Genomic DNA, 57,671 nt, shown 5'->3' on the forward strand with positions numbered 1-57,671 from the left:
GGGGTGAGATGTCCTTGCTGCTGGGGGAGTTGTAAATGGGGTTGTCGATCAGCCGGCGTAGAGCGGGCTGACGACCTGCAGGTGCTTGAGGAAGTTCTGGTAATGCTGTTGATACTGGGCCACGCGCTGCGGATCCGGGCGTGCCGATAGCGCCTCGTCGGTCTGCAGATGCTCCAGCACCACATCCGACAATGCGTCTGCGCCGCCGTCGTCGCGATCGCACGCCCACAACGCCTGCAGCGCGGCGCCGAAGGCGGCGCCTTCGGGCTGGGTCGGCACCACGACCTGCAGATTGAAAATGTCGGCCACCATCTGCCGCCACTGCGCGCTCTTGCTGCCGCCGCCGGTGAGCAGGATGGTGTCGAACTGCAGGCCCGCCGCAACGAAAGCATCGAAGCCGTTGCGCAGGCTGTAGGTCGCCCCTTCCATCGCGGCGCGATAGAAGTGCGCCGGCGTGGTGTTGTGCAACTCCATGCCGAACAGGCAGCCGCGTGCGGACGGCAGATTCGGAGTGCGCTCGCCGTTGAAGAACGGCAGCAACACCAGGCCATCGGCACCCGGTGTGGTGTTGGCGATCAGCGCCTCGGTCTGCTCGCGGGTGATGGAGAACATCTGCATCACCGCCTCGGTGGCGACGGTGCAGTTCATCGTGCAGATCAGCGGCAGCCAACCGCCACTGGATGAACAAAACGCCGCCCAGCGTGCGTCGTCGTCCACCACCGGGTGATCGGCATACGCGAACAAGGTGCCGGAGGTGCCCAGGCTCATGGTCAGGCGACCCGGCACCACATTGCCGGTGCCGATCGCGGCCATCATGTTGTCGCCGCCACCGGTGGTGACACGTACACCGGCTGGCAGATTCAGCGCCTCTGCAGCTGCGTCGGACAACGCATACACCGCGCCGGTTTCCACCAGCGGCGGCAATGCAGTGCGCAGGTCGCGCTGTGCATCCATCGCGCCAAGCATGCGCTCGGACCACTGGCGGGTGCGCACATCCAGCCAGCCGGTGCCGGAGGCATCGCCGACTTCGGTGAAGCGCTCGCCGGTGAGCCAGAAGTTCACGTAATCGTGCGGCAGCATCACCGTGGTCATCGCGGCGTACGCCTCGGGGCGATGCTTGCGCGTCCACGGCAATTTGGAGGCGGTATAGCCGGCCATGATCGGGTTGCCTGCAGTGGCCACAGTGCCGGCCACGCCGCCCACCGCATCCATGATCTCGTCGCACTCCCGCGCGGTGCTGGTGTCGCACCACAGCTTCACCGGTGCGGTGACGCCGCCATCGGCGGCCACCGGCACAAACCCGTGCTGCTGGCCGGAGACCGAGATACCGCGCACCTGCGCACGCAGCTCTCCATCGAGCTGTGCGAAGCAATGCACGATGCCGTCGATCCACCACTGCGCCTGTTGCTCGCGGGTGCCGTCGTCGCGGCTGATCAGCTCCATGGGCGCGGCGATGGTGGCCACCACCTCGCGCTCTTGCGGATCGTAGGCCACCAGCTTGACGCTCTGCGTGCCCACATCCAGTCCTATGTACAAGCTCATTGCGTCACCAATCGGTTGTTGTTGAGGCTGACCTGCTGGGTGCGACCGGCGCCCAGTTCCAGGTCCAGGATCTGCCCTGCGTAAGACAGTTGATAGCGCCCGCCACGGTCGCTGTGCACGCGTGCCTGCTGCAGGCGACCGCCGTCCCATTCCAGGTCCACGCTGGCACCGCCGCGGACGCGCAACCCGCGCACACTGCCGCGCGGCCAGGCACTGGGCAATGCGGGCAGCAAGAACACGCTGCCACCCCAACTTTGTAACAGCATCTCGGTGATGCCGGCGGTGCCGCCGAAGTTGCCATCGATCTGGAACGGCGGATGCGCGTCGAACAGATTCGGGTAGGTGCGTTCGGGCGAGATCAGCAATTGCAGGATGCGGTACGCATGCTCGCCATCGGCCAGACGTGCCCATAGATTCAGGCGCCAGCCGATGCCCCAGCCGGTGGTGTTGTCGCCTCGTGTTTCCAGCGTGCGTTTGGCTGCAGCGGCAAGCTCGGGCGTATCGCGCAGATTGATCTGGCTGGAGGGATGCAGGGCGTACAGATGCGAAACGTGGCGGTGATGGATCTCCGGCGCCTGCATGTCCCAGTCCTGCTGCCATTCCTGCAACTGCCCCGCCTTGCCGATGCGGTTGGGCGGCAATTGCTCGCGCAGCGTGCTCAGGTGTTGCGCAAAGGCATCGTCGACCTTGAGCAGCTTGCTCATGGCGATGCATTGCGCGAACAAATCGCGCAGCAGTTGCGCGTCCATGGTCGGGCCGGCACACAGCGCGGCGTTGAACGGATGCTGGTTTTCCGGCGAGATCGATGGATTGGTCACCATCGCGCCGGTCTGCGGATCCTTGACCAACGTGGCGACGAAGAACTCCGCTGCGCCCTTGAACAAGGGATAGATCTTGCCCAGGTAGGCACGGTCGCGGCCGTAATCCCAGCGGTCCCACAGCTGTTGCAGCAGCCACACGCCGCCCATCGGCCACAGGCTCCACTTGGCGCCATCGATCGGCCCGGCCTGGCGCCACAGGTCGGTGTTGTTGTGCACCACCCAACCGGGCGCGTCGTACATCGCGCGTGCGGTGTGCGCCCCGGTTTTGGCCAGATCGAACAACATGGATTCCAGCGGTTCGACGCATTCGTGCAGCGCGTTGGCCTCGCTGGGCCAGTAGTTCATCTCGGTGTTGATGTTGATGGTGTACTTGCTTTCCCACGGCGGCTGCATCAGGTCGTTCCAGATGCCCTGCAGATTGGCCGGCTGCGAACCGGGCCGCGAGCTGCAGATCAGCAGGTACCGGCCGAATTGGTGATAAAGCGCGGCCAGTGCCGGGTCATTGCCCTTGGCAAACGCCTGCACGCGTTCGTCGGTGGGCAGCTTCGCCGCTTCGCTGGTGCCGAGGTCGATCGCCACGCGCCGGAACAGCCGCTGATGATCGGCCAGATGCGCACGCAGCAATGCGGCGTAGTCCAGCTTGCCTGCTTTTTTCAAACTTGCTGCAGTCAGCGCGAGCGGATCGCCATCGACGGCGTCATAGCGTTGGTAGCTGGTGGCGGCGGTGAGCAGCAACACCACTTCATCGGCGCCTTCGATGCGCAAGCGGTCGCGCAGACCGCTGACCGTGCCGCCCTTGATCTGCGGCAACACGCGCAACGCAAAGCGCAGCTTGCCGTCGATACCGGCGAAGCTGCCGTTGCGACCGCTGAACAGCAGGCCGCCCTGCTCCACCGTGACCTCGCCGGTCTGCGGGCTGTCGATGCCCACGCGCAAGGAAACCGCACGGGGGCGATCGCACGACAGGCGCACCACGATGCATTGCGCTTGCGCCGACACGAACACCTCGCGCTTGTGCACAGCGCCACCGGAACGGAATGTGGTGGTGACCACGCCGGTATCCAGATCGAGCTGACGGCGATACTCGCTGATGCCGTCGGCACGATCGAAATCCAGCAGCAGATCGCCCAGCGGTTGATATGGCATCTGCTTGAGCGGACGCGAGAGCAACTTGGCATCGGCCAGTGTTTCGGCCTCGGCATAGCGCCCGGCAAAGATCAGCGCACGCACCTGCGGCAAGGCCGCCAGCGCCTCGGGGCTGGTGGCGTCGTACGGGCCGCCTGCGTACAACGTGTCTTCGTTGAGTTGCAGGCGCTCGTGGGCAATGCCGCCCCACACCATCGCGCCCAGCCGGCCGTTGCCGACCGGCAAGGCCTGTACCCACTCGTTGGCCGGTTCGCGATACCACAGCTGCAAGGCATCGCCGGCCGCGGCGGCAGGCAGCGACTGTTTGCCGGCTGCCTTCGCCGGCGCAGCAACAGCGGACGTGGCCGGCGCAGCACCCAGCACCGCGAGTGCGGCACCGGTTGCCTTGCAGACTTCCCTGCGGGTCAGCACGTGCACCACCGTGCTGCATGACCGGACCTGCACGCCCGAGCCTCGCGGCGATCCGGCATCTGCGCACTCACTGACTGACAACGACCTGCGATCATCGACGACGCGCTTTGCCGGACGCAATCTTGCGCTGCAACACGCTGACCGGCTTGCCGTCGTACTGGATGCTGGCGTCGGTCTTGGGTTCGAGCGCACCGGCATCCTCGCGCGGGCCATCGACGAAGCGCACATTGATGGTGCGTTTGGCCTGCATGCCGGTCCAGCTGCCTTCGCGCTTGCCGATGCTCAGCTCGCCCTTGGCCTGGTTCCAGCTCAGCGGAATGCGGCTGAACTCGCCCTTCTCGTAGCCGTAGCCCTTGCCGTCGTCCTCATACAGCGAGAACTGGCCGTCGGCGCCGGTGTAGACCACCACGGTGAGCGGTGCGTCCGGCGTCTGGTCCACGTATTCCTGCACCGGGCCGGTGGGCACGATGGAGCCAGCACGCACGAACAACGGCATGCGCTCGATCGGCGCAGCGGCTTCGATGCTCTGGCCACCTTCGTAGCGCTTGCCGGTGGAAAAATCCAGCCAGCTGCTGCCGGCCGGCAGATACACCTGCCGCGAGGTCGCGCCGAAGCGGGTCACCGGGGCGACCAGGAACGCCGGCCCAAACAGGTACTGGTCGTTGATGTCGCGAACCTTGGGGTCGTTCGGGAAGTCCATCATCATGCCGCGCATGATCACGCCGTCACGCTGATAGGTGTCGCCGGCCAGGCTGTAGATGTACGGCAGCAGCGCATAACGCAGGCGGTTGTAGTAGGCCATGCTGTCGTAGAACGGCGTGCCTTCCGGGGCGATGTTCCAGATTTCGCGGTACGGGAACTGGCCGTGCGAGCGGAAGATCGGCACGAACGCGCCGAACTGGAACCAGCGCGTATTGAGCTCACGCCATTCCGGCAGATGTGCCGGGTCCTGGTTTTCGTAACGCTTCTCCACCGCGAAACCGCCGATGTCGAAGGTCCAGTTGGGCAGGCCCGACAGCGCCATGTTGACGCCCGCGGAGATCTGGTCGTGCATGTCATCCCAGCGCGAGACGATGTCACCGCTCCACACTGCCACCGCATTGCGCTGAGTGCCGGCATAGCCCTTGCGCGACAGGATGAACACGCGCTTGTCGTCGGCCGCACGGTCGCCCACATACACGCCATGTGTGTGCGGCAGCGGATACGAGTTGAAGAACTCGGTGGACGGGCCCAGCGCAGTCGGCGTGGTGCGTGCCTTGCGCTCGCCGATGTCCAGGTTGGAATGCACGTCCGGCTCGTCGGCGTCCATCCACCATGCATCGAAGCCCTTGCTGTTGAGCTTTTCGTTGACCTGACGCCAGTAGATCGCCTGCGCTTTTTCCGAATACGGGTCGTAGAACGAGTTCTTGTAGCCCTTGCCGATCCAGTCCAGCTCACCGACTTCGACATTGCGCTTGTACATGAAACCGGCGGCATCCAGTTCCTTGTAGTTGGCGGTGGTGGGATAGAACTTGGGCCAGATCGAAATCATGATCTGCGCGTGCATGTCGTGCACGGACTTGACCATGCCATCCGGATCCGGGAAGTGCTGCGGGTCGAAATCGTGCGAGCCCCAGGCGTTTTCCGGCCAGTACGACCAATCCAGCACGATGTTGTCCAGCGACAGCTTGCGCTTGCGGTATTCGGCCAGCACGCCGACCAGCTCATCCTGGCTCTTGTAACGCTCGCGGCTCTGCCAGAAGCCATAGGCCCACTTGGGCAGCATCACCGACTTGCCGGTGAGTTCGCGATAACCGGCAATCGCCTGATCGTAGGAATCGGCCGAGACGAAGTAGTAGTCGATCATCTGCCCGGCTTCGGACCACAGCGACAAATCCTTGGCTTCGGTGGCCGGCAGCGGGTCGCGATGCAACAGCGCGATATAGCTGGGGTCGATCAGGTCCCACTCGACCTTGACGGTGTGGCGCTTGCCTGGCTCCAGCTCGAGCTTGAACTCGTGATTCCACGGGTTCCAATTCTGGCGCCAGCGATCGATGATCAGCTTGCCGTCCACGTACAGCTTGGCGTATTCGCTCGAATACAGCGAGAAGGTGTGCTCGCCACCGGTGAGCGCTTCGATCTCGCCCTCCCAGGCGACCTGCATGCGGCTGTCCTTGTCCTTGGTGATCGCCTTCTTGGGGAACTTGGTCAGGTCGCTGAGGTATTGGTAATTCACCTCGCTCTCGCGACGCTCGACGATCTGCTTGCCGTTGATCGCATAGCGCGCGGTCAATGCGCCGGCCTTGCCCTTGGCGTCGTACAACTTGAGCGTCTTGGGCAGCGGCTGCAGGCCGCGCGGGTCGCCCAGGCGGCTGATCGAGTTGTTGTCCCACAGCAGGCCGTAGTTGCGGCTGGAGACCAGATACGGCACCGCCATATCGATATTGTTCTGCTGCAACTCGACGTTGCGGCCCTTCTGATTCATCCAGCCCTGCTGATGCTGGCCGAAGCCGTACAGCGCTTCGTCGTCGGGCGACTGGAAGCGCTGACGCACGCTTAGGTACTGCTTGCCCTCCACTTTCAGCGGGGCAAAGCTGCGCCCGCCGGCCACTTCCGACAACACCGGCTTGCCATTGGCATCGGCGAAGCTGACATGGCCATCGACGGTGGACACGGTGGCGGTGACCTTGCCGGTCTTCAGCTGCACGCTGTCGCCCTGCTCGGCCAGCTGGAACTTGCCATCGCCCTGCACCGGCACGCGCATCAGGCTGGGCGTGCGCGCGAAGTCGCCATCCGGATCGGCACTGACGCGGATGATGCCGGCATCGACCACCTGCAGACGCACCGGTGCGGCGCCCTTGGCGCTCGGCACCACGGTGACGCCATCGGCAGCCTTGCGCACTTCCTGCGCATGCGCGGCATTGGCCAGCAGGGCCAGCGACAACGCCAGGCAGTGCGCGAGCGGTGTACGTCGGGTGGCAGGCGCATGGCCGGCGGAACGATTGGTGGTTTGCATGTTCACTCCCTTGGATTTACGAAGCGGTGCCGCGGGGGCGACAGCGCATGGGTTCATTGAATTCAACGTGGCTGACAGCGCGCTGCGCAGTTATCGGGCTGCGCGGCAACGCTGATAGCCGCGTTTATTTGTAAGTCGCCAGCTTGATCTTCAGCAGCTGCGGCGCACTGGAAAAATTGACGCCGTAATCGGTCTGGTCGCCGTTCCAGTTGCGCTCGAACTTCCAGTCGCTGCCTTCGTACACGCCTTCCTCGACGCGGTCGTACAGCATGTTGGCGGTGGCTTCGCTGGCCGGATGCAGGGTCACGCGCACGTGGTAACCGGTGACCAGAAATTCGTCCGGGCCGAGCTCGGCGATCAAGGCCGCGCCGATCGGTTCGGGGTTGCCCGGCGGCGCGCCCTTGAACCAGAACTGCGGTACGCCATAGGTGATGGTGGCGCTCCAGCGCTCGTTGAGCTTGAGCTCCTGCACCGCCTGGCCGGGTTCTTCTGCGGTGCCATGCAGTTTGCCTTCGGAAGCGGCCTTGGCGAACGGACGCATGCCGCGCTTGACCAGATCGAAACCGAGCGCGAATGGCGCCAAGGTTTCTTCGTTGACGTGCTTGGCGCCCAATGGATAGTTGGAATAACGCGTGTAGTCCATGCCGAACGCCGACCAGCCGATGCCGTCGTGGCCCAGTGTGGGGAACAGATAACGCGCGTAATCGGGGCGGTTGCCGGTTTCGGCAACGAACAAGGCGTTATCCGGACGTGCGTAGCGCTCCAACACCGTGGTGTACATGCGGTACTCGGGCATGTAGATGTCCGGCGCCAGCAGATCGATATGCGGACCGGCGGCCTTCCACACATCCAGCACGTTGTCGGTGGGGCCGCCGCTGGCGTATTGACCGGGCTGGCCGGGATTGAACGGGCCACGCAGTGCGGCGTTGACGTACATCGGCAATGGGTACTCGGCCTTGCCGGCTTCGGCCACTTGGTCGATATAGCGACCGATCGACCAGGCATGGAAGACTTCGTCGGCATCGGCACCGAACACCTGCGCCCAGCTGCCCGGCTGCTTGTTCAAGCGCTTGAGCAGTTCGTCCGGCACCGGACCGTCGAACAGCTTCTGCGCCATCGGCGAAAAGTCACGCACGCTGCCGTAGGTGCCCGGCTCGTTTTCCGGCTGGATCATGATTACGGTGTGCTGCGGATCGACCTGCTTGAGATGCTGCATGAAGGCGACGAAGGCCTTGCGGTCGGCATCCAGCGTGGCCTGCGCATGCGGCGACAGCGACCCGATCGCCTTGCCCTCGCGCGTCACCACGCGCGGGAAGCGCTGGTTGTCGGTCTTGACCCAATGCGGCGCATAGGCCGGGCCGTTGTTCTTCCAGGTCGCAAACCACAGCAGCACCAGCCGCACCTTGTGCTCGCGCGCCTGCGTCAGCAGCGTATCGACGAAGGAGAAATCGAACTTGCCTTCTTCCGGCTCGACCTGCTCCCAGGCGATCGGCACCTGCACGGTATTGGGGCCCAGCACCTGCATCGCCGGCCACACCTTGTCCATCACCCCGGGATAGTTGCTGGAGTTGTTGACCTGCGCGCCCAGGATCAGGAATGGCGCGCCATCGACCATCAACGCATGCTTGCCGTCCTTGCTGACGAACTGCGGCATCGGTGTCTGCGCAGCCGGCGCCGCTGCGGTGGCAGGCGCGGTGGCTGCGGTACTAGCAGCCGGTGCGACTGCGGCCGGTTTGGCTTTGTCGTCCTGCTCACCGGATTGGCACGCAGCCAAGGCCAGCGTCAGCGCAGACAGCAACAGCGGACGCAGGCAACGGCGTGCAGTGGAAGGAGCGATCACACGCGTAACGGGGGAATGCATGGACATAAGACTCCGTGTCACCAGGTATCGGTGCGGAAGGGGGAAACAGGAAGGTGTTCGCGATTGACCAGGTTGGCGTCGTCCGGGTTCTCGCTCCAGCCGTAGCGCACGGCGACCGGTGCGCGCACCGCATCGCTGCGCACGATCACGCGATCACCATCGAGTTGCGCGGTGGCCGGATGGAACTGCTTGTCGGCACCGGCAACACGGAAGCCTTGCAACGCGCCACCGCCACGCACCTGCAACGCACTGCCTTGCAGATCGAAACTCAGCACTGCCTGGCCATCGGCGAAGCTTGCGCGCTTGAACACCGGCGCGCTGTACACCAGCGTTTCGCCATAAGCCACATGCCGCGCCGCAAGCGCCAGACGATGGCCGACATCGCGCTTGTTAGTGGGATGGATATCGGTGGGGTTGCCGATATCGATGATCACCGCCTGCCCGGTTGCCGGCAGCGCCAGCGTCTTGGATTGCGACTCGCGCAACAGCGCCCACGGGCTCATATCGCCCTTGTCGCCACCGGCTTTGAAATTGGCCAGCTGCACCCACAGAAACGGCAGCTGTTTCGCACCGCGTTCGGCGCGCCATTGCTGGATCATCGCCGCGAACTGCTCGCGATATTTCACCGCGCCGGTGTCGCTGGCATTGGTTTCGCCCTGATACCAGATCACGCCCTTGACCGGGAACGGCTGCAGCGGATGGATCATCTGGTTGTACAGCAGCGTGGGCAGCTGATTCTTGTTGTCGGCCAGCGATACGCGCACGGCCGCGGGGCGGAATTTCCAGCCGCTCAAGGCGCGCCTGGCACCGGCGGTGGTCTGCACAAAGCGCTGCTCGTCCGGACCATGCATGCCGCCGCCACCGCTGAGATCTTCCACCCGTACCGCGATGTGGTTGACGCCTGCATGCAGTGCAGAAGGCGGCACGGTGTAGATGCGCGGCAGGTTCCACTGCTTGGTGGTCTGGCCAACCTGGGTGCCGTTGACATAGGTGATATCGGAGTCATCGATCTGACCCACGCCCAGCGCAATACCGGCCTTGGCCTCGGCAGCGCTCAAGGTGACCGTGGTGCGGTACCAGGCGATGCCATCCATGCCGTCATAGCCGCTGAGTTCCCATTGCTGGGTGGTCGGGATGCTGTCCCAGTCGCTGTCATCAAACGTCGGTTCGCGCCACTGCGGCGTGTCGCCGTCCACCTTGGGCCAGCGCGCGATGCGCTTGCCGGTGGCGGCCTGCGCGGCGGCATCGCGTTGCTTGATCGCCTCGATCGCGCCCTGATTCTGGTCGGCGTTCAACCCCAGCGAGGCCGCATCCATCCACGCCTCGATCGCACTGCCGCCCCACGTGCTGTTGACGATGCCGATCGGCACGCCGGTGCTGGCACGCAGCTCCTTGGCGAAGAAATACCCGACTGCGGTGAACTCGCCGGCGTTGACCGGCGTCGCCGCTTTCCAGTCGCCGCCGGTCAGGCGCGCTTCCGGCTGCACCGACCACGACTTGGGCACCTTGAAGTGGCGCAATTGCGGGTCGTTGGCGGCAGCCACTGCCTGCGGACCATCGCTAGCCTGCGCCAAGGGCCACTCCATGTTCGATTGGCCGCTGGCCAGCCACACATCGCCGACCAGCACGTCGCGCACCTGCAGCTCGCCGCCGTCGCCCTGCACGCTCAACACATAAGGGCCACCGGCCTTGTGCGCGGGCAAACTCACCTTCCACTGCCCTTTCGCATCGGCCTTGGTGGTGGCGCGCTTGCCATCGAAGCTGACCGCGATCGCCGCATTCGGCGAGGCCCAGCCCCACACCGGCATCGGCTGATCACGCTGCAATACCGCGCCATCGGCAAACAACAATGGCAGGGTCGGTTGTGCCAACGCGGCGGAGCTGATCAGCGCCAGGCCCAACAAGTAACCACAGCGGATGAAAGAAGCGGTCATGCAATGATCTCCAGAGTCGGCGCAGCCACTCGGCGCGCAACAAAGCGACAGCACGCGCCGCCGCATACAGTAAGACAGCGCAATGACGCGCGCAGGTACGCAGCGCTCATCGCGGATCGCCGTAGAAAATGCCACGCCCACCAGTAGCGAAGTACACGCGCCCGGGGATGCGCGGATCGCCGGTCACGCTGTACGGCTTGCCGAAACGGTGCGCGTCGTCGTTGATGCGCAGCCAGTGCGCACCTTCATCGTCGGAGCGGAATACACCGTCCACACCACGCACGCGGCCGGCCAGATACAGCGCCGGCGGTGCACCCTCGCGCAGTGCCTTGCCGATGCCCAACGAACGCGCCTGGTCCGGCGTGGACAAGGTTTGCAAACGACCGTCCTGCCAGCGCATCACGCCCAGCGTGGGGCTGGCCAGATACACCACGCCCGCACGCCACGGATCGGGGCGCAGTTGCGGACGCGCACGCTCATCGCGCGCCGGGCTGCCGACCTGCGCAGCGGTGTCGCGAAAGTTCGCTGCGCCATCGCTGCTTTCGAACAAGCGCCCGCTTGCGGTGTCAACCGCATACCAGCGCCGCGCATCGACGCGATCGGCCACCGCCACCGCAGTGTCGGGCAGACCCTGCACACGTTGCCACTGCTTGCCGAAATCGGCTGTGCGCCACACACCGCCTTTCTCGGGTGCCCATACAACGTGGGATGCGTCGGCAGAAATGGCGATGTTGCCGGCGCCCTGCCCCGCTGGCGGCTCGCTGGCAAACGCTGTCCACTGCGCGCCGCCATCGCGCGAGTAGAGCGCACGGATTTCATTGTTGCGGCGATTGCGCACGGTGCCGCTGCGCACCACCCACTGCGCGGCCTGCCCCGCGGCATCGATGCTTTCGCCATTGGTCAGGCGCGGGCCGGCGTACTGCAATTGCGCACGGTCCAGATCGTCATGCCGAAAGCCATCGATATCGCCCAGCGCGCTGAGCAGATGCGCGCCCTGCATCGGGCTGAGCAGATCCAGCGGCACGGTTTCTTCCAGCCCGCGGTCCTGAAACCACCACTGCAACGGACGCTGCTGCTTGGCGAACTCCTGCAGATTGCGCGAGGCCCAGATGCCGTAGCCGGTAACGAACATCGCGTGATTGCTGTCGAACGGATCGATCGCCAAGGCGCCCATCCAGTGCGGCGTCGCCTGCGCGGTCCACGGCGCGGCGCTGTGATCGAATTGCGAGGCGGCCAACAATGGCGTCCAGCTGCGACCGCCATCGACGCTGCGGAACAATTCATCGCGCGGTGAGCGACGGAACGTGCTGGCCAAGAGCACCTGCGGCTGTTGCGGATCCACCGCCACCGCGCCCCAACCGAAGCCATCGCCAGTGGCCGGCTGCGCGATCGGGCTGATCTCGCTCCAGCGCGCCTGCGACCCCGCCTGCGCCGGGGTGTATTTCCATAGCGCGCCACCGGCCATCAGATCCGGGCCGGGCTGATCGCCGTAGCTCAGATACCACTGCCCATCGCTGCCACCGGCCATATGACTGGGACGCAAGCCCTTGGGTTGCCCGGCCACTGCCGACCAGCTGCGACCCGCATCTTCGGACACATACAGACTGGTTTGCGCAGTGGACACACCCACATAGATGCGCGGCGTGGGCGCACCAGCGCGGCCGCTGGCGGCATCGAACACGACAAAGGCGATGCCCACCGCCTGCTCGCGTCCAACATGATTACGCGCAGTGGAACCCGCCAGTGCCTCGGCAGGAAACCCCTCCATACGCGCCCAATGCGCGCCGCGATCGGTGCTGCGCCACAGACCCGCATCACGCGAACCGAGCAACAGCACGCGGCCATCGTGCGGGTCCACTGCCAAGCGTTCGCCATTGGAACGACCCAGCTGATTGCCACCCAGTTTGAACGGCAACTCGGCACGCTCGAAGCTGTGCCCGCGATCGAACGAGCGCAGCACCGCCGCATTGCCGGCGTGCTCGTGCATATAGGTGCCCGCGGCCAGATACAGCGCCTTCGGGTCGGCAGGATCGACCGCGAATGCGTCGATCCCCATCAGATTCCAGTCGTCGGCACCCAACCAATCGGTCAGTGCGATCCACTGCTGCGCACGCGCATCCCAACGGTAGGCGCCACCGACATCGGTGCGCGCATACGCAAGATCGCGCTCTGCGGGATGAAACAGCACACCGGTGACGAATCCGCCACCGCCAATGGCAACGCTGCGCCATTGGTAAGGCCCTTGCGCGCCGGAATCGGCGGCATGCAGCCGAAAGACAGACGCCAACAGCAGCAACGCCCAAAGACCGGCCTGCCACGCTTGCGTACGAAGACGACGGCGCTCAGTAGGCGGATCGATCATGACGATCATTCCTCCGGCTCCCTTTGCGGTCGATGATGGCCACCGACTGGAAAAACACCGGTCCAACGAGCTGCCTGCACAGCTCGCCGGACCGGAGACGCACTTCCTACGGCACGTTCTACAGGCTGGCCCGCAAGGTCAGGCCATACCGACGATCGTTGATCACGAAGTCGCGGTAGCGCGACTCGGAACCCAGATAGCTTTCGCGACGGGTATCGAGCAGATTCACGCCATCGAGCGAGATCGACCACACATCATTGATGTTGAAACGCAGCGAGGCATCCAGCTGGCCGAAGCCCTTGTTGTAGACCGGCAGATTGCCGGTGCCGTTGCCTGCGGTGGTCACCAGCCAGTCGCTGCGCCAGTTGTAGGCCACACGGCCCTGGAAGCGCGCCGTTTCGTAGCTGAGGATCGCGTTGTAGCTGTTCTTGGACAACCCTTCCAGCGGCACGGTGAGTGCCTGGCCGTTGGTGTCGGTGGCAGTGGGGCTCGGCGCCTCGCTGTCGACATAGGTGTAGTTGGTCTGCAGGCCGAAGCCGCTCAGCCAGCCCGGCAGGAAGTCGAAGAACTGCGTGTAGCCCAGTTCCGCACCGCGGATCTTGCCGGCATCGCCGTTGACCGGACGGGTGATCTGCCACACGCGACCATCGTAGACCTCGTTGAACACGCTGTCGGCGATGAAGCCTTCGATCTTCTTGTAGAACAGGGTGCCGTACATCATCGAGCCCTGGCCGAAGTACCACTCCAGCGCGGTGTCGAACTGGTCGGCCTTGACTGGCTCCAGATCGGGATTACCCGCCCTGCCGGTAAAGGTCGAGGCACCGTTGGAGCTGCCGGTGCTCAGGCTCAGGTTCGGATTGAGGCGATCGAAGGTCGGACGCGAGATACCGCGCGAGGCCGCAAACCGCCACTGCAGCGTGTCGCTGAGCATCCAGCGCAGATTCAAGCTCGGCAGCACGTCGGTATAGGTCTGCTGTGCATCCACCGGAATCAGACCGCCGCCCTCGCCATCGGTGCCGGTACGCACACCGGTGGAACCGACCTCGGTCCGCACCACGCGCACGCCGATATTGCCGTCGAACGGGATCGAATCGCTGTCCACGCCGAAGCGCAATACGCCGTAGGCCGCGTAGGTCTTCTCGGTCTGCGAGTTGATGTTGTTCGGGGAAAACTCCAGCGGGCTGGCACCGAAGGTGGCGAGCGTCTGCTGGTAGTTGGCAACCGCCGCATCGGATGCGGTCAGGGTCGGGCCGAAGGCATGGCCTTCACCGCGGAAGAAATCGGTGATCGGATTGGTCACCACGCCCACGCTGGGGAACTGCGAGAACGGTGCGCCTGCGCAGTTGTTGATGCACATGAAGCGGTAGATGTTGCCCTTGGTCTCTGCATCGCGGTCGGTGTAGCGCACACCGGCCTTGAAGCTGCGCACGAAGTCGCTATCGAAGGCCAGGTCCATATCGGCGCGCCAGGCGAACTCGGTGCCCTTGTTGTCGTCCTTGTTATCCAGGTGATAGCGCCAACCGTCGTAATTGTTGACGTCGGCCAGATAGCCTTCCGCACCGCTGGAATCGGTCACCGACAAGCGCGGCAGATCGCCACGGAAATCGACGTTGAACTGCGGGCTGGTGGACTGACCGGTGGACAGGATGTAGCGCGTGCCGGTGGTGGTGGCATCGACATACTGAAAGTCGGTGCTCAGGGTCAGCTTCTCGTTGACCGTCCACTTGCCGCCCAGCGAGTAATCGGTGGTCACCGAGTGACGTTCGGTCAGGCTGGTGTTGGATTCGGTCGGCACATTCTGGAACGAGCCGTTGACGAACTCGTTGCGGCCGTTGACCTGGATGCCGGGCAAGCCCTGCATGTTGTTCGTGCCGGTCAGCGCGAAGAACGAATAGTCATGCCAGCTGAAGTCGTATTCCGAACGCAGCACCTGCGTATAGACCTCGACCGAATCGTTCGGGCGCCACTGCATCGCAAACGCGCCGGTCTTGCGCTCGCGCTCACCGACGGTGGTATTGATGCCGGCGCCGTGCGGCACCGACACTTCCTGGCCTTCGTAGCCCGGCAGATCGGTCTGCGTGTACCACGGCTCGATCGAGATGGTGTCCTGACGGAACGGGCTCTTCTGCTGCGAATAATTCACCAGCAGGCCGATCTCGCCGATACCGGTCTGCCAGCGATCGCTGAACAGGCCCGAGAACGCCGGCTTGCCGTCGTCGGCCAGGTCGTAATGGTTGTACTGGACGCTGCCGGCGATCTTGCGGCCGTCATAGTCGAACGGCAGGCGCGTGCGCAGATCCACGGTGCCGCCCAGGCCACCTTCGATCATGTCGGCCGAGGGATTTTTGTAGACGTTGACGCCGCCGAGCAACTCCGCAGAGACGTCTTCGAAGCTCAGGCCACGGCCGTCGTTGGCGGTGAAGATGTCGCGGCCATTGAGCTCGGTCCGCACCTGGGTCAGGCCGCGGATGGCGATCGAGCTGCCTTCGCCGTAATTGCGGGTGATCTGGATGCCGGAGATGCGCTGCAGCGCCTCGGCAACATTGTTGTCGGGCAGCTTGCCGATGTCTTCGGCAACGATCGAATCGACGATCTGCTCGGCGTTCTGCTTGACCAGCTGCGCCTTGGTGACGCTGCTGCGGGTGCCGGTGACCTGCACGGTGTCGAGCTGCTGGGTGGTCGGGTCCTGCGCTGGAGCAGCAGTGGTGGTCGCGTCCTGCGCATAGGCCTGCGCGCTCAACAGCGTGGCCACACTGATGGCCATCACGGAGCGGCGGAAATCACGGATCGAACGCTGACCCACAGTCCGGCCTGCCGGAATGTGGCGATGTTGCACTGACATGGTGCTCCCTCCCAGGACGCATGTACTGCTAATTTTTAGCGGGTGGGTGCGCGAACGCCCTGCCCGTCGTTGTTGCTGGCCCGCATCCGCACACGGCAAAGCCCGCGACGGTTGGATGCGTGGTAATCCCGATAAGGCTTACCTAGCGGCTGCGGCCGGAGCATAGGGCGCGCCTGTCATGCCACACCAATGAAATATTCCTGGCGAGCTATTCCTGAAACCTATAGCAACATAGAGAAACCCGGCAGGTCTGGCGTTGCGGGCCAGGCTGCCGGATTCACCGAAACGGGCTCAACTCTGCGAACCAGCGCAGGCCGGAACCGTGATCGAGCACGCTTACCAGTTCATGCGCAGCACCAGCGAATAGCGCCGGTCGTTGACGAACGAAGAACGCGTGTACAAGCGCGGGTCCACTTCGCCCCCTTCGTACGAGGTCGGCCCCATCAACACCTTGGTCACGGTGTTGGTCAGGTTGTTGGCCTGCACGCCCAACTGCAGATGGTCGTTGAAGCGATAGAAGAACGAGCCGTCGAGCTGGCCGTAGTCGTCGGCCCAGGTCGGCAGACGCGTGGCCGCGTCGCTGGTGGTCAGCAGATAGCGCGAGCGCCAGTTGTAGGCCAGTCGCAGCGACAGCGGACCCTTCTCGTAGATGCCGGCCAGGTTGTAGCTGCGCCGCGACAAGCCTTCCAGCGGCAACTCGACGCCGGTGACGGTGGTGTTGGTGTACGGGTCGGTCGCGGTGTTGGCGCCGCCCTCGCTATCGACGAAGGTGAAGTTGGCATTGACGCCGAACCCGCTCAGCCAACCCGGCAACTGATCGAAGAACTGGGTATAGCCCAGTTCGGCACCGCGGATGGTGCCCTCGTCCATGTTGTAGGGACGCGTCACCAGCCATGCGCGGTTGTCGTAGATCTCGTTGCGGGTCTGGGTGGAGAAGTAATCCTTGACCTTCTTGTAGAACAGCGTGGCGTACAGCATGTCGCTGGTGTCGAAGTACCACTCCAGCGCGGTATCGAACTGGTTGGCCACCATCGGCTTGAGGTTCGGGTTGCCGGCGGTGCCGACGAAGTCGGTGGCCTGGCCGGCGTCGTTGGTCTCCACGTTGAGCAGCACATACGGCTGCAGCTGGGTGTAATCCGGGCGCGCCATCGCCTTGGAGGCGGCAAAGCGCCACTGCAAGGTGTCGGTGAAGCGCAGGCGCAGGTTCAAGCTGGGCAATACATTGGTGTAGCTGCCTTCGGAATTGTTCTCGAAATACTGCCCGGTGTAGCGCGCCTGCAGTTCGGGCGAAACATTGAGCCCGGCCAGATTCTGAAACTGGCCGAAGCCTTCGGCCTGGGTCTTGGTCTGCACCACACGGATGCCGACATTGCCGTCCACCGGAATGCCCCAGGCCTCGTCGTTGCCGAAGTACAGCGCCGCATACGCCGCCTGGGTGCGCTCGAACTGCCGGTTGGTGTCCTGCGGCTGATAGGTGTCCGGCGCCCAGCCATAGCCGCGCAGCGCCACGATCTGCTGGATCATCTGCGAGGCCGAGCCATAGTTGTTGACCAGGCTGCTGTTGGGCACCACCAACGTGGTCGGCACATTCACCCCGCCGCGGAAGAAGTTGGAGAAGGTGAACAGCGACGACTGGTCGGTCATGAACTCCGACATATTCGCCAGGCCATTGCTGGTGCCCGGAATCGCCGCCCAGTTATCGGAGATCACGCCCCAGTTGTAGCCGGAATTCTTGTTGATCTGGTTGCGGTCGGTGGCACGCATGCCGAAGCGTGCAAAGCGCAGCCAGCTGCTGTCGTCGAAGGTGTATTCCAGATCCACGCGCGTGGACAGCTGCCGCCCGCGATTCTTGCCCAGGTGATCCATCGCCGCCGCCCAGAAATAATTGGACGGATCCTGGGTAAAGGCCGGGTTGGCGATCTGCACGCTGGGATACTTGCCCGACACGTCATAAGACAGCCCGGGCAGATAGGTCGCGCTGAACACGGTGAAATCCAGCTGCTCGTTCTCCGATTGCACCAACTGCATATCGCCCTTGATCTGCAGGTTGTCGTTGAAGAAATGGCTAAAGCCCACCGACATGTCGGTGGTGGTGGTGCGCTGTTCGGAATAGCGGTTGTCGGTATTGAAGCGCACGCCATCGCCGGTAAGCACCCCACGCCACGAGCTGGACACCGGCGAGCCCCGCAGAAACCCGCCACGATCGTCGTAGTCGAAGGTGGTGCCCGGCGCCGGGGTGATGCTGTTATTGCTGTCGTTGAAGAACGCCGCGCGCTCCTGCCAGTTCATCTCGTAGCGCGAACGCAGGAACTGCGCATAGATCTCGGTGGCATCGCTGGGCTTCCACTGGAAGGCGGCCGCAATGCCGTCGCGCTTGCGCTCGAAATCCAGCTGACGCCAGTTCACCCCCCCCGGCACGAAGACCTCGCTGCGCCCGCTGCCGGCCAGCACCGCCTCATCGGTACGCCGCACGTACGGTTCGACCTGGATGCCATCCGAGCGCGTTGCCAGCTCCGAATGCGCAACGTCGATCATGAAGCCCATTTCGCCGATGCCGGTGTCCCAGCGATCGCTGAACAGGAACGAGGCCGACGGCTTGTACTGCTTGCTCATGTCGCCGTAGTTGTAATCGACATTGCCACCGACGATCCGGCCCGGATTGTCGAACGGCATGCGCGTGCGCAGGTTGACCGTGCCGCCCAGGCCGCCTTCGATGATTTCGGCCGAGGGATTCTTGTAGACGTCCACACCGGCCATCAGCTCGGCCGGCACGTCCTCGAAGCTCAGGCCACGGCCGCTGGCGGCGCTGAAGATGTCGCGCCCATTGAGTTCGCCGCGCACCTGGGTCAGGCCGCGGATCATCACCCCGCTGCCTTCGGCCGAGAAGTGATCGGGGTCGCTGCGCGCGGCAAAGTGATCGATGGTCACGCCGCTGACGCGCTGCAGGGTTTCGGTAACGCTGCGATCGGGCAAGGCGCCGATGTCTTCGGCACTGACCGAATCCACGATCTGGCTGGCGTCGCGCTTGATTACCTGCGACTTGATCAGGCTGGCGCGCACACCGCGCACTTCCACCGCATCCAGATCCACGGCGTTGCCGCCGGCATTGGTGAGCGGAGCGTTCTGGGACGGCTGCGCCTGTTGGGCATAAACCGGCGCTGCGAGCAGCAACGCAATGCTGACGGCCATGGCGGAATGAGGCAAACGCACGGTACGGCGAGCGCGCACGCCCGTACCTGCCGGTGCATGGCTTGAAAAGGTGTACATCCGAATCCCTCCCAGGACGCAAGACGACTGAAGACTGGTTGTCGCGGCACCGCAAGCGGGCCGCACGATCGTGTGGGATCCGCACGCGAGCGTGCGGTTCCACCCTCCCACTGCATGGCGGCTTGGCCGCCGATCACCTGCCCGACTTCACGTGCGCTTCAGCGTGCGATCTGGCTCACAGATATAGGCGCGTGATCTAGCGTCAACCAATGAAAAAATCACGAACCACTATTCCCTGGCGGAATAGAAATGGCAGAGCCCGCTTAGCCAAGGGATTCCGGGCCGCGCAAAGCCGGATACAAACGGCGCGCGGTGGTGCGTAGCGCCTGCAAAATGCGCTCGGCTCCCGGCGGCAGGATGTAATCGCGCCGGCGGATGATGCCGAACGACTCCATCCGCACCCCCAGTTCGATCGGCAGCACGGTCAGCAGCTTGGCCTGGATCAGCGCCGCCACCGATTCCACCGGCAAGGCGGTCAACATGTCGGTGCCGCGCAGCAGGGTCGAGGTGACCGGCAAGGACGAGGTCTCGATCGCATTGGTCGGCGTCTGCACGCCGTGCTCCATGAACATCGAATCCAGCCGCGCGCGCAGCACGCTGTCGGCCGGCGGCAGGATCCAGCCATAGCGCACCAGATCGGCATGCTGCAGACCGGCGCGGCTGGCCAGCGGGTGGCCGGCACGTGCGATCACCGAATGCGGCTCGTCGGCCAGCGGCTCGAACTCCAGCTCGCCCACGCCCTCCGGCCCCAGGATGCGGCCGATCACGATGTCCAGCTGGCCATCCAGCAACTTGGCCACCAGCGGCCGGCTGTAGTCCATTTCCACCCGCACCAGGATGTCCGGGAACTCGCGTTTGACCTCGGCAATCGCCTGCGGCACCAGATTGGTGCCCGGATTGACCACGGTGCCGATCGAGGCCTGGCCCATGCGCCCCGCACGCAGTGCGGCGATTTCTTCCTGCGCCCGGCCGATCTCCGACATCGCCGCGCGCGCGCGCCGGATCAGCACATGGCCGTACCAGGTTGGCTCGACTCCGCGCGCATGCCGCTCGAACAACTTCACACCCAGCATGTCCTCCATTTCCGCCAGTAGCTTGGAGGCCGCCGGCTGGGTCATGCTGGCAGCCTCGGCCGCACGCAGGACCGAGCGCTGTTCGTGCAAATGCAGCAGCAGCAAGAGCTGGCGCGTCTTCAGCCGGGCTGCGTTGAACCAGGGAGTACCGGAATTTGCCATGGAGGTCGCCGCGAAGGTGTATTCGTAGGAGGAATAGAATATGCCGAAAATTTCATTTGCAGCACATATCTCCCCGCGCGAGGCTATCGAACGCCGCAGCAGGAGCCCCGACCTCCCGGGCGCGGCCAGAACAGACGTGACCCATCTTCCACAAGGTGGCAACACGCATGCCATGACTGCGGAGGTGGACGACGATGACGGCATCTTGCCAGCCCATTGCAGGCTGTTGGAGTGCGCACGCAATTGCTGCAATCGGCCCGTCATTGCGTCGCGGCGCCCCGCCCGCCCCCATATTCCTGATCTTTCACCGTGCGCCTGCAGACCACGTTTGCAGCGCGCAGTTGCGCAAGCTCCCCCGACGTTGCCGGCCATCTGGTCGCCGACGGCCGCTTTCCGCTCTATCGCGAGTAACCCGATGACCTCAGACACCACTGCCAGCCTGTTCGCCCTGCCGCTGATCGCCATCCTGCGTGGCATCACGCCGGAAGAAACGCTCGACCATGTCGGCGCGCTGATCGATGCCGGTTTCGACGCGATCGAAATCCCGCTCAATTCGCCGCGCTGGGCCGAGAGCATCGCGCTGGCCCAGCAGACCTACGGCGAACGCGCCTGGATCGGCGCAGGCACCGTGCTGCGCAACGAAGACGTCGACACCCTGGCCGAGATCGGTGCGCGCTTCATCGTCACCCCGAATACGCGTCCGTCGCTGATCCGCCATGCGGTGTCGCGCGGGCTCACCGTGGTGGCAGGCTTCGCCACTGCCAGCGAGGCGTTCGACGCCATCGACGCCGGCGCCACCATCCTCAAGCTATTCCCAGCCGCGACGTATGGCGCAGCACACGTACGCGCGCTGCGCTCGGTGCTGCCCAAGCACATTCCGGTCTACGTGGTCGGCGGCGTCAGCCCGCAGACCCTGGCCGGCTTCCTTGCCCAGGGCGCCGCCGGCGCCGGCATCGGCGGCGAACTGTACAAACCCGCGCAATCGCTCGAAACGACCCAGACGCATGCACGCGCCTTCGTGCAGGCCTACCAGGAACTGCAAGGATGAAGATCACCCGCCTCACCACCTACCACGCCGCCCCGCGCTGGCTGTTCCTCAAGGTCGAGACCGACGAGGGCATCACCGGCTGGGGCGAGCCGGTCATCGAAGGCCGCGCACGCTCGGTGGAAGCCGCCGTGCACGAACTGGCCGGCTATGTCGTCGGCAAGGATCCGGCGCGCATCAACGACCTGTGGCAGACCATGTACCGCGCCGGGTTTTATCGCGGCGGCGCCGTCCTGATGAGCGCCATCGCCGGTATCGACCAGGCCTTGTGGGACATCAAGGGCAAGGCACTGGGCGTGCCGGTGTACGAGCTGCTGGGCGGGCTGGTGCGCGATCGCATGAAGACCTACCGCTGGGTCGGCGGCGACCGTCCGGGCGCGATCATCCAGCAGATCACCGACTACCGCGCGCTGGGCTTTGACACCTTCAAGTTCAACGGCACTGAGGAGATGAAGCTGATCGACAGCGCGCGCGCCGTCGACGCAGCGGTGGTCAAGGTCGCCGAAATCCGCGAGGCCTTCGGCAACACCATCGACTTCGGTATCGACTTCCACGGCCGCGTCGGCGCGCCGATGGCCAAGGCGCTGCTGCGCGAGCTGGAGCCGTTCAAGCCGCTGTTCGTGGAAGAACCGGTGCTGGCCGAACAGGCCGAGTACTACCCGCGCCTGGCCGCAAGCACCTCGATTCCGCTGGCAGCTGGCGAGCGCATGTTCTCGCGCTTCGAATTCAAGAACGTGCTGTCCGCCGGTGGTATCGGGATGGTGCAGCCGGACCTGTCGCATGCCGGCGGTATCACCGAATGCGTCAAGATCGCCGCGATGGCCGAAGCCTACGATGTCGGCTTCGCTCCGCACTGCCCGCTCGGCCCGATCGCGCTGGCCGCGTGTCTGCATGTGGACTTCGTGTCGCACAACGCGGTGCTGCAGGAACAGAGCATCGGCATCCATTACAACGAAGGCGCCGACCTGCTCGATTACGTCATCAATAAAGACGATTTTCAGTGCGTGGATGGCAGTATCGCTGCCCTGCCCAAGCCCGGGCTCGGTGTGGAGATCAACGAAGACATGCTCAAGCGCGCAAACGAAAATCCGCCCGATTGGCGTAACCCGGTGTGGCGTCACAGCGATGGCAGCATCGCCGAATGGTGAGCACGACAGAACACACTGCGGTACTGGCAGTCGACAGCCGCTGCACGCATGGCGAAGGCGTGCTGTGGTGCGAGCAGCGCCAGGCGCTGTACTGGGTCGACATCAGCGAAAAGCGCCTGTGGCGCCATCACCCGCAAAGCGCGCATACGCGCTACTGGATGCTGCCCGATCGGCCGGGCTGCATCGGCTTGATGGACGACGGCCGCGTGCTGATCGCGCTGGCCAAATCGATCTGCATCGCCGACCCGGACAACGCCGACGGAGAGGACGATGCGCTGCCGCTGGAAAAGCTCGCCGATGTCGAAGCCGACAACCCGCTCACGCGCAGCAACGATGGCCGCGCCGATCGCAACGGCAACTTCGTGTTCGGCACCATGGACGAACACGACGACAAGGCTGCGCGCGGCGCGATGTATCAGTTCTCGCTGCGCCACGGTCTGCGCGCCTTGCCGCTGCCGGGCGTGTCGATCCCCAACTCGATCTGCTTCAGCCCCGATGGCCGCACGCTGTACTACTGCGACTCGGTGCGCCCGCAGATCCTGTGCTGCGACTACGACGCCGACAGCGCGCAGACCGGCAACACGCGCGTGTTCGCCACACTCGATCGCGACGATGCCGAGCCGGACGGCTCCATCATCGACAGCGAAGGCCACTTGTGGAATGCGCAGTGGCGCGCCTGGCGCGTGGTGCGCTATCGCCCCGACGGCAGTGTCGAGCGCAGCGTGCAACTGCCGGTCAAGCACCCCACCTGCAGCGCCTTCGGCGGCGCCGCGCTGGATCGTCTGCATGTGATTAGCTCACGCCTGGACCACAGCGCCGAAGAACTTGCCCGCACGCCGGAAGCCGGCGGCCTGTACCTCTGCGACCTGCCGATCAACGGCCTGCCCGAGAGCCGGGTGGCCAGCGCATGATCGCCATCGACTGGGGCACCAGCAGCCTGCGCGGGTATCTGCTCGATGCCAACGGCAGCGTGCTGGAGCAACGCCGCGGCAGCGACGGCATCCTGGCCTGCCAGGGCCGCTTTGCCGAAGTGTTGAGCGCGCTGATCGAAGGCTGGGACGGCCAGATTCTGCTCTCGGGCATGATCGGCAGCCGCAACGGCTGGGTTGAACAGTCCTATCTACCCTGCCCTGCCGACACCGCCGCGCTTGCGCAGGCAATGCGCAGCTACGACGACCTGCTGCCCGGACGCACCCTGTGGTTCGTGCCCGGCGTGAGCACGGGCGAACAACGCGGCGTGCTCGATGCAAGCGCCAGCGAACGACATAGCGTGCCCGATGCGAACACCAACGAACAGCACGGTGTGCCCGATGTAGGCACCGGCGAACGGCATAGCGTGCCCGATGTCATGCGCGGCGAAGAAACCCAACTGGTCGGCCTGATCGCCGCACTCGGCGACGGCGAACATGTCGCCTGCCTGCCCGGCACGCACAGCAAATGGGCGCAGATCGCCAACGGCCAGCTGACCGGTTTCGCCACCGTCATGACCGGCGAGCTGTACGCCGTACTGCGCCAGCACAGCATTCTCGGCAAGCTGATGCAGGACGATCACGCCGAACTCGACACCGATGCATTTCTGCAAGGTGTCGACCGCAGTTCCGAACCCGGCGGCCTCAGCCATCATCTGTTCGGCGCCCGCACGCTGGGGTTGTTCGACCGCCTCACCGCCACCGCCCTGCCGTCCTACCTCTCGGGCCTGCTGATCGGCCACGAACTGCGCGAACACCACGGCAATCAAGGCACCGTCCACTTGGTCGGCAGCCCCGGCCTGGCGCAGCGCTATGCGCTTGCGCTGGCGCATTTGGGTGTCAAAACCCAGCTGCATCCGGAAGATCTGGCTGCTACGGGGTTGTTCGCGCTGGCCAGGCAGCGTGGGTTGGTTTGATAAGCAGCGTGAGTTGATCTGATCAAGCCGCTGGTCGTTGATTACTTCGGCTGGCGCGTGGCGACACGTTCGTCATGCCGAACTCTCGAGTAGGGAAATAAAGCCCCTCTCCTGCGGGAGAGGGGTTGGGGTGAGGGTACGGGGCGAAGCCTCTACGAATGGCGGGTAACCCGAGGCTTCGCCCGTACCCTCATCCGCCCTGCGGGGCACCTTCTCCCGATGGGAGAAGGAATCAACCCCAACGCAGAAACCCAAAATCCCCATCATCCCCACACCCAGCACCCGACTGCTTTAGAATTGGCAGGCTAAACGCCGGATTCCACCATGCCTTTTGTTGTCACCGAAAACTGCATCAAGTGCAAATACACCGACTGCGTCGAGGTCTGCCCGGTGGATTGCTTCCATGTCGGCCCGAACTTTCTGGTCATCGACCCGGACGAGTGCATCGACTGCACCCTGTGCGAGCCCGAATGCCCGGCCAACGCGATCTACCCGGAAGACGACGTGCCAGCAGGCCAGGAAGGCTTCGTCGCGCTTAACGCCGAGCTCGCCAAGGCCTGGCCGGTGCTGACCGTGCGCCAGGAGCCGTTGCCCGATGCCGCCGAATGGGACGGCAAGCCGAACAAGTTGCCGCTGCTGCAGCGCTAAAAACAGCGTTGCGCTATCCAGCCCGGCACGTTGCGACAGCGCAACACTGCGGCGGCGACACAGCACTGAAACGCAAAACGGGCGCCCAAAGCGCCCGTTTCGCTATCTGACACTGGCAACTACCAGACTCAGCCGCCCAACTTGCCCTTCAACGCAGCAATCAGCGACACCGGTGCCGCCAACGTTGCCGGCATGCCACGCGGGTCCACGGCCGACACGTAGCTGCCGGCGTCGGTCTTGACCACGCGCACCAGGAAGCTGGCACCTTCGTAGGTCACGTCGTAGGAGCCGAGCATCTGCGCCTTGCTGGCGATGGTCAGGCCCGGGATATCGGCCAGTGCCGCGCCCACTTTGGCAAATACTTCGTCGCGCTCGCCCGGCACGGTAAAGCCGCTGTTGGCGCTTGCCGAAGGGGCCGAGGTGGTCTGCTGGGTGGTCGATGCCAGCGTCGGCACCTTCATCGCACCCGAGGTGTCAGGCAGGTTCAGGTCCGGCGGCACTTCCAGCGGACGGGCCTCCGGCGCCAGCGCGTAGTCGCCGCGCGCGCCCTTGTGGAACCAGCTGCAACCGCTCGTGGCGGCGACGGTGGCGGTCGCCAGCAACGCGAGCGAGAGCACGCGGACGGGGGAAACGGAATGACGCATCGATAGATCTCCTGGGTCAGGCCGCGAGCATTTCGCGGCTGGAAAGCGCTTCCAACGCAACAGCGTCGGCGGCAAGGCGGTCGGCAGCAGGCTGGTGCGCCGAAGAAAGTGGCAGTAACGGCAAACGCAGGCCGTGCCCGATCCCGGCCCGCTGCAGCAGCGCCTTGACCGGGATGGGATTGGATTCGATACCGCAGAAGCTGTGGTACTCGCTCAGGCGCGCGTCCCAGGCGAGTGCAGCGTCGCGCTGACCATCGCGGGCCAGATCGCACAACCGCCGATATGCCGACGGCAACGCGTTGGACGCCACCGAAATCAGCCCATCGGCGCCCGACAGCATCGCATGCGCGGCACTGCCATCGTCGCCACTGAGCACCACAAAGGTATCGCTGCGCAACGCAAGCAGCGCGGCAATGCGCTCGGGTTCGCTACCCGCTTCCTTGATGCCGATGATATTCGGATGCCCGACCAGCTCGGCAACCGTCTCCGGCAACAGATCGCAACCGGTGCGGCCAGGCACGTTGTACAGCACCACCGGCAGCCCGCCGTTGTCGGCAACCGCCAGAAAGTGCGCGTGCAGGCCGGCCTGGGTCGGACGCACGTACGGCGGCGTCACCACCAGCGCGTACTGCGCGCCCAAGGCGGCGGCGCGACGTGTCTGCGCAATGGTCTTGGCGGTGCCCGACAGCCCGGTCCCGGCCAGCACCGGCACCCGGCCGGCGACCTGCGCAACGGCGGCACGCAACAGCGTGTCGTACTCCTCGTCGCTCAATGCAGCGGCTTCGCCGGTGGAGCCGGCAACCACGATTCCCTGCACGCCGCCATGCAGCTGCTGCTCCAGCAGCCGCCGCCAGGCATCCAGGTCGAGTGCGCCATCCGGACCGAAAGGGGTCGCCAGCGCGGTGATGATGCCGGAAAGGGACAAGATTCAGCTGCTCTTACGTGACAGGAAAAGGCCCGCGCGCACGCGGGTTGTGGCCGCCTGCATGTTACTTGCGGCGCGAAACCACGGGCAAGTATGCTGGTCATCGCCAGGGCGCCTGCCCGGGCGGCCATTCAGCCTGATGCAATGCCGGAACCCCCTTTGACCGACACCACACCCCGGCCCTCGCCGACCGAAAATCACCTCCTGATCAACGCCTACACGACGCATCCGGAGTCCCCCCTGTTGCCCGTCACCCGCCGCATCGCCGACAGCGGCTGCAATCTTGTGGACGCCCGCCTGGCCACGGTGGGGCGCGATGTCTCGGTCACCGCACTGGCCACCGGCTCCTGGGATTCGGTCGCCAAGCTCGAGGCGATGCTGACCCGGCTCGAACGCGAGGAAGGCCTCAAGCTGGTCTGGTATCGCACCGGCCCCAAGCAGACCCAGTCCAACCTGCTGCCCTACATCGTCGAAGTCATCGCTGCCGACAAGCCGGGCATCCTGTTCCAGCTGGCCGATTTCTTCGACCGCCAGGGCATCACCATCGAGAACCTGCAGAGCACGCGCTATCGCGCCATGCAGACCGGCGCGGAGATGTTTTCTGCGCAGGTGACGATCGGGGTGCCGGCCAACATGCACATCGCCGCATTGCGCGATGATTTTCTGGAATTCTGTGATCACCTCAATCTCGACGCGATCATGGACCCGATGAAGTTTTAAGGCAGACGTCCCGATGGCCATCGCCCTATCCGCGCTGAAACAGATGTTCGATCACATCCGCTCCGAGACCGACTGGAATCTCGATGGGCCGTTGCGCTGGGAATATTTCTTTGCCGACCCGGCGCAGCAACCGCTGCAAAAGCTTTCCGAACAACTGACCCAAGACGGCTATCGCATCATCGACATCTTCCTCGGTGAACGCGACGAAGACGATGGCGACGACGAAGAATCGTATTTCCTGCATGTGGACAAGCTGGAACAGCACACCATCGAGTCGCTGAATCAGCGCAATGCGGAGTTCGACGCGCTTGCCAAACGTTTCCATGTGGCTGCTTATGATGGGATGGACGTCGGCCCGGCATGACCGAGCCGCACGCCCCTCCACTTTGGGCTGAGCAACGATGACCGACGCTGTCTTTGAATTACCCGCTGCAACCTTCGACCTGCCGCTGGCGCTGTCCGGCGGCATCCACACCAGCTTGCGCGGCTACGCCGGCCAATGGGTGGTGCTGTACTTCTATCCGAAAGACAGCACGCCCGGCTGTACCACCGAAGGCCTGGATTTCAACGCGCTGCTGCCGCAGTTCACACAGGCTGGCGCAGTGATCCTGGGCGTCTCGCGCGACTCGGTGAAGTCGCACGACAATTTCTGCGCCAAGCAGGGATTCACCTTTCCGCTGATCAGCGATGGCGACGAGGCCTTGTGCCGCGCCTTCGACGTGATCAAGGAAAAGAACATGTACGGCAAGCAGGTGCTCGGCATCGAGCGCAGCACCTTCCTGCTGTCGCCCGAGGGGCATGTGGTGCAGGCCTGGCGCAAGGTCAAGGTTGCCGGCCATGCCGACGCCGTGCTGGCTGCGTTGAAGGCGCACGCCAAACAGTGACACCCCTCGTTTCCCGTGTCCTCCATCACCCTGCGCCTGCAGGCGTGATGGCTCGCCCCTGCTCCATCACTTGGAAGACCCAATGACCCGAGGCAAGCGCATCTACGTGCTGGACACCAACGTGCTGATGCACGATCCCACCGCGCTGTTCAAATTCGAGGAACACGATGTGTTCCTGCCGATGCAGGTGATCGAGGAACTCGACAACGCCAAGAAGGGCACTTCCGAAGTCAGCCGCAACGCGCGCCAGGTCAGCCGCTTCCTGGACGAACTGCTGGAGAACACCAACGCCGAGCAGATCAAGACCGGCATCCTGCTCAGCCACCCGCAGGGTATCCAGCTCAAGGGCCAGGCCGCGATCGGCCGGCTGTATTTCCAGATCCACCCGATCGATCCGGGCCGCACCTTCGGCGAGATGATTCCGGACAACAAGATCCTGGCATCGGTGCTGGCGCTGTGCGAAGAAAACCCGGACGTGCCGGTCATTCTGGTGTCCAAGGACATCAACCTGCGCATCAAGGCCTACATCAGCGGCCTGAATGCAGAGGACTATCAGAACGATCGCGCGCTGGACGATTTCAGCCTGCTGTTCACCGGCGCTGTCGAGCTGCCGGAAGACTTCTGGCAGAAGCACAACGAAGATCTGCGCAGCTGGAACGAGCGTGGCCGCACCCATTACGAAATCGTGCTGGCCGACGATGAAGACTGGCATCACAACCAGTACCTGTATCTGCCGGGCGAGGACGAAGTGGAACTGCGCGTGGCCAGGATCGGCGGCGGCAAGGCCACGTTGTGCCTGGTGGACGATTTCCGCACCAGCCCGCACGCGGTGTGGGGCATCGTGGCGCGCAACCGCGAGCAGAATTTCGCGCTCAACGCGTTGATGGATCCGGAGATCGATTTCGTCACCCTGCTCGGCACCGCCGGTACCGGCAAGACCCTGCTCGCGCTGGCTGCCGGTCTGGCGCAGACGATGGATCAGCAGCGTTACCGCGAAATCATCATGACCCGCGCCACCGTGAGCGTGGGCGAAGACATCGGCTTTTTGCCCGGCACCGAAGAAGAAAAGATGACCCCGTGGATGGGCGCACTGACCGACAACCTGGAAGTGCTCACGCACAATCAGGAAGGCGGTGCCTGGGGGCGTGCGGCAACCAATGATCTGCTCGCCAGCCGCATCAAGATCCGCTCGATGAACTTCATGCGCGGGCGCACCTTCCTGTCGCGCTATCTGATCCTGGACGAAGCGCAGAACCTCACCCCCAAGCAGATGAAGACGCTGATCACCCGCGCCGGCCCCGGCACCAAGATCGTGTGTCTGGGCAACGTCGAACAGATCGATACGCCCTACCTCACCGAGACCACCTCGGGCCTGACCTACGCGGTGGATCGCTTCAAGGCCTGGCCGCATAGCGCGCACATCACACTGCGTCGCGGCGAGCGCTCGCGCCTGGCCGACTTCGCCTCGGAGGTGCTGTGATGCATCCGCTGCGCGGCGCTGCGGCGTTCGCACTGATTGCCCTGGCCGGCTGCGCAACCACGCCGCCGCCCGCCAGCGTGCCTACCAACATCAAGAGCGGGCAGTCGTGGGTCATCACGCGCCAGGGCATTGCCGAGCAGGTGCTGGACACCTGCTCGCGCGACAGCCCGGCGCGTCATCCGGGCCAGGTCACCGGCTATTGGACGCCGAGCCAGCAACAGATCGAACAGCTCGAATCCAGGCAGGATGCATTGACGCCGACCATCCCCGAGCCGCGCGATTTCGACCGTCAATATGTGGGCGTGGTGATCCAGGGCCAGCAGCTGATCTACATCAATGCCTTCAAGCTGCCGAACGATCCGCCAGTGAAACCGGCCAAAGAGGCGATCCGGGTATGCGACGGCGGCAGTGCCTTCTGGGGCGCGCTGTACGACCCGCAAACCGGCGCGTTTTCGCAGATTGCCGTCAACGGCACCCCCTGACCCGACATGGGAATCCTGCTGCCGCGCTGGGTCTGGATTGGCGCGGTGGCATTGTCGGGTGTGGCCGGCATGGTCAACGTGGTCGGCTACCTGGGCTCCGAACATCAGGTGGTCAGCCACCTCACGGGCACCACCAGCCTGCTTGGCGTTGCCCTGGTGCAAGACACCGCGCCGGAAATCGGCTTTCTCTGGGGCATTCTGATCGCCTTCTGCGCAGGCGCCATGCTCAGCGGCCTGATCATCCAGGACGATGTCCTGCGGCTTGGACAGCGCTACGGCGCGGCACTGCTGCTCGAAGCGCTGCTGTTGCTGGCCGCGATTCCGCTGTTCAAGCTGCATCACATCGGCGGCGTACTGGTCGCCGCAAGCGCCTGCGGCCTGCAGAACGCCATGGCCACCACCCTCAGCGGCGCAGCGGTCCGTACCACGCATCTGAGCGGCATGTTCACCGACCTGGGCATCGGCCTGGGGCATCTGCTGCGCGGGCGCCCGCTGCAACTGCGCCGGCTTACGCTGAGCGGGTTGATCATCAGCGGCTTTCTCGGCGGCAGCATCCTCGGTACCTGGCTGTTCCAGCGCTGGCACTACGACGCGCTCTATCTGCCAGCCGGCCTCACCGGATTGACCGGTGCCGGCTACGTTGCCTACCTGCAATGGCGTCGCTGGCGCGTGCGATGACCCGCACATCCAACCGACAGCAGTGCAGAATCCACGCATGACCACGCCCAGCACGCTGTCCGCATTGACCATCGCCGGCGCCGATTCCGGCGGCGGTGCCGGCATCCAGGCCGATCTCAAGACCTTTGCCGCGCATCGCGTGCACGGCTTGTCGGCCATTGCTGCGCTCACCGCACAGAACACGCGCTCTGTCACCGCCGTGCACATCCCGCCGATCGCGTTCCTGCAGGCGCAGATCGACGCCTGTTTCGCCGATTTCGACATTCAGGCGGTCAAGCTCGGCATGCTTGCCAATGCCGAGGTCATCCATTGCGTGGCCGATCTGCTCGAAAAATATCGCCCACCATTCGTGGTACTCGACCCGGTGATGGTCTCCACCAGCGGCGCGCGCCTGCTCGAAGACGCCGCACTGGACGCGCTACGTACGCGGCTGCTGCCCCTTGCCACCCTGATCACCCCCAACACGCCCGAAGCCGAGCTGCTGACCGGCCGCCGCATCGACGATGCCAACGCCGCCGAGCACGCCACCGCGGCCCTGCTCGACCTCGGCGCCAATGCGGTGCTGCTCAAGGGCGGACATCTGCTCGAAGGCGCACGCGTGATCGACCGCTTCGATGACGGCGTCACCCAGGACGTGTTCATGCATCCACGCCTGCAGGTCGACGCGCACGGTACCGGCTGCAGCTTGTCAGCCGCCATAGCTGCGCAGCTATGCCAGGGCCTGTCCCTGCTCAACGCCTGCGAAGCGGCGATCGACTACGTTGCGCGCGCGATCCGCCTCGGCCACACCCCAGGTCACAGCGAGGTACTGGTGCTCGACCACTTCGGCGCCGCGCCCAGCGTATGAGCGCGTGTACCGGCACATCTGACCTGCCGAAATCGGACCACGCACAGCTAGGCGCCTGCAGCGATCACTGCGCATGGATGAAAGCACCTGCAGTCGCGCTGGCAGCGCCCCGGCGCGGACGTATCGGCAAGGCCGCCGGCAATCGCGTGTCACAAAAGGATTGACGAGTACGCCGGGCATCCGCATAATTCCGCTCCTGACGACGCGCCCGTAGCTCAGTTGGATAGAGTACCTGGCTACGAACCAGGCGGTCGGGAGTTCGAATCTCTCCGGGCGCACCATCATCAGAACAACAAAAAGACAGCATTGCATCGCTGTCTTTTTAGTTAAACCTCCGATCGCACTGCGATGGATGTGCAAGTCAAAACAAGATAATGCGCCCGTAGCTCAGTTGGATAGAGTACCTGGCTACGAACCAGGCGGTCGGGAGTTCGAATCTCTCCGGGCGCACCAATCTTGAAGAAAACGACCAGCTTGCTGGTCTTTTTTTTGTCCGAATGAAAGCAACCGCAATCAGGCCATCGCCCCAACGGCATCTGGCCCACCAACCACCGCCACCGGCAACAGCGAGGTCACCGGATGCCCCGCATCGCGCCATGCATCCAGCCCGCCCAGCAGCGGACGCACATCGCGATAACCGCGCTCGCGCATTCGCCCCGCCAGCCACGCCGCCGACACCTCATCCGGACACGCGCAATAGATCACCACACTGCGATCGCGCGGCACGGTGGCCAGAATCTGTGCGAGCTGTCGCTCGTCGGCAAACACCGCGCCGGGAATCGTGTACGGCTGCAGATCGCGATATCCCGGTGCGCGGATATCCAGCACGGCAGGCCGCAGGCTCTCTTCGCCATCGAGCAAGGGCACCAGCTCGTCGACTGCAATGCGCGCATGCACCAGCGAACGCAGCAGGCTATGCCGTCGCCACCAGCGCCAACCGATGTAGCAAGCCAACAACACCGCCACCACGACAACCGCGCCCGACCCAAGCTCGGACAGAAACGCGAGTACGTCCTGTACCTGGTGGGCGAACAACGCTCCCAGGCCCAGACCGACCAACGCCCACAACGCTGCACCGAAGGCGTCGTAGCGCAGAAATGCCGCCGGGCGCACCCGCATTGCGCCGGCCATCGGCACCGAGACCATCGACAACCCCGGCACGAACTTGGCCACCGCCAATATCCGCACACCCCAGCGCGAGAAGAACCGCTCGGTCTTTTTCATGCAGGTATCGCGCGACAGCGACAGCCGGCACAGCGACTGCAAGGTGCGATTACCGAAGCGGCGGCCGGCCAGATACCAGGCCAGATCGCCGAGCAGGCTCGCCAATACCGAAACGCCCAACGCCGCCAACCCGGCCAGCCATGCATCGCTGCCGCCGCGCAGCGCATAGCCGGCACCGACCAACACCAGCGTCGGCAACGCCGGTACCGGCAGCCCCAGCGACAACGCCAGCACGTTGGCGAACACCAGGGCCAATCCGTACTGTTCGATCAAGCCCTGCATGCGACGACCCTGCGCGACGACGAACGCGCATTATCCGCCCTTCCTCACGCGCGCGACTGCCCGGCAGCGGCAGAACGATACGTCTCGGCAAGCGAGTGCAACCAGCCATCGAACAAGCCCTCGCTGCGCAGGGCGCGCCGCCACCAGCCCAATGCCTCGCCCTCCTCGCCTGGCCGCCATGCCAGGGAGAACGTCTCGTCGGGCTTGTGGGTTTCTACCTGCACCTCGCACAGCCGGCCGTCCTGCAGCGCGCCGCGCGCATACGCCTCAGGCAGAAAGCCGTAGCCGGCGCCAGCCAGCTGCAACTGCAGCTTGACCTGCATGTCCGGCACGGTGAGCACATCGCGTCCGGACAACAGGCCCACGGTGCGTGGCAGCAACCGCCGCGCCGAATCCGCTACAGCGATCGCACGATGCTCGGCCAGCTCGGTCGCACCCAGCATGCCGGCGCCCGCCAGCGGATGCGTAGAGGCCACCGCGAACACAAAGCGCAGCGTGCCGATCTGCTCGGCGACATAGCCACCACCACTCGGCCCCTCGCCCGCCGCGACGATCAGATCCACGCGCCGATCCAGTAGCGCCTCCCAGCTGCCGGACAGCGATTCGCTCACGACGCGCAGGCGCGTGCTATCGGCCACCGTGTAGAAATCCAGGATCTGCGCCTGCAGCAACGCCACCGGCAGAATCGCATCCAGCCCGATCGCAAAGTCCGATTCCCAACCCGATGCCACCCGCCGCACCCGCACCTCCAGTTCCTGCGCGGCACGCAACAGGTGCCGCCCCTCGCGCAACAACTCGCGCCCGGCCTGGGTCGGCGTCGCCTTCGGGCCGAACCGCTCGAACAGTTGCACCCCCAGATCGTCTTCGAGCTTGGACACCGTGTAGGAAATCGTCGACGGCACCTTGAACAGCACCTTGGCCGCGGCCGCGAACGAGCCTCGACGGTCGATTGCATCGAGGATTTGCAGCGCTTCCAGGCTGATTTTCATTATTCGATTTTTTCGATGATAGCAGCCAAATCTACTCGCTTTTTGTCTTCGATCCAGAGGCGGAGACTATGCATCAAGCCGCAGGGACACCGATTCACTCCCCGGCGCCATTCGAGATCTTTCAAGGAGAAGCAGCATGTTGAATGTCCGCAAGAGCGAAACCCGTGGCCGCGCCGAGCATGGCTGGCTGTCCTCGCGCCATACCTTTTCCTTCGCCAGCTATCACGACCCGCGCCACATGGGCATCGGCCCGCTGCGGGTGATCAACGAAGACAAGGTGCAGCCGGGCGAAGGCTTCGGCACCCACGCCCATCGCGACATGGAGATCATTTCCTACGTCCTGGATGGCGCGCTGGAGCACAAGGACAGCATGGGCACCGGCTCGGTGCTGCACTACGGCGACGTGCAGCGCATGAGCGCCGGCAGCGGCGTCAGCCACAGCGAGTTCAATCACTCAGCCAGCGAGCCGGTGCACTTCCTGCAGATCTGGGTGATGCCCGAACGCAATGGCATCGAACCCAGCTACGAGGAAAAGCATTTCGACACCGACAGCAAGCGCAATCAGCTGCGTCTGATCGCCTCGCCCAACGGCGAAGCCGGCTCGCTGCGCCTGCACCAGGACGCACGCCTGTACGCCTCCATCCTCGACGGCGACGTGCGTCTGCAACACCCGCTGGCACCGGGACGCATCGGTTACGTGCAGGTGGTGCGCGGCAGCCTGAGCGTCAACGGACAAGCACTGTCGGCCGGCGATGCGCTGCAGATCACCGCCGAGCCGGAACTCGTGCTGGCCGACGCACGCGACGCAGAAGTGCTGGTGTTCGATCTGCCGCAGTAAGCGGCAACGCGTGTAGTGCGGCGCGCTGCAGTCAATCGGCGCGCCGCATGATCGCAGCTGGTTGGAACAGGCAAAGCGCGCTCCTGGCGCAATGCAGTTCACTTGAAAAAAACGGCACTTCCCGCGCGGGAAGTGCCGTTTTTTATTTGGCTTGAAAACTGAGCCGATTGGAGACTATGCCGAGATACAGGAGCCCTCGGTCAGCAACTTCAGTGAACAGCAATAGGTTTTTGGCGGGCGTCGTTGTGCGCGGACGCATCTGCTGGCGAGCGCTTTTAGTTTTGCGCAGACCTAGCTGCTGGCACGCGCCGCAGCTAGGCAACTACGAGGGTGCGTATAGCCGCTTCAACAACGCCGTACAGCGAATGCCCACAGTCACGCCGCCTGAGTCACGCGGCCTGCGATTTGGCGAACGGCTCTGCGTGCGCATCCTTTAGTGCAGAAGACCCATCGGCATCGCCGTTGACCAATGCAAACAACGCATCCGCATCGGCTTCGAGCACATGCGCCGAACGCGCCAGATCATCGACCATCCGCGCCTGATCGCGCGCCTGCACGCCAATGGATTGCAGCGCCGTGTTGGCGGTCGAAATATCCTGCGCCTGCTCCTGGCTGGCGGCGGCGATCTGCTCCACGGTTGCGGTCACGCGCAGCACCGAGCCGACCATGTCCTGCATCACCACACCGGCCTGTTCGGCCAGGCGCGAACCATCGCCAACCTGATCGGTCGCGTTGTCGATCAGGGAACGAATCTCCTTGGCCGACACGCTGCAGCGCTGCGCCAGGCTACGTACCTCGGTCGCTACCACTGCAAATCCACGCCCCTGCTCGCCGGCGCGCGCCGCTTCCACCGCCGCGTTGAGCGCCAGGATGTTGGTCTGGAAGGCGATACCGTCGATCACCTCGATGATCTGGCCAATGCGATCGGTCGCCGAACGGATGTTGGCGGTGGTCTTGACCACCTCGGCGATGACCTCGGCACCGCGTCGCGCAACATTGGCCGACTCTTCGGCCATGCGCTGCGCCGACCCCGCGCTCTCGGAATTGATGCGCACGGTTTCCGCCAGCTGATCGATGGTGGTCGAGGTCTGCGCCACTGCGGTGGACTGCGAGGATGCGCGGCTCACCAGTTCCTCATTGCTGATCGAAATATGGTGCGCCTCGCGCTGCACGTTCTGCGCGATGCTCATGGTCTGCTGCATCAACTCGCGCATGCGCTCGGCCGAGCGCACTTGATCGGTCACATCGGTGGCGTACTTGACCACCTTGTACGGCCGTCCGGAGACATCCAGGATCGGGTTGTAGGAGGCCTGGATCCACACCGCGCTGCCGTCCTTGCGCAGCCGGCGATAACGGCCCGCATCGAACTGCCCACGCGCCAGCTTCGCCCAGAAATTGCGGTACTCCTCGGAGGCGCCATACACCGCATCCACGAACACGCGATGGTGCTGGCCGATCGCTTCGGCGGCCGGATATCCCAAAATCGCCAGGAAATTATCGTTGGCGCTCAGTACGCGCCCTTCCAGATCGAATTCGATCACGCCCATCACCTTGTCGATGGCCTGGATGCGGCCATCCGCATCGGCAGAATCGATCACCTGACGGGTCACCTCGGTGGCGTACTTGACCACCTTGTATGGACGCCCATGCTCATCGAGTACCGGGTTGTAGGACGCCTGGATCCACACGTCCTGTCCATCCTTACCAACGCGCTTGTAGCGCCCCGCATCGAATGCGCCGCGCCCGAGCTTTTCCCAGAACGCGCGATAGGCCGCCGATTGGCGCGTGGACGCATCCACGAACATGCCGTGATGCTGGCCGCGGATCTCATCGAGCCGGTAACCCATCACCTGCAGAAAATTCTGGTTGGCCTCGAGCACGGTGCCATCCAGCGAAAACTCAATGACCGCCATGACCCTGTCGATCGCATCGATCCGCCCTTCGAAATCGGCGGTCTGGCGCACCTGCGCAGTGATATCGGTGGCGTACTTCACCACACGATAGGCGTTGCCGGATCGATCCAGCAGCGGGTTGTACGACGCGTTGATCCACACCTCGCGCCCGTGTTTGTCCAACCGGCAAAAACGCCCGGCGTTGAAGTCGCCGCGCCGCAGCGCCACCCAGAACTGACGATAGCTTTCGCTGTCGCGATCACTGGCAGTCACGAACATGCGGTGATGCTGGCCGACCACCTCGTCCAGCCGATAGCCCATCAAGGACAGGAAGTTCTCGTTCGCATCCAGAATGCGGCCATCCAGATCGAACTCGATCACCGCCATCACCCGGTCCACCGCATTGGCCTTGTGCTGCAGCCCACGGCCCCAGAAAGAGAACAGGCGTCCAAGCAGTGGCGGTAGGCGCATCACGTTGAAGTCCGAGATATATGTCACGTGTTTAGCGACCTATACCGCAGTTACTTGAACCGCTTCATGCAGCACGTTTGAGGCGATTCAGATGCTGTCGCGACAACCAGATGCCTTATGCAGGATGCGGCGAGCCGACTGGCAGTAAGCATGCTGCGCAGCTCACTCGAAAGGGCTTGCAAACCCATGCCGCGATGCAAATAAAAACGCCCGCAAATCAAAGATTTGCGGGCGTCTAGAACACTGGCGGAGCGAGAGGGATTCGAACCCTCGATAGAGCTTTTGACCCTATACTCCCTTAGCAGGGGAGCCCCTTCAGCCGCTCGGGCATCGCTCCAGTTTTCACGTCCTGCCGCGTTGTCCGTGGCAGGCCGCGAAGAATACCGGGTAAGGGGGGTTAACGTAAACCCTTTGCGACAATCAATTCGAAGAATCGTCGCCGTGATGCGCGCCGGAAGCGACCGGCTCATCGCCACGCTGGATGCGCTGATAGATTTCTTCGCGGTGCACAGCCACATCTTTCGGTGCGGTGATGCCAATGCGCACCTGATTACCCTTGACGCCGAGCACGGTAACAGTGACCGAGTCGCCGATCATCAAGGTTTCGCCTACCCGGCGAGTGAGGATCAACATTTTTCAAATCTCCTGGAACCGGTGAGTTTCCCACCAGCATCGACGGCCTCCTGATGAGACGCGTCTATAGGTAAAGGGAATAGACCGGAAATGGTAGCGGCAGATCCTGCCAGCCAGCAAGGCATGGCAGGACAAGTGTTCAGCCCAAGTGTTGCTTGACCCAGGAGTGCACGCCGTCAAGCGCGGTCGCAAGGGCGGGCCCGTCCTCGCCACCACCCTGGGCGAGATCCGGACGGCCACCGCCCTTGCCCCCGATCTGACTGGCGATATGGCCGAGGAGTTCCCCTGCCTTCACCTTACCAGTTGGGCTACCGTTCACGCCGGCTACAAGCGCGACCTTGCCGGCAGATGCGCCCGCTAGCACGATCACCGAATCGCCCAATTGCTGCTTCAGCCGATCCATCGCATCGCGCAGTGCCTTGGCGTCGAAGCCTTCCAGACGCACTGCGATGACCTTGACTCCGGCCACGTCGACAGCACTGGCGCCCAGATCTGCAGTCGCACCCGAGGCGAGCTTGGCCTTGAGCGACTCCAGCTCACGCTCCAGACGCTTCTGGCGCTCGGTGAGCGCGCGCACCTTGTCGACGACTTCAGTCGCATTGCCGCCGAGCAGATGAGCGGCCTCAAGCAGACGACGCTCTTCGTCGGCCACGTAGTCCAGCGCGCCCTGCCCGGTCACCGCTTCGATACGGCGCACGCCCGAAGACACACCACCCTCGGAGGTAATCTTGAACAGGCCGATATCGCCAGTGCGGGTGACGTGGGTGCCGCCGCAGAGTTCGGTCGAATACCCACCCATCTTCAGCACACGCACGTTCTCGCCGTACTTCTCGCCAAACAACGCCATCGCGCCGAAATCCAGCGCTTCCTGCATGGCCATGTTGTGCACCTCCACACTGTGGTTGGTGCGCACCTCGGCGTTGACCTTGCGTTCGATCACGGCGAGTTCTTCGGCAGTGATCGGCTGAAAATGCGAGAAGTCGAAACGCAGACGGTCCGGCGCGACCAACGATCCCTTTTGCTGGACGTGCGTGCCCAACACTTCGCGCAAGGCCGCATGCAGCAGATGCGTGGCCGAGTGATTGAGGATGGTCTTGCCGCGACGCTGCACGTCGATACCACCGGACAGCACATCGCCCAGCGCAAGCGCGCCTTCGGTGATGCGCCCCACATGACCATGGAACTGCCCCGCAAACTTCTGCGTGTCGGCAATGTCGATGGAGACACCGGTCCCGCTCAGTTGACCGCTATCGCCGACCTGACCACCGGACTCGGCATAGAACGGTGTGCGGTCGGTGAACACGATGACCTCGTCACCGGCGTCGGCGCGTTCGACCGGACGGCCCTGCTTGAGCAACGCAACGACCTTGAGCGCATCGGCGTCGTAGGCTTCGTAGCCCAAAAACACTGTCGGCGACATCGTAGCGACCAGATCGGCCGGCAATGCGACGCCACCACCGAACTTGCCTGCGGCACGCGCGGTTTCGCGCTGACGCTCCATGGCGAACTCGAAGCCCTCCATGTCCACACGCAAGCCGCGCTCGCGCGCGATGTCGGAGGTCAGATCGACCGGAAATCCGTAGGTGTCGAACAGACGGAATGCATCGGCACCGGGAATGACCTCCTGCGAGCGCGAAGCGACGTCGTCGAAGATCTTCATGCCGGCGTCCAGCGTTTCGGCAAAGCGCTCTTCCTCGGCCAGCAAGGCGCGCGCGACCGTCGCTTGAGCGACCACCAGCTCCGGATAGGCCTCACCCATCAGCTCGACCAGGGTCGGCACCATCTTGCTGAAGAACGGCTGGCGCACACCGAGCATCCAGCCATGGCGCAGCGCACGCCGGATGATCCGGCGCAACACATAGCCACGACCTTCATTGGAGGGCAGCACGCCATCGACGATCAGGAACGAACAGGCGCGGATGTGATCGGCGATCACCCGCAGCGACTTGTTTTCCAGATCGGCAACGCCGGTCAGCGCGCTGGCCTTGCCGATCAACGCCTGGAACACGTCGATTTCGTAATTGGTATGCACTTGCTGAAGGATCGCGGCGAGACGCTCCAGACCCATGCCGGTATCCACACACGGGGCCGGCAACGGAATCAAGGTGCCATCGGGCTGCCGATCGAACTGCATGAAGACCAGATTCCAGATCTCGATGAAGCGATCGCCATCCTCGTCCGGCGAACCTGGCGGACCACCGGCGATGTGATCGCCATGGTCGAAGAAGATCTCGGTGCACGGGCCGCATGGACCGGTATCGGCCATCTGCCAGAAATTGTCGGAGGCATATGGCGCCCCCTTGTTGTCGCCGATGCGCACGATGCGGCTTTCCGGGATGCCGATCATGTCGCGCCACAACGCGAAGGCTTCTTCGTCGGTGTGGTAGACCGTGACCAGCAGGCGGTCGGCCGGCAGCTTCCAGACCTGGGTCAGTAGCTCCCAGGCCCAACTGATGGCGTCCTTCTTGAAATAATCGCCGAACGACCAATTGCCGAGCATTTCGAAGAAGGTGTGGTGGCGCGCGGTATAGCCCACCGAATCCAGATCGTTGTGCTTGCCGCCGGCACGCAGGCAGCGCTGCACGTCGGCAGCACGCACATAGCTGCGCTTTTCCGCGCCGAGAAAGACGTCCTTGAATTGGACCATGCCCGAGTTGGTGAACAGCAAGGTCGGGTCGTTGCCCGGCACCAGCGGTGCGGACGGCACGATGGTGTGGCCCTTGCCTTCGAAGAAGGCGAGGAAGTCACTACGGATCTGGGAAGTGCTGTATTTGGCAGGTGCGTTCATGTGCTGGCATTGGGCGGGCGGCGGTCCCGGTCACCCAATGAATGTGGGCGCAGACGAGCGGAACAACCTTAAACCACAAAGGGTAGCAGGCCTGACGCCCTCAGTCCTCAAGGTCGAAGCGCGTGGCGCTACGAATGCTGTTGCCATCAAAACCACGCCGGGCCAACAGATCAGCGGCCTTGCGCCGCTGCGGCAGATCCACCGGGCCCTGCTCGCCGAACCGGCGACGGATCAGATCGCGTGCGTTTTCGGTCCAATCGCCTTCAAAGGTCGCCATTGCAGCACTGATGGCCTCGCTATCCAGGCCATGGGTTCCGAGTTCGGCGCGAATATGCAGTGGACCGTAGCCCGAGCCTGCACGATTACGAACGACCGACGCCGCAAACCGGGTGTCGTCCTGCCAGCCCTCACCAGCGAGACGCTCTACGGCAGCCTCGGCAGCTTCCGGCTCTATGCCGCGTGCCAACAGCTTGCGGTTCAATTCTTTGCGCGAATGCTCGCGACGCACCAGCAATCCGAGTGCGCGTTGGACCGGCGTCTGCTCCTTGAACCGGCGTCCCCGCTTTGGCGCGGGCTCTTGCTCGTCCATCGTGAGGTGTCCTGAATCACCAAATCACTGCTCAACCGATGCGCCGTCCATGGCGCCTGCCCTCCTGGCCTTCGATAGATCTACCGCGAAGCGCGGCGGCACTGACTCCACCGTCCCCGCGATAGAAAAAAAACTTTGGAGCGGCCATCAAAACCTGTTGCGCTGCTGTCAGGCAGGTGCGGCCAGCGTTAGAGACGAGCACCTACCACCCGTCGCCTGCGCTTCCTGCGTACCGCCCCACCTATCTGACAGCTATCCGCCAGGTTCTTCTGGCTGCTCTGATCGCTTATTCCTTCTCGGCGTCGTCGCCGGCTTCACGCGGCGCTTCGGCAGGTTGAAACTTCTCGCGCAGCTCGGCTTCCAGCTTGATCGCAACCTGCGGGTTGTCGCGCAGATAGGTACGCGCATTGTCCTTGCCCTGCCCGATGCGCTCTTCGCCGTAGCTGTACCAGGCGCCCGCCTTCTCGACCAGCTTGGCTTCCACGCCCATATCGATCAATTCGCCCTCGCGGCTGATGCCTTCGCCGTAGAGGATTTCAGTCACGACCTGCTTGAACGGAGGCGCCAGCTTGTTCTTGACCACCTTGATCTTGGTCTGATTGCCGATGATTTCATCGCCCTTCTTGATCGCGCCGATACGACGGATATCCAGACGCACCGAGGCGTAGAACTTCAGCGCATTGCCGCCGGTGGTCACTTCCGGACTCTGGCCCGGCATCATCACGCCGATCTTGTGGCGCAGCTGGTTGATGAAGACCACCAGGGTGTTGGAGCGCTTGATGTTGCCGGTCAGCTTGCGCAGCGCCTGGCTCATCAGACGTGCCTGCAGACCCGGCAACTGGTCGCCCATCTCGCCTTCGATTTCCGCCTTCGGGGTCAGCGCGGCGACCGAGTCGACCACCACGATGTCCACCGAGCTCGAACGTACCAGCATGTCGGCGATTTCCAGCGCCTGCTCGCCGGTATCGGGCTGCGACAGCAGCAGGTCGTCGACGTTGACGCCCAGCTTGGCGGCATAGATCGGGTCCAGCGCATGCTCGGCATCGATGAAGGCTGCGGTGCCGCCCTTCTTCTGGCATTCGGCGATCGCCTGCAGGGTCAGGGTGGTCTTGCCCGAGGCTTCCGGCCCGTAGATTTCGACCACGCGCCCCTTGGGCAGACCACCGATGCCGAGTGCGATATCCAGCATCAACGAACCGGTTGGAATGACTTCGACCGCCTCGATGGCGCGGTCGCCCATGCGCATGACCGAACCTTTGCCGAATTGCTTTTCGATCTGGCTCAGTGCTGCGGAAAGGGCGCGCTTTTTGTTCTCATCCATCTGGGTGATCCTTGTCAGTGATTTCGGTGTAGGGCAAATGTAGCGGTGGTGTATCGCACAGGCTGAGACTGGCGGCGACACACTCAGATTAGGGATGCGGGCAGTGCGGTGGCAGCGGGAAATCCTGCGGTGCCGGCTCGGGAAAAAGCCAGCACGCCCATCGGCGCACTGCTCAACGATTTGGCCTCAATAGCCCGCAATACAAGCCCTCGATCGCGAAATCCTGATCCGGCAACACTTCGATCGGCGCGTAGTCAGGGTTGCGCGGCAGCAGCCGAATACGGTCCTTCCCGATCTTCAGCAGTTTGACCGTGATCTCTTCATCGATCCGGGCGACCACGATCTGCCCCGAGCGCGCGTCACGGGTGCGATGCACACCGATCAGGTCGCCGTTGAAGATGCCTTCGTCGCGCATCGAATCGCCCTGCACTTTCAGCAGGTAGTCCGGCGAGGGCGAGAAGAACACCCGGTCCAGCACCACGAAGTCATCCGAGCCGATATCCGCGCCGATCGGCAGGCCCGCTGCAACGCGGCCCAGCACTGGCAGACGCAATACGTCATCGCGGACAGGCTCGCTGGCCGGTGGTGTGCGCGACTGTGTGCCCCGCCCGGCCAGGCGGATGCCACGCGCTTGACCGGGAACACGACGGATCGCACCCGCCTGTTCCAGCGCCTCCAGGTGGTACTGCGCTGCGCGCACGCCCTTGAAACCGAACGCACGCGCGATCTCGGTTTGCGAGGGCGGCACGCCATCGGCGTCGATGCGCTCGGCGATCAAGGCCAGGATTGCTTGCTGGGTATCGGTGAGTTCCATGGTTAGTAGTATTACTACTAACTGACGCCTGCGCAACTGTTGATTGCTACTTCAGCCGGCGATTCGACGAATGGGTTGCAGATAGCTGCATCGGAGCCGAACCGCTGCGCTAGCGCCGGCTGCGCCAGATCGAGAACAGGATCCAGATGCCGCACAGTGCCGCGCCGATGAACCCGCCGACACCCAACGCCAGCAGCCAGCGACTGGCACTGCCGCCGACGCTGTTCATGACGATCGACGAGCCAATCACCAACGCGGCGGTGACAATGCCCATGGTGAGCCGATTGGCGGCACGATCGACCTGCTCGCCAAACTCGCGCAACGCACGCGTTTCGACATGCAGTTGCAGCTTGCCGCGACGCGCGGCCTGCAGCAGCCGTTTAAGATCGCGCGGCAGATCGCCAAGTAGATCGATCGCCCCGGTCACGGTACGCCGGCTGCGCCGCAACATCGCGCTCGGTGCGTAACGCTGCAGCACCACGCGTTCAAGATACGGGCGCGCTTCGCTAGCCATATCGAAATCCGGGTCGAGCTGGCGGCCCATGCCTTCGAGCGTGAGAAACGCCTTGATCATCAGCGCCAGATCCGATGGCAACGTGAGCCCGTGATCGCGCAGGATGGACGTGACATCGCCAAGCATTGCGCCGATACGCAGTTCCTTCAACGGCACGCCACGATATTCGTCGACGAAGGCGCCGATGTCCTGCTGCAAGCGCGACTCATCCACATCCAGATTGGTGCCGGCCCATTCCAGCAGCACGTCGATGACCGCTTCGGCGTCGTAGCTCACCATGCCGTGCAGCAGTTGCGCGACCTGAAACCGGCGCTGCTCGGAGACGCGCCCGACCATGCCGAAGTCGATCACCGCAATGCGCCCGTCGCGCAGATAGAAAATGTTTCCCGGGTGCGGGTCGGCATGGAAGCAGCCATCCTGCAGCACCATCTTGAACACGATGCCGGCACCCGTGCGCGCGAGCGCCTTGCGGTCCAGGCCGGCCGCATCGACTGCGGCCAGATCGCGCCCGGGAATGCCGTCGATGAACTCCTGCACATTCAGCGATTCGCAGGTCCACTCCCAATACACCTTAGGCACCACGACATTGGGGTCGTTGGCGAAATTGGCGGCGATGCGTTCGGCATTGCGGCACTCGGCGGCGAAGTCGAGTTCGCGCCGCAGGGACAAGGTGAATTGCTGCACGACTTCGGCGGGGCGATAGCGCTTCAGGTCGGGGGCACGTGCTTCCACGATCTCCGCCAGCCGCGCGAGCAGGCGCAGATCCGCATCGATGGTGTCGCCGATACCGGGGCGACGGATCTTCAATACCACCGGTGTGCCATCGGCGAGCCAGGCCCGATGGGTCTGCGCCAGCGATGCGGCAGCCAACGGTTGCTCGTCAAGGCGCGCGAAGATGCTCTCCGGTTCCGCGCCCAGCGCTGCGACCAATTGCGGGCGGATCTGCTCGAACGGCAGCGCGGGAACTGCGTTTTGCAGCTCGCTCAACTCTTCGATCCACTCCTGCGGCAACAGGTCCACGCGTGTGGCCAGCACCTGCCCGAGCTTGACGAAGGTCGGCCCGAGTTCTTCCAGGGCGCGCCGCACGCGCATTGCGGCGGACATGCGCAAACGGCCCTCGGCGTTATGCCAGTGCAACAGCTTGCCGGCACGCTCGAGCACATCGGCCAAGCCAATGCGGCGCACCACATCGCCGAACCCATAACGAATCAGGACCGCGGCGATTTCCTGCAGACGTCCGAGGTCACGAACGGTGCCGAGCGCTTCCCACATCAGTGCACCGCCTGTGCGTGTGCGGCAGCCAGGTGCTGCACGCGTGCAGGAGGTGCGGCGCGTTGCAGGTCGTCGAAGATCGACCGCATCGGAGCTGTGTTCCGAGACGATCCCGGCGCCATGCAGGCACCTGCATCATCATGCACGCGTGGGGTCATCGAGTGACCGGCAGATGTGTATACAGGCGGTTGAAAATAGGCGCCCGGGCGATCCAGAGACGCGAGCCGTCTGCCAACTGCCTCTGGCATGGACGAAAACAACACAGGGGCGAAAATCAGATGCATCGGCACGCAGCTCAACAACGAGAGCTTGTTTGTAGCCGATCTGCATGACGATGTCGCGCCTCCCTCAACATCAGGCTTAGCCCACGTTAGATCGTGCTTGCTGTAACGCGTCCGTGTAACGCTGCCAGGAAGTCGGGCGAAACAGGCTCAATAACGCAGCCGCAGCGTCACCCCATACGTGCGCGGCGCACCCAGAAACGCATTCCACGAACCAGCCTGGAGCGGCGCGTCGATGACGATCTGCCGATAGGTTTCATTGCCGAGATTTTCTGCCCATGCTTCCAGCAACCAGTGCTTATCGTTGGCGCCGATGCCGAAGCGCGCATTGAGCAAGGTGTAGCCCGGTTGCGATTTTTGCGGATCCAGATCCGAGCCTGCGTTGTATTCGGAGCTGTACTTGGCGCCAACGTTGAAACGGCCCGTGAGCCGATTGCCAAGCGCGCGTTCGTAGGTCACCGATAGATTGGCCGACCAGCGCGGCGCAAAACTCAAACGGCTGCCCGGCAGCAGCGCCAGATCCGCATCCGGTAAGAGATCGTCGCCATAGCGGGTGTCGGTATAGCTTAGCCCGCCTTGCAGCATCAGGCCGGGCACTGCGCCCTGCCACAGGATTTCGGTATCGATGCCGCGCGACACAACGGTGGGAATGGCACGCACCACAAAGCTGGTCCCCAGAAAGTTGTTGAGCTGAAAATCGCTGAAATCCTGATAGAACAGCGCTGCATTCAACAGCAGGTTGCCACCGAGCCAGGTGCTCTTGGCGCCGAGCTCGTAGCTGTCGACGAACTCGCCCGGGAACGCGGTGTCATCCACCGGCAGGATGCCCTGCACGCCGCTGGACAGGCCATCGGAGGACTGCACGCGATCCAGATTGAAACCGCCTGCCTTGTAGCCACGCGCCGCCGACACATACGTCATCAGCGCATCGTTCCAGCGATACGCCAGCTTGGCGGTACCGGACCACTCGCGCTCGGTGCGTTGCTGCTCGGTCCGACGACCATCATGGGCAACATTGGCCCAAGGCAGACAGGTGAAACCGATCACTTGCGGTGCGATCGACGGCACCGCAGATGCGGGCACACCACGCGCCACCAGCGCCGCACCGATCCGCCGCAACGCAGCCGGATCGACCTGGCCGCTAGGCGCGAAATAACTGGCACATGCCGGGCTTCCATCGGGATTCTGAAATGCCGATCGCAGCGTTTTGTTCTCGTAGGTGTAGCGCAACCCCACCACGACATCCAGCGCGTCGGTGGCGTGCCAGGTGTTGTTGGTGAACAGCGCGGCGCTGGTGCCATCCTGCCGAAAGCGGTCCTGGCTACCCTGGCCGCGGAACAGCGTGCCGGCCGGCAAGCCGGTGGCGTCGGCGAGAAAACGCGTCGCATCCGCACGTGCGGCCAACGCAGGATTGACGCGTGCAAGCAGCACGCTCGACAGATACGGCTCGTACGCACTGCCGAAGCGATAGGACTCGTTGCGATGCAGGGTTTCGTCTGCGTAAAACGCGCCGACCATCCAATCGAGACGCTCACTCGATCCAGCCAGGCGCAGTTCCTGACTGAAGGTCTTGAACCTGGTCAGCATCTCGTCTTCGCGCGGAGCGCGATAGAGAATGTCTGCAGCGCCGTAATCGAAATCCAGGCCGTTGACGGATTTCCAGTCGCGCACTGCGGTGATCGAAGTCAGCACCGCCTCGCTCAACCACGGGGTGGTCCAGTCCACCTGTGCCGAGATGCCCTTGTCCTGAATCTCCTGCGCGGTGCTGCGATTGCTGTAGGCACGCCTGCTCTGCGGGTCGGCACGCGCATTGGTGCCCTGCCCGCCCGGCGTCAGCGCATCGATCAGCGCAGCGGTCGGCCCGCGCTCGGTGGTCACGGTGACGCAGCAATTTTCCTGGCGGCTGGTGACGTCGGCCGCCAGATTGATGTCCAGATCGTCGGTGGGCTCCCAAAGAAGCTGCACGCGCGCGGTGCGCAGATTCTGGTCGCCATCGTCGGTGGCGGTGCGCGGGCCAGCGCCGGTGACCACCTGCTCGAATCCATCGCGACGCCGTCTGGCGGCATACACGCGTAATGCGCTAGTGTCGCCCAGCGCATCGTTGAAGGCGGCGGCAATCCCGAGCGCGCCAAAGTTGCCCGCGGTGATTTCGGCATCGGCACTGCGGGTAAAACTGGGCCGGCGCGTGACCACGTTGATGACACCGGCCGAGGTGTTCTTGCCGAAGACAGTGCCTTGCGGGCCTTTCAACACTTCGATGCGCTCAAGCTCTCCCAGGTCGGCAAAGCTCACGCCGTTGCGCGCGCGGGCCACGCCATCGATGACCACACCCACCGAGGATTCGAGCCCGGCATTGTCGCCAACCGTGCCGATGCCGCGAATGCGCGCGGTGGTTTGCGCTGCACTTTGACTGCTGGTCACGATCAAGCCGGGCACCAGCATCTGCAGCTCCTTGATGTCGTGCACGCCGCTGTCCTGCAGCAGCTGCTCGGGAAGCACCGAAAGCACCACCGGCACGTTCTGCAGCGATTCCTCGCGCTTTTGTGCAGTGACCTTGAGCGCTGCCAGCGTTGCCGGCTTCTTTGGATCTGGCTGCGCTGTTGTCTGTGCACACAGCGGCGATACCTGCATGCCCGCAAAAAGTGCGAGCGCAAGCGTGGTGCCACGTTGCTGATCCATACCCATGTTTATCCCCCGACAAAGCGCGCAGGCGATGCAGTACGGCGAGCGCCGCAGTTCGCGTGGCTTCACACCTTACCGGGTTAACGAGACTGAGCAACGCAGGTAACCGAACACGCGGAGCGTGTGACGAATGCGGCTATCGTTCGATACGCATTGGAGCCATGCGTTAAAACAATGCCACGCATCGTCAGGCGAGAATCGCGGCGTTGGCAATCACACTTGTGCGACACATCAGACAGCTAATGCACCAGAGCGGCTGGCGCGCAGATCACACACCTATAGCAATGCGCTCAAACCGCGCAGCGCCGCAACCACGGTTTGCCGACGCACTGCATCGCGATCGCCGTTGAACTGGAACAGCTGCGCAGTGGCATAACCGCCACGACGCTTCCAGCCGATCCATACCGTGCCGACCGGCTTGTCCTCGCTGCCGCCACCCGGCCCGGCAATGCCGGTCACCGCCACGGCGATGCTGGCGCCGGAATTGACCAGCGCACCGGAGACCATCTCGATCACCGTTTCGCGGCTAACCGCACCATGCACTTCCAGCGTATGCGGCCGCACGCCGAGCAATGCCTGCTTGGCCTCGTAGCTGTAGGCGGCCATGCCGCAATCGAACCAGTGCGAAGAGCCCGCCACATCGGTCACCGCCTTGGCGATCCAGCCGCCGGTGCAACTCTCGGCGGTGACCAGGCGCTCGCGCGCGGCAAGCAGTTGCTGACCAAGGGTTTCGGCCAACTGCTGCAGTTCGAAATCGGCGGACATGGACATAGGCAAGGGAATAAAGAGGCAGCGAACGTTTTAGCCCAATTCGTCCCATCTGTCTGCGGCGGCTGCAGAAACGGGACAGCCACGGCGTGGCAGAGGTTCAGTGGCGATATGCGCAAGGCAGGCGTACTGCTCGGCCCGCGCTGGATCGACTCGGGCGTTGTGCACAGTCGAGCCAACCCGACTGTGCAGTGCCGATCACGATTCCCAGTCTTCGCGGCGATCGGGCAGCATCGCGCGCAGCGGTGCGCCGTCTTCGCTGGCGGCGAGCCGCTCGGCTTCGACCATCGGCAGATCGACGTCCAGCAACCAGCCATCCTCGTCGGATTGCTCGTTACGCACCACTTCCAGCTGATGCAGCTTGGAACGCAAGCGCCCCGCCGACGGCGGCAGCCGCAGCTGTCCGGTCAGATGACGCAGATCCAGCCGCTGGCCGAGTGCGTGTTGCAACTCTTCCAACCCGCGTCCATCGCGCGCAGAGACCCACACGCGTTCGCGCCGCGCCTGGTCGGGGATGCCGTCCTGTGCATCGTGACGCACTTGCGCGCCCTCGATCTTGTCGATCTTGTTGAACACCAGCAGCTGCGGCAGATCGCCCGCGCCGACGGCATGCAACACCTCATCGACCTGGCGGATGCGTTCTTCGCGCAACGGGTCGGCCGCATCGACGATGTGCAACAGCAGATCGGCGTCGCGTGCTTCGGACAGGGTCGAGCGGAACGCGGCGACCAGTTGGTGCGGCAGATCGCGTACGAAGCCGACCGTATCGGCCAGAATCGCGCTACCGCCCGGCAATGCGATGCGGCGCACGGTGGGATCGAGCGTGGCGAACAATTGGTCAGCCACGTAGGCCTCGGCACCGGTCAACGCATTGAACAGCGTCGATTTGCCTGCGTTGGTGTAGCCGACCAATGCAATGCGCGGCAGTTCGCTGCGCATGCGCGCGCGGCGCATCTGGGTGCGCTGCACCTCGACTTTCTCCAGCCGCTGCTGCAACTGCTCCACCCGCTTCTGCAGCAGGCGGCGGTCGGTTTCCAGCTGTGTTTCGCCGGGGCCGCGCAGGCCGATCGCACCGCCGCGCTGGCGCTCCAGGTGGGTCCAGCCGCGCACCAGCCGGGTGGCCATGTGCCGCAACTGTGCCAGTTCGACCTGCAGCTTGCCTTCATGGCTGCGCGCGCGTTGCGCGAAGATGTCCAGGATCAGCCCGGTGCGGTCGATCACGCGCCGCTCCAGATAGCGCTCCAGATTGCGCTCCTGACCCGGCGACAAGGTGTGGTTGACCAGCACCAGATCCGCGCCGGTGGCTTCGGCAGCCGCCTTGACCTCTTCCAGCTTGCCGCTGCCGATCAGGGTCGATGGGCTCGGTTTGTCGATGCGCGCGGTGAGCGTGGCCGCGATCGTGGCGCCCGCCGACTTTGCAAGGTCGGCGAACTCCTCCAGCACATCCTCCTCGGCAGGCCCACCGGAGTGGGTCTGAATCAACAGCGCATGTTCACCCTTACGTGAGCGATCAAACACGCACTACTCCATTACTGCTCGACGTCGTCATCTTCCGCCTGGTTGCCTTCATTGGGTTGCACATAACCACCGCCCGGTCCCACGCGCACATTGCGCGCCGGCACAACCGTGGAGATGGCGTGCTTGTAAACCATCTGACTCACGGTGTTGCGCAGTAGCACCACGAACTGGTCGAACGACTCGATCGTGCCCTGCAGCTTGATGCCGTTGACCAGATACACAGAGACCGGCACCCGCTCGCGCCGCAGCGCGTTGAGGAATGGATCCTGTAAAGATTGCCCCTTAGCCATCGAAAACTCCTCTTCATTATTGTTCTTATTGTCCCGGTCGACACCTGCCATCCCCAGCCGGCCCCGGAAACGGGATGTTACACGCCTGAAGCCTGCGGCACAGCGGGACGATGAGCGAGGAAGCCGACAAGTGCGGCTTCCAATTGATGGCGGTCACGCTCCGGATCGAACCAGCGCGCGTCGAGCTCGCCACGCAGCCAGGTGAGTTGCCGTTTGGCCAGTTGACGCGTCGCATGGATCGCTTTTTCGCGGAACTGCGCCAGGCTGCCGGCACCATCCAGATACTCCCAGGCCTGGCGATAACCGACCGCGCGGATCGCAGGCAGATCCAGCGGCGCGGCAACCGCGCGCAGTGGCGGCAGCGCGCGCAGACGCTCCACTTCGGCCAGAAAATCCTGCGCCAGCATGGCATCCAGTCGCTGTTCGATCCGCGCATGCAGCACGGCGCGCTCACGCGGCGCCAGCACCACTTTCAACACCCGCACCGGCAGGCGCGGGCCTGGCGGTAGCGCCTGCCAATAGCTGATCGGCCTGCCGCTGATGCGGTAGACCTCCAACGCCCGCTGGATACGCTGCGGATCGGTGCTGTGGATACGCGCAGCCGCGACCGGATCGACCTGCGCCAGTTGTGCATGCAGCGCGGCCCAGCCGAGTTGTTCGGCTTCGACTGCGATCGTCAAGCGAACCTGCGGATCGGCTTCGGGCAGCTGCGACAGCCCTTCCAGTAAGGCGCGAAAATACAGTCCGGTGCCGCCGGCGAGAATCGGCAGCTTGCCGCGCGCCACAATCTGGTCGATCGCCTGCCGCGCATCGCTAGCGAACTCCGCCGCCGAATAGATCTGCCAGGGATCGCGCAGATCGAGCAGATGATGCGGCACGGCTGCACGCATGGCGGCATCCGGCTTGGCCGCGCCGATCTCCAGCCCGCGATACACCAGTGCCGAATCGACGCTGACAATCTCGCCATTCCAGCGCTGCGCCGCTTCCAGTGCCAGCGCGGTCTTGCCGCTGGCGGTCGGGCCCATCAACGCGATCGCGAGCGGGCGTCGGTCGGCCGGCATCAGTCCTCGTCCGGCCAACGGATGGTCGGTACCGCAGGCGCACTCACACGCGGCACGGGAATTGCCGACATCGCACTCCACACCTTCAAGGCATCCACGGTCGCGGCCACATCGTGCACGCGCAGCAACAGGGCGCCGTGCTGCGCGGCAATCAGGTGCGCGGCCACCGAGCCATGCACACGCTCGGCCGCACGTTCGCGGCCGGTCAACTCGCCGATGCTGCGCTTGCGCGATAGCCCTGCCAGCACCGGCAAGCCGAATTCCTGCAGGCGCTGCAGCTGCGCCAGCACAGTCAGGTTGTGCGTGGTGGTCTTGTCGAAGCCGAAGCCGGGGTCGAGGATCAACCGGCGTTTGTCGATGCCGGCCATTTCGGCGGCGAAGATGCGCTCGGCCAGAAAGCGGTGCACCTCGGCCACCACGTCGTCGTAGTGCGGCGCGTCCTGCATGGCATGCGGTGCGCTGCGTGCGTGCATCAGTACCACCGGCACGCGCAATTCCGATGCAGCATCCAACGCGCCCGGCGAACGCAGCGCATAGACATCGTTGATCATGCCGGCGCCGGCCGCGACGGCCGCGCGCATCACCTCCGGTTTGAAGGTATCCACACTGATCGGCACGCTGGTTTGACGCGCCAATGCGTCGATCACCGGAATCACGCGCTGCAGTTCTTCTTCCAGCGCGACCGGGGTCGCGCCAGGGCGGGTGGATTCGCCACCGATATCCAGCACCGCAGCGCCCTCCTCGACCAGACGCAGGCCGTGTGCGATGGCGGCCTCGCAGGTGGCGTGCTGGCCACCGTCGGAAAACGAATCGGGCGTGACATTGACGATGCCCATCAACTGCGGCGCATCCAGTCGCAGGATGCGACCGGCGCAATCCAGCTTGAGGGCGGTGTCGAACATCGTGGGGTTCTCCTGCAGGGGTTGCGATGGGTGGCGACCGATGCGCGCTGCCGTGGCGCGCGTGTTTTGCGATCTGCCGAATGAATTATCAACCGAGGCCGCGAAATGACCGAAGCCGGGAGCTGCGTTGGTCAGCGTCCAAACGCATCAAGGCCGGGAATCGCTCCCCGGCCTTGATGGATGCTGCTGCAGCTGACCGATGCGTAGCGTTACAGCTGCTCGGCTGGCCCGGCAATCGGCGGCAACGGACGCGGGCTGCCCTTGTCGTTGTTGTTGCCACCGTCCTTGTCGGACTTGGCCCAACCGGCCGGCGGCGGCGGCTCGCGGCCTTCCATGATGGCGTCGATCTGCGGCACGTCGATGGTTTCGTACTGCAGCAACAATTGCGACATCGCGTGCAGCTTGTCCAGGTTCTCGGTGAGGATCGCCTTGGTCTTGCTGTAGGCCTTGTCCAGGATCGAGCGCACCACTTCGTCGATCATGCGCGCGGTTTCGTCGGAGACATTCTTGTGCTGGGTCACCGAACGGCCCAGGAACACCTCGTCTTCTTCCTCGCCGTAGGCCACCGGGCCGAGTTCGTCGGACAAGCCCCACTTGGTGACCATGTTGCGCGCCATCTTGGTCGCACGCTCGATGTCGTTGGAGGCACCGGTGGTGACCTTGTCGCCACCGAAGATCAACTCCTCGGCAACACGGCCGCCATACAGCGAGCACAGCTGGGATTCGATCGCCACCCGGTTCATCGAGTAACGGTCGCCTTCCGGCAGATACATCGTCACGCCGAGGGCGCGACCACGCGGAATGATGGTGACCTTGTAGACCGGGTCATGCTCCGGCACCAGACGGCCGACGATGGCATGGCCAGCTTCGTGGTACGCGGTCAGCGTCTTCTCGTCCTCGCTCATGGCCATCGAGCGACGCTCGGCACCCATCAGGATCTTGTCGCGGGCACGGTCGAAGTGGTCCATGCGGACTTCCTTCTCGCTACCGCGCGCCGCAAACAACGCCGCTTCATTACACAGGTTGGCCAGATCGGCACCCGAGAAACCCGGGGTACCGCGGGCGATCACCATCGGCACCACGTCGTCGGCCAATGGCAGCTTGCGCATGTGCACACGCAGGATCTGCTCGCGACCCTTGACGTCCGGCAACCCGACCACGACCTGGCGATCGAAACGGCCCGGACGCAGCAGCGCCGGATCCAGCACGTCGGGACGGTTGGTGGCCGCGATCACGATCACGCCTTCGCCGCCTTCAAAGCCGTCCATTTCGACCAGCAGCTGGTTCAAGGTCTGCTCGCGCTCGTCATGCCCGCCGCCGAGGCCGGCGCCGCGATGACGGCCCACCGCATCGATTTCGTCGATGAAGATGATGCACGGCGCGTGCTTCTTGGCCTGCTCGAACATGTCGCGCACACGGCTCGCACCGACGCCGACGAACATTTCGACAAAGTCCGAACCGGAGATGCTGAAGAAAGGCACCTTGGCTTCGCCAGCGATGGCGCGGGCCAGCAGCGTCTTACCGGTACCCGGCGGGCCGACCATCAACACGCCGCGCGGAATCTTGCCGCCCAACTTGGTGAACTTGGTCGGGTCGCGCAGGAAGTCGACCAGCTCGCTGACTTCTTCCTTGGCCTCGTCGCAACCGGCAACGTCGGCAAAGGTGATCTTGACCTGGTCCTCGCCCTGCAACTTGGCGCGTGACTTGCCGAAGCTCATCGCACCCTTGGCACCGCCGCCACCGCCTTGCATCTGGCGCATGATGAACAGCCAGAAGCCGATGATCAGGATAACCGGCAGGAAGTTGAGCACCAACGACCAGAAACCAGGGCCGGTGGAGGGCTTCTGGCGGGTCATTTCGATGTTCTTGCTGTACAGCACGTCGACCAGCTTGTCGTCGCGCGGACCGTACACGGTGGCTTCGCTGCCGTCGGTGCGCTTGAAGCGGATCGCGTTGACGGCCAGGTTGGTCTCATCGGTGTAGTCCACCGACTTGACGCGACCGGAGTCCACTTCCTTCAGGAACTGGGTGTAGGTGATCGAGTCGGGGCCGACGCCGCCTGCCATCCGCGGCGAGAAGCTCTGGAAGACGACCATCAGCACAACCGCGACGACCACCCACAGCAGCAGATTCTTGGTCAAGTCGTTCATCCTCATTGGCTCCGGTGCCCTCTACTCATCAAATTCTTGAAACACGGTGGTCATTGGCAGCTTACTTGATCTGGGCACGCTTGCCCTGACCGAGCGCATAAACTTCCGGGGAGCGCTTGCGCGAGGCCGCCGGTTTGCGAATCGTCACCTTCTCATAGCGGCGGCGAAGCTCGCGAATGTAGTCGTCGGATCCAACACCCTGGAACAGCTTGATCAAAAATGCCCCACCCGTCTTGAGGTGGTTGTCGGCAAATTCCATCGCCAGTTCCGCCAGGTGCATCATCCGCGGTTGGTCGACCGCATCCATGCCACTCTTATTGGGGGCCATATCGGACAGAACAAGGTCCACCGGCACATCGCCCAACATCGCTTCGAATTCCGATAGGACGGCTTGTTCCCTGAAGTCGCCATGAAGGAACTCCACCCCGGCCAGCGGGGGCATCTCCAGGATGTCCAGCGCCAGTACCCGGCCGGTGTCGCCGAGCGACCTGCGCACCTGCTGGCACCAGCCGCCGGGCGCGGCGCCCAGATCGACCACCACCATGTCCGGCTTGAGCAGGCGGTCGCGCTGAAGCAATTCCTCCAGCTTGTAGGCGGCACGCGAGCGCATGCCTTCGGCCTGAGCCTTCTTCACGTAAGGGTCGGCGAAGTGTTCCTTGAGCCAGCGCTGGCTGCTTTTACTGCGGGAGGGCATTGGCAAAGGGGTCCGAACGGGTCGCCATGATACCCTGAACACCCTTTGCTTCCCTTTGATCCTGCATGTCCATTGTTCTCACCTCCGCCCAGAACCGTTTCCTGCGCGGCCAGGCCCACGATCTCAAAGCACTGCTGCAAACCGGCGGCAAAGGGGTCACGCCGGCATTTCTGGCCGAACTCGAGGAAGTGCTCGAGCGCCACGAACTGATCAAGGTGAAGGTGGCATCGGAGGATCGCGAGGCCCGCGACGCCATGATTGCCGACATTACTCAAAAGACCGGCAGCGCGCTGGTGCAGCGGATCGGCCATGTCGCCATTCTTTACCGCCCCAGCAAGGAAAAGCGCCAGATCGTGTTGCCGCGCGGCTGACCTGACGAGTTCGTTATGCCTTTAAGCCAGGAACATCCCGACTACACCTATGCGCTGCGCGCGGCCGATGGCCGCCATGCCAAGGTGAACGAGCGCATCTTGCAGCAGAGCTTCATCCTGATGCCCGATGAACTGGTCGAACGCTGGCCGGTGCCCAACCTGGAACAGCTTCAGGCCGGGCATATGGACGCGGTGCTGGCGCTGTCCCCGGCGGTGATCCTGCTTGGCACCGGCGAGCACCAGCAGTTTCCGACCACCGATGTCCTGGCGGCCTGCCTGACCCGCGGCATCGGGCTGGAAGCGATGACCAACGCGGCCGCGGCGCGCACGTATAACGTGCTGGCCAGCGAAGGCCGCCGGGTGGCGTTGGCGATGATTCTTGAGGGACGGGATTAGGGAGTCGGGATTGGGGATTCGTAAACGCAGGCTGGAGCAGGTTTCGCTCTCAGGCGAACGGCGGCAGCGATGCCTCAAGCGATTTTCCTGCCGCTAGAAAGCGCCTTTCAAGCAGTACCACCAGCCCAGCGCCGTTGCCGTTGCGAATCCCAAATCCCCACTCCCGAATCACTTCTTCGGCAAATACAGCAGCGGATCGACCGGCTTGCCGTTGTAGCGAATCTCGAAGTGCAGCATGTCGCGGGCGGCACCGCTGCGACCCATCTCGGCGATCTGCTGGCCGGCCTTCACGCTCTGGCCTTCGTTGAGCAGGCGCTTGCGGTTGTGCCCATAGGCAGACAGCCACTGATCATTGTGTTTGATGATGATCAGCTCGCCATAGCCGACCAGGCCGGCGCCGGAGTACACCACCACGCCATCTGCGGCGGCACGTACCGCCTGCCCGCTGGCACCGGCGATATCCACGCCCTGTTTGGTGGTCTCGCCAGCGACGAAGGTGCCGACCACCACGCCATCAGCCGGCCAGCGCCATTGGAATCCACTACTGACCGGTGCAGCGATCGGTGCAGTCGGCCGCGGCGGAACTACCGTGCCGGCCGTCGAGGTGCTGCTGCCCGGCCTGCTGGCACCACCCGGATACAGCTTGAGCGTCTGGCCGGGATAGATGGTGTTCGGTGAAGACAGCCCGTTCCAGGCCGCCAGATCCGGCGCAGTGATATTAGTCCGACGCGAAATGGCGTACAGCGTGTCGCCGCGCTGGACGGTGACGGTCGCACCTGGGCGCGGCACCGACGCACGCGCAGCCGTAGACGGACGCGAGGAAGACGAACCACCGCCGGCGCCTGGCGAACGCACCACCGTGGCGCTGCTGCAGGCGGTCAGCCCGATGGCGACCACGAGCATGACTGCTGTCTTACGTAACGAATTCATCTGCAACGTGCTCATCCGTTCATTGTCTTCCACACCAACCACCCTGCGCCCGCGGCCAGGACGGCCATGGCCACCCAGCCCAGCGGCTCGATCCAGCGATGCAGCGCTGCTTCGGCGCGTGCGCCACCCAACCGGATCGCGCCGGCCACCAGATACACGCGCTTGCCGCGCCCCACCAGCATGCTGGCGATGAAGGGCA

45 protein-coding genes and 3 tRNA genes (1 of these 48 running past the window's edge) are annotated in these 57,671 nt (G+C 64.0%); 17 read left to right on the plus strand and 31 right to left on the minus strand.

Annotated features, from left to right (window positions below):
* Nucleotides 1-48: 48 nt before the first annotated feature.
* The 9 genes from xylB to AC1KVG_RS17270 form a co-directional block, all read right to left on the minus strand.
* Nucleotides 49-1,542, minus strand: a complete 1,494-nt coding sequence (gene xylB / locus AC1KVG_RS17230) for a xylulokinase (RefSeq protein ID WP_481095204.1) — start codon at nucleotides 1,540-1,542, stop codon at nucleotides 49-51.
* On the minus strand, nucleotides 1,539-3,920 hold the full coding sequence (locus tag AC1KVG_RS17235; protein ID WP_481095205.1) for a glycoside hydrolase family 95 protein: 2,382 nt from the start codon (nucleotides 3,918-3,920) through the stop codon (nucleotides 1,539-1,541). The genes xylB and AC1KVG_RS17235 overlap by 4 nt, the downstream gene beginning before the upstream one ends.
* A 91-nt stretch (nucleotides 3,921-4,011) precedes the next feature.
* Nucleotides 4,012-6,915, minus strand: a complete 2,904-nt coding sequence (locus AC1KVG_RS17240) for a TIM-barrel domain-containing protein (RefSeq protein WP_481095206.1) — start codon at nucleotides 6,913-6,915, stop codon at nucleotides 4,012-4,014.
* Between the two features lie 124 nt (nucleotides 6,916-7,039).
* Nucleotides 7,040-8,710: a GH35 family beta-galactosidase GalD gene (galD, locus tag AC1KVG_RS17245; protein ID WP_481095253.1), complete on the minus strand. Its 1,671-nt coding sequence runs from the start codon at nucleotides 8,708-8,710 to the stop codon at nucleotides 7,040-7,042.
* Nucleotides 8,711-8,793: 83 nt separating this feature from the next.
* Nucleotides 8,794-10,710, minus strand: a complete 1,917-nt coding sequence (locus AC1KVG_RS17250) for a sialate O-acetylesterase (RefSeq protein WP_481095207.1) — start codon at nucleotides 10,708-10,710, stop codon at nucleotides 8,794-8,796.
* A gap of 106 nt (nucleotides 10,711-10,816) precedes the next feature.
* Nucleotides 10,817-13,081: a WD40/YVTN/BNR-like repeat-containing protein gene (locus AC1KVG_RS17255; RefSeq protein ID WP_481095208.1), complete on the minus strand. Its 2,265-nt coding sequence runs from the start codon at nucleotides 13,079-13,081 to the stop codon at nucleotides 10,817-10,819.
* A 109-nt stretch (nucleotides 13,082-13,190) separates the two neighbouring features.
* Complete coding sequence (locus tag AC1KVG_RS17260; RefSeq protein ID WP_481095209.1) at nucleotides 13,191-15,914, minus strand: TonB-dependent receptor; 2,724 nt, start codon at nucleotides 15,912-15,914, stop codon at nucleotides 13,191-13,193.
* 336 nt (nucleotides 15,915-16,250) lie between these two features.
* Nucleotides 16,251-19,181 carry a TonB-dependent receptor gene (locus tag AC1KVG_RS17265; protein WP_481095210.1) on the minus strand — a complete coding sequence of 977 codons (2,931 nt, stop codon included), beginning with the start codon at nucleotides 19,179-19,181 and terminating at the stop codon, nucleotides 16,251-16,253.
* Nucleotides 19,182-19,444: 263 nt separating this feature from the next.
* Nucleotides 19,445-20,416 carry a LysR family transcriptional regulator gene (locus AC1KVG_RS17270; protein ID WP_043889174.1) on the minus strand — a complete coding sequence of 324 codons (972 nt, stop codon included), beginning with the start codon at nucleotides 20,414-20,416 and terminating at the stop codon, nucleotides 19,445-19,447.
* 415 nt (nucleotides 20,417-20,831) lie between these two features.
* Here AC1KVG_RS17270 and AC1KVG_RS17275 point away from each other — a divergent pair, with 415 nt between their 5' ends.
* From AC1KVG_RS17275 to fdxA, 5 genes are all read left to right on the plus strand, one after another.
* The gene (locus tag AC1KVG_RS17275; protein ID WP_115038736.1) at nucleotides 20,832-21,464 is read left to right on the plus strand and encodes a 2-dehydro-3-deoxy-6-phosphogalactonate aldolase; all 633 of its coding nucleotides are present in this window, start codon (nucleotides 20,832-20,834) and stop codon (nucleotides 21,462-21,464) included.
* Nucleotides 21,461-22,609, plus strand: a complete 1,149-nt coding sequence (gene dgoD, locus AC1KVG_RS17280; RefSeq protein ID WP_481095211.1) for a galactonate dehydratase — start codon at nucleotides 21,461-21,463, stop codon at nucleotides 22,607-22,609. The genes AC1KVG_RS17275 and dgoD overlap by 4 nt, the downstream gene beginning before the upstream one ends.
* Nucleotides 22,603-23,520, plus strand: a complete 918-nt coding sequence (locus AC1KVG_RS17285) for an SMP-30/gluconolactonase/LRE family protein (protein WP_481095212.1) — start codon at nucleotides 22,603-22,605, stop codon at nucleotides 23,518-23,520. The genes dgoD and AC1KVG_RS17285 overlap by 7 nt, the downstream gene beginning before the upstream one ends.
* Nucleotides 23,517-24,494, plus strand: coding sequence for a 2-dehydro-3-deoxygalactonokinase (locus AC1KVG_RS17290; protein ID WP_481095213.1), 978 nt, complete (start codon nucleotides 23,517-23,519; stop codon nucleotides 24,492-24,494). The genes AC1KVG_RS17285 and AC1KVG_RS17290 overlap by 4 nt, the downstream gene beginning before the upstream one ends.
* Before the next feature lie 324 nt (nucleotides 24,495-24,818).
* Nucleotides 24,819-25,142, plus strand: coding sequence for a ferredoxin FdxA (fdxA, locus tag AC1KVG_RS17295; RefSeq protein ID WP_006453280.1), 324 nt, complete (start codon nucleotides 24,819-24,821; stop codon nucleotides 25,140-25,142).
* Between the two features lie 128 nt (nucleotides 25,143-25,270).
* Here fdxA and AC1KVG_RS17300 read toward each other — a convergent pair whose 3' ends face one another.
* Together AC1KVG_RS17300 and dapA are read right to left on the minus strand one after the other, a co-directional pair.
* Entirely contained in the window at nucleotides 25,271-25,786 is a 516-nt protein-coding gene (locus tag AC1KVG_RS17300; protein ID WP_023903768.1) for a hypothetical protein, read from the minus strand.
* A gap of 16 nt (nucleotides 25,787-25,802) precedes the next feature.
* Nucleotides 25,803-26,711: a 4-hydroxy-tetrahydrodipicolinate synthase gene (dapA, locus tag AC1KVG_RS17305; protein WP_481095214.1), complete on the minus strand. Its 909-nt coding sequence runs from the start codon at nucleotides 26,709-26,711 to the stop codon at nucleotides 25,803-25,805.
* A gap of 93 nt (nucleotides 26,712-26,804) precedes the next feature.
* Here dapA and AC1KVG_RS17310 point away from each other — a divergent pair, with 93 nt between their 5' ends.
* The 9 genes from AC1KVG_RS17310 (at nucleotide 26,805) to AC1KVG_RS17350 (ending at nucleotide 32,255) form a co-directional block, all read left to right on the plus strand.
* On the plus strand, nucleotides 26,805-27,431 hold the full coding sequence (locus AC1KVG_RS17310; RefSeq protein ID WP_023903766.1) for a glycine cleavage system transcriptional repressor: 627 nt from the start codon (nucleotides 26,805-26,807) through the stop codon (nucleotides 27,429-27,431).
* Nucleotides 27,432-27,444: 13 nt separating this feature from the next.
* Nucleotides 27,445-27,795: a ribonuclease E inhibitor RraB gene (locus AC1KVG_RS17315; protein ID WP_317061498.1), complete on the plus strand. Its 351-nt coding sequence runs from the start codon at nucleotides 27,445-27,447 to the stop codon at nucleotides 27,793-27,795.
* Nucleotides 27,796-27,832: 37 nt separating this feature from the next.
* Nucleotides 27,833-28,315 carry a peroxiredoxin gene (locus tag AC1KVG_RS17320; RefSeq protein WP_481095215.1) on the plus strand — a complete coding sequence of 161 codons (483 nt, stop codon included), beginning with the start codon at nucleotides 27,833-27,835 and terminating at the stop codon, nucleotides 28,313-28,315.
* 82 nt (nucleotides 28,316-28,397) lie between these two features.
* Entirely contained in the window at nucleotides 28,398-29,795 is a 1,398-nt protein-coding gene (locus AC1KVG_RS17325; protein WP_006453286.1) for a PhoH family protein, read from the plus strand.
* Entirely contained in the window at nucleotides 29,795-30,277 is a 483-nt protein-coding gene (locus AC1KVG_RS17330) for a hypothetical protein (RefSeq protein WP_481095216.1), read from the plus strand. Before AC1KVG_RS17325 ends, AC1KVG_RS17330 begins: the two co-directional genes overlap by 1 nt.
* A gap of 6 nt (nucleotides 30,278-30,283) precedes the next feature.
* Complete coding sequence (locus tag AC1KVG_RS17335; protein ID WP_481095217.1) at nucleotides 30,284-30,955, plus strand: YoaK family protein; 672 nt, start codon at nucleotides 30,284-30,286, stop codon at nucleotides 30,953-30,955.
* A 37-nt stretch (nucleotides 30,956-30,992) separates the two neighbouring features.
* A complete protein-coding gene (gene thiD / locus AC1KVG_RS17340) occupies nucleotides 30,993-31,802 on the plus strand; it encodes a bifunctional hydroxymethylpyrimidine kinase/phosphomethylpyrimidine kinase (RefSeq protein ID WP_481095218.1) in 810 nt (269 codons plus the stop codon).
* A 204-nt stretch (nucleotides 31,803-32,006) separates the two neighbouring features.
* Nucleotides 32,007-32,083 (plus strand) — tRNA-Arg (locus tag AC1KVG_RS17345).
* 95 nt (nucleotides 32,084-32,178) lie between these two features.
* Nucleotides 32,179-32,255: transfer RNA gene (locus tag AC1KVG_RS17350), tRNA-Arg, on the plus strand.
* Nucleotides 32,256-32,315: 60 nt separating this feature from the next.
* On the opposite strand, the gene AC1KVG_RS17355 is transcribed toward AC1KVG_RS17350, so the two are convergent.
* Together AC1KVG_RS17355 and AC1KVG_RS17360 are read right to left on the minus strand one after the other, a co-directional pair.
* The gene (locus AC1KVG_RS17355; protein WP_255085207.1) at nucleotides 32,316-33,308 is read right to left on the minus strand and encodes a DedA family protein/thiosulfate sulfurtransferase GlpE; all 993 of its coding nucleotides are present in this window, start codon (nucleotides 33,306-33,308) and stop codon (nucleotides 32,316-32,318) included.
* A 44-nt stretch (nucleotides 33,309-33,352) separates the two neighbouring features.
* Nucleotides 33,353-34,297, minus strand: a complete 945-nt coding sequence (locus tag AC1KVG_RS17360) for a LysR substrate-binding domain-containing protein (protein WP_481095219.1) — start codon at nucleotides 34,295-34,297, stop codon at nucleotides 33,353-33,355.
* Nucleotides 34,298-34,433: 136 nt separating this feature from the next.
* Between AC1KVG_RS17360 and AC1KVG_RS17365 the strand changes: the two genes are divergently transcribed.
* Nucleotides 34,434-35,135 carry a pirin family protein gene (locus AC1KVG_RS17365; RefSeq protein ID WP_481095220.1) on the plus strand — a complete coding sequence of 234 codons (702 nt, stop codon included), beginning with the start codon at nucleotides 34,434-34,436 and terminating at the stop codon, nucleotides 35,133-35,135.
* Between the two features lie 389 nt (nucleotides 35,136-35,524).
* Here the strand turns inward: AC1KVG_RS17365 and AC1KVG_RS17370 are convergent, their stop codons facing one another.
* The 16 genes from AC1KVG_RS17370 to rlmE all read right to left on the minus strand — a co-directional run bounded on the left by AC1KVG_RS17370 (nucleotide 35,525) and on the right by rlmE (nucleotide 55,775).
* Nucleotides 35,525-37,471 carry a methyl-accepting chemotaxis protein gene (locus tag AC1KVG_RS17370; RefSeq protein ID WP_481095254.1) on the minus strand — a complete coding sequence of 649 codons (1,947 nt, stop codon included), beginning with the start codon at nucleotides 37,469-37,471 and terminating at the stop codon, nucleotides 35,525-35,527.
* Between the two features lie 271 nt (nucleotides 37,472-37,742).
* Nucleotides 37,743-37,835: transfer RNA gene (locus tag AC1KVG_RS17375), tRNA-Ser, on the minus strand.
* An 83-nt stretch (nucleotides 37,836-37,918) separates the two neighbouring features.
* Nucleotides 37,919-38,131: a carbon storage regulator CsrA gene (csrA, locus tag AC1KVG_RS17380; RefSeq protein ID WP_003481884.1), complete on the minus strand. Its 213-nt coding sequence runs from the start codon at nucleotides 38,129-38,131 to the stop codon at nucleotides 37,919-37,921.
* A 139-nt stretch (nucleotides 38,132-38,270) separates the two neighbouring features.
* The gene (alaS, locus tag AC1KVG_RS17385) at nucleotides 38,271-40,919 is read right to left on the minus strand and encodes an alanine--tRNA ligase (protein ID WP_481095221.1); all 2,649 of its coding nucleotides are present in this window, start codon (nucleotides 40,917-40,919) and stop codon (nucleotides 38,271-38,273) included.
* 100 nt (nucleotides 40,920-41,019) lie between these two features.
* On the minus strand, nucleotides 41,020-41,508 hold the full coding sequence (recX, locus tag AC1KVG_RS17390; RefSeq protein ID WP_023903754.1) for a recombination regulator RecX: 489 nt from the start codon (nucleotides 41,506-41,508) through the stop codon (nucleotides 41,020-41,022).
* Nucleotides 41,509-41,794: 286 nt separating this feature from the next.
* Nucleotides 41,795-42,829: a recombinase RecA gene (gene recA / locus AC1KVG_RS17395; RefSeq protein ID WP_006453296.1), complete on the minus strand. Its 1,035-nt coding sequence runs from the start codon at nucleotides 42,827-42,829 to the stop codon at nucleotides 41,795-41,797.
* Nucleotides 42,830-43,001: 172 nt separating this feature from the next.
* Nucleotides 43,002-43,643, minus strand: coding sequence for a transcriptional repressor LexA (lexA, locus tag AC1KVG_RS17400; protein ID WP_006453297.1), 642 nt, complete (start codon nucleotides 43,641-43,643; stop codon nucleotides 43,002-43,004).
* Between the two features lie 109 nt (nucleotides 43,644-43,752).
* Nucleotides 43,753-45,429, minus strand: a complete 1,677-nt coding sequence (gene ubiB / locus AC1KVG_RS17405; RefSeq protein ID WP_481095222.1) for a 2-polyprenylphenol 6-hydroxylase — start codon at nucleotides 45,427-45,429, stop codon at nucleotides 43,753-43,755.
* Nucleotides 45,430-45,860: 431 nt separating this feature from the next.
* On the minus strand, nucleotides 45,861-48,395 hold the full coding sequence (locus AC1KVG_RS17410) for a TonB-dependent receptor (protein ID WP_481095223.1): 2,535 nt from the start codon (nucleotides 48,393-48,395) through the stop codon (nucleotides 45,861-45,863).
* A 273-nt stretch (nucleotides 48,396-48,668) separates the two neighbouring features.
* The gene (locus tag AC1KVG_RS17415; RefSeq protein ID WP_023903749.1) at nucleotides 48,669-49,163 is read right to left on the minus strand and encodes a CinA family protein; all 495 of its coding nucleotides are present in this window, start codon (nucleotides 49,161-49,163) and stop codon (nucleotides 48,669-48,671) included.
* A gap of 195 nt (nucleotides 49,164-49,358) precedes the next feature.
* A complete protein-coding gene (gene hflX / locus AC1KVG_RS17420) occupies nucleotides 49,359-50,678 on the minus strand; it encodes a ribosome rescue GTPase HflX (protein ID WP_023903748.1) in 1,320 nt (439 codons plus the stop codon).
* Nucleotides 50,679-50,689: 11 nt separating this feature from the next.
* Nucleotides 50,690-50,968: an RNA chaperone Hfq gene (gene hfq, locus AC1KVG_RS17425; RefSeq protein WP_043889764.1), complete on the minus strand. Its 279-nt coding sequence runs from the start codon at nucleotides 50,966-50,968 to the stop codon at nucleotides 50,690-50,692.
* Nucleotides 50,969-51,045: 77 nt separating this feature from the next.
* The gene (miaA, locus tag AC1KVG_RS17430; protein WP_481095224.1) at nucleotides 51,046-52,029 is read right to left on the minus strand and encodes a tRNA (adenosine(37)-N6)-dimethylallyltransferase MiaA; all 984 of its coding nucleotides are present in this window, start codon (nucleotides 52,027-52,029) and stop codon (nucleotides 51,046-51,048) included.
* Nucleotides 52,029-52,931 (minus strand): dihydropteroate synthase, encoded by a 903-nt coding sequence (gene folP / locus AC1KVG_RS17435; protein WP_481095225.1) that lies wholly within the window; start codon nucleotides 52,929-52,931, stop codon nucleotides 52,029-52,031. The genes miaA and folP overlap by 1 nt, the downstream gene beginning before the upstream one ends.
* Nucleotides 52,932-53,140: 209 nt before the next feature.
* Nucleotides 53,141-55,081 carry an ATP-dependent zinc metalloprotease FtsH gene (gene ftsH / locus AC1KVG_RS17440; protein ID WP_006453305.1) on the minus strand — a complete coding sequence of 647 codons (1,941 nt, stop codon included), beginning with the start codon at nucleotides 55,079-55,081 and terminating at the stop codon, nucleotides 53,141-53,143.
* Nucleotides 55,082-55,142: 61 nt separating this feature from the next.
* A complete protein-coding gene (gene rlmE / locus AC1KVG_RS17445) occupies nucleotides 55,143-55,775 on the minus strand; it encodes a 23S rRNA (uridine(2552)-2'-O)-methyltransferase RlmE (protein ID WP_043889169.1) in 633 nt (210 codons plus the stop codon).
* A gap of 65 nt (nucleotides 55,776-55,840) precedes the next feature.
* Here rlmE and yhbY point away from each other — a divergent pair, with 65 nt between their 5' ends.
* Both yhbY and AC1KVG_RS17455 read left to right on the plus strand, forming a co-directional pair.
* Nucleotides 55,841-56,146 carry a ribosome assembly RNA-binding protein YhbY gene (yhbY, locus tag AC1KVG_RS17450; protein ID WP_006453307.1) on the plus strand — a complete coding sequence of 102 codons (306 nt, stop codon included), beginning with the start codon at nucleotides 55,841-55,843 and terminating at the stop codon, nucleotides 56,144-56,146.
* Between the two features lie 15 nt (nucleotides 56,147-56,161).
* On the plus strand, nucleotides 56,162-56,542 hold the full coding sequence (locus AC1KVG_RS17455; protein WP_481095226.1) for an Mth938-like domain-containing protein: 381 nt from the start codon (nucleotides 56,162-56,164) through the stop codon (nucleotides 56,540-56,542).
* A 168-nt stretch (nucleotides 56,543-56,710) separates the two neighbouring features.
* Here AC1KVG_RS17455 and AC1KVG_RS17460 read toward each other — a convergent pair whose 3' ends face one another.
* A complete protein-coding gene (locus AC1KVG_RS17460; protein WP_481095227.1) occupies nucleotides 56,711-57,487 on the minus strand; it encodes a peptidoglycan DD-metalloendopeptidase family protein in 777 nt (258 codons plus the stop codon).
* A protein-coding gene (locus AC1KVG_RS17465; RefSeq protein WP_006453310.1) for a YqaA family protein crosses the window boundary here: on the minus strand, nucleotides 57,484-57,671 show its 3' end. The gene runs 427 nt beyond the window's last position; only the last 188 of its 615 coding nucleotides appear in the window; its start codon lies beyond the right edge, outside the window — the gene reads right to left on this strand; the stop codon is at nucleotides 57,484-57,486. The genes AC1KVG_RS17460 and AC1KVG_RS17465 overlap by 4 nt, the downstream gene beginning before the upstream one ends.

The sequence above is a fragment of the Xanthomonas sp. NCPPB 3959 genome, from assembly GCF_056675575.1.

Coding starts and splice junctions, on each gene's coding strand:
- xylB (WP_481095204.1), bottom strand. CDS start 1,542: ATGAGCTTGTACATAGGACTGGATGTGGGCACGCAGAGCGTCAAGCTG.
- AC1KVG_RS17240 (WP_481095206.1), bottom strand. CDS start 6,915: ATGCAAACCACCAATCGTTCCGCCGGCCATGCGCCTGCCACCCGACGT.
- AC1KVG_RS17250 (WP_481095207.1), bottom strand. CDS start 10,710: ATGACCGCTTCTTTCATCCGCTGTGGTTACTTGTTGGGCCTGGCGCTG.
- AC1KVG_RS17255 (WP_481095208.1), bottom strand. CDS start 13,081: ATGATCGTCATGATCGATCCGCCTACTGAGCGCCGTCGTCTTCGTACG.
- AC1KVG_RS17260 (WP_481095209.1), bottom strand. CDS start 15,914: ATGTCAGTGCAACATCGCCACATTCCGGCAGGCCGGACTGTGGGTCAG.
- AC1KVG_RS17265 (WP_481095210.1), bottom strand. CDS start 19,181: ATGTACACCTTTTCAAGCCATGCACCGGCAGGTACGGGCGTGCGCGCT.
- AC1KVG_RS17270 (WP_043889174.1), bottom strand. CDS start 20,416: ATGGCAAATTCCGGTACTCCCTGGTTCAACGCAGCCCGGCTGAAGACG.
- AC1KVG_RS17275 (WP_115038736.1), top strand. CDS start 20,832: ATGACCTCAGACACCACTGCCAGCCTGTTCGCCCTGCCGCTGATCGCC.
- dgoD (WP_481095211.1), top strand. CDS start 21,461: ATGAAGATCACCCGCCTCACCACCTACCACGCCGCCCCGCGCTGGCTG.
- AC1KVG_RS17285 (WP_481095212.1), top strand. CDS start 22,603: ATGGTGAGCACGACAGAACACACTGCGGTACTGGCAGTCGACAGCCGC.
- AC1KVG_RS17290 (WP_481095213.1), top strand. CDS start 23,517: ATGATCGCCATCGACTGGGGCACCAGCAGCCTGCGCGGGTATCTGCTC.
- fdxA (WP_006453280.1), top strand. CDS start 24,819: ATGCCTTTTGTTGTCACCGAAAACTGCATCAAGTGCAAATACACCGAC.
- AC1KVG_RS17300 (WP_023903768.1), bottom strand. CDS start 25,786: ATGCGTCATTCCGTTTCCCCCGTCCGCGTGCTCTCGCTCGCGTTGCTG.
- AC1KVG_RS17310 (WP_023903766.1), top strand. CDS start 26,805: ATGCTGGTCATCGCCAGGGCGCCTGCCCGGGCGGCCATTCAGCCTGAT.
- AC1KVG_RS17315 (WP_317061498.1), top strand. CDS start 27,445: ATGGCCATCGCCCTATCCGCGCTGAAACAGATGTTCGATCACATCCGC.
- AC1KVG_RS17320 (WP_481095215.1), top strand. CDS start 27,833: ATGACCGACGCTGTCTTTGAATTACCCGCTGCAACCTTCGACCTGCCG.
- AC1KVG_RS17325 (WP_006453286.1), top strand. CDS start 28,398: ATGACCCGAGGCAAGCGCATCTACGTGCTGGACACCAACGTGCTGATG.
- AC1KVG_RS17330 (WP_481095216.1), top strand. CDS start 29,795: ATGCATCCGCTGCGCGGCGCTGCGGCGTTCGCACTGATTGCCCTGGCC.
- AC1KVG_RS17335 (WP_481095217.1), top strand. CDS start 30,284: ATGGGAATCCTGCTGCCGCGCTGGGTCTGGATTGGCGCGGTGGCATTG.
- thiD (WP_481095218.1), top strand. CDS start 30,993: ATGACCACGCCCAGCACGCTGTCCGCATTGACCATCGCCGGCGCCGAT.
- AC1KVG_RS17355 (WP_255085207.1), bottom strand. CDS start 33,308: ATGCAGGGCTTGATCGAACAGTACGGATTGGCCCTGGTGTTCGCCAAC.
- AC1KVG_RS17360 (WP_481095219.1), bottom strand. CDS start 34,297: ATGAAAATCAGCCTGGAAGCGCTGCAAATCCTCGATGCAATCGACCGT.
- AC1KVG_RS17365 (WP_481095220.1), top strand. CDS start 34,434: ATGTTGAATGTCCGCAAGAGCGAAACCCGTGGCCGCGCCGAGCATGGC.
- csrA (WP_003481884.1), bottom strand. CDS start 38,131: ATGTTGATCCTCACTCGCCGGGTAGGCGAAACCTTGATGATCGGCGAC.
- alaS (WP_481095221.1), bottom strand. CDS start 40,919: ATGAACGCACCTGCCAAATACAGCACTTCCCAGATCCGTAGTGACTTC.
- recX (WP_023903754.1), bottom strand. CDS start 41,508: ATGGACGAGCAAGAGCCCGCGCCAAAGCGGGGACGCCGGTTCAAGGAG.
- recA (WP_006453296.1), bottom strand. CDS start 42,829: ATGGATGAGAACAAAAAGCGCGCCCTTTCCGCAGCACTGAGCCAGATC.
- lexA (WP_006453297.1), bottom strand. CDS start 43,643: ATGGAACTCACCGATACCCAGCAAGCAATCCTGGCCTTGATCGCCGAG.
- ubiB (WP_481095222.1), bottom strand. CDS start 45,429: ATGTGGGAAGCGCTCGGCACCGTTCGTGACCTCGGACGTCTGCAGGAA.
- AC1KVG_RS17410 (WP_481095223.1), bottom strand. CDS start 48,395: ATGGGTATGGATCAGCAACGTGGCACCACGCTTGCGCTCGCACTTTTT.
- AC1KVG_RS17415 (WP_023903749.1), bottom strand. CDS start 49,163: ATGTCCATGTCCGCCGATTTCGAACTGCAGCAGTTGGCCGAAACCCTT.
- hfq (WP_043889764.1), bottom strand. CDS start 50,968: ATGGCTAAGGGGCAATCTTTACAGGATCCATTCCTCAACGCGCTGCGG.
- miaA (WP_481095224.1), bottom strand. CDS start 52,029: ATGCCGGCCGACCGACGCCCGCTCGCGATCGCGTTGATGGGCCCGACC.
- folP (WP_481095225.1), bottom strand. CDS start 52,931: ATGTTCGACACCGCCCTCAAGCTGGATTGCGCCGGTCGCATCCTGCGA.
- ftsH (WP_006453305.1), bottom strand. CDS start 55,081: ATGAACGACTTGACCAAGAATCTGCTGCTGTGGGTGGTCGTCGCGGTT.
- rlmE (WP_043889169.1), bottom strand. CDS start 55,775: ATGCCCTCCCGCAGTAAAAGCAGCCAGCGCTGGCTCAAGGAACACTTC.
- yhbY (WP_006453307.1), top strand. CDS start 55,841: ATGTCCATTGTTCTCACCTCCGCCCAGAACCGTTTCCTGCGCGGCCAG.
- AC1KVG_RS17455 (WP_481095226.1), top strand. CDS start 56,162: ATGCCTTTAAGCCAGGAACATCCCGACTACACCTATGCGCTGCGCGCG.
- AC1KVG_RS17460 (WP_481095227.1), bottom strand. CDS start 57,487: ATGAGCACGTTGCAGATGAATTCGTTACGTAAGACAGCAGTCATGCTC.